Raw genomic sequence first — 57,671 nt, 5'->3', positions numbered from 1 at the left:
GGTATCATTTATAACAAGGCGATCTTTGAAAAGCTCCATCTGTCCGTTCCAAAAACATGGGATGAACTGATTGCGACCGCACAAAAAGCCAAAGACGCAGGCGTGATCCCCTTCTATTTTACGTACAAAGACGACTGGCAAAGCAATCTGCCATTTAACGATATGGGCGGCTCACTCGTTGGCATCGACTTTTACAAAGAGCGCCGCGAGAACAAAACGACTTTCCAGGCAGCCTATCAGGAGGTCGCCAAAAAGCAGCTGGAGCTGCTCAACTACGGACATAGCGATAACTTCGGTAAAGGCTATTCCGACGGTAACCGCGCATTCGGCAACGGACAAGCCGCGATGTACATTCAAGGCAGCTGGGCAATCTCCGAGATTCGTAAAGTCAACCCGGATATCAAGCTAGGCTTCTTCCCATTGCCAGCAAGCAATGACGAATCCCAAACCAAGCTCACCGCCGGCGTCGATACCTTGCTCGCGATCTCCGCCCAAACCGAGCATCCAGAGGAAGCCAAGCAATTCCTATCCTTCCTGCTAGAGCCCGAAAATAGCCAGCAATACATCGACCAACAAAACCTGTTCTCCGCCGTCGATGGCGTACAACAAAAAGACGACAGCGTATCCGGACTACTGCCCTATTTCGAACAGGGCAAAATCGTCGACTTCGTCGACCACTACATCCCAAGCGCCGTCCAACTCAACCCAACCGTCCAAGCCTTTTTACAAAACAAAGACATCAACGGCTTCCTGAGCACCCTCGACAAAGAATGGAACAAAGTAGCCGCCCGCCGAGCCAGTTAAGGGCGAGATGTGAGTTAATATAAGAGCTACAAGCACAGTTCAAGTGAATTCAAAATACCTGTATCTATAAATACACCTTTAAACGTACCTTTGTTCTAGCATAAAGGTCATCAAAATTAAACGACTCAACCTAACCACTACATTCATATGAGCCATGAAACAGCACATGCGGTAACTAATTCATAAGTAGCGGTGGCATCGAGCAACACGCCAACATGTACTATGTTCCCGAACATGCTCAGAGCTAACGCCTCCAAAATATATTCATATCTCAAAAATAAACCAAAGCGCCAAGTGATACTATTCGCATATTCATCATGCTCTTCCAACTGCTACACCCACCACAAGAAGCTTAACCTCTTTTACAAATGATGCATCAGACAAACGTTCGCTAAGAGCCTACTTGGTTAGAGTCCACTTTTTCAACGACTATTGCTTTCTCAAATGTACAAGCAAACATGCAGCGAGCAGCACAGAACGAAGGCAAGGAAATAAGGGAAAAGGACGACTTACAGTGTTAGTGATTTCCTAACACGGAGTTCAATAAAAAGTGATTTTTGCGTAGCAAAATATCTTACAGCTTTGGAGGGGCGGGAATCTACATTCATTCCTAATCCGGTAGATTCCCGCGGCTCCACCGAGTCCGTTCCCTTATTCCTTGCCGAAGTGGTGCCCATCCCAGCAACCCAGTCTCTCAGCAACGCTGCTTTAAGAAAAGTGCCTTCCCACGCACCTGTAAAAAATTAAGCGTCCACTCACAGTAAGAAAGGAGCCATCCCGATGTCCAAACGCATGTACACCTTCTACTGGATGACCATTCCCGCCGTACTGCTGTTTTTCTTATTTCTAACACTGCCAGCCATTCAAGGTGTGTATTACTCCTTCACCAATTACAACGGCTTTGGTAAAACGTATGATTTTATCGGCTTGCGCAACTATGTGAACCTGTTTACCGACAATGTGGTCGGCGATGCCTACTGGTTTACGATCAAGTTTGCTGTCGTAGTAACGATCTTGGTCAATATTTTCAGTCTGCTGATCGCACTCGGGCTGAATGCCAGTATTCGACTCCGTAACTTTTTCCGTGGTATTTATTTTCTGCCGAATATTTTGAGCGTATTGATCGTTGGTTACATATTCAACTACCTGTTCTCCAACGTGTTTACCGTCTGGGGACAGACGCTGGGCATTCAATCGCTGTCGACTAACATTCTCGGTAATGAAAGTCTGGCATGGGTCGGTGTCGTGATCGTTGCCGTCTGGCAGGGTATTGCTCTGAATACGATTCTGTATCTGGCAGGCTTGCAGACGATCCCGAGCGATGTGTATGAAGCCTCCAGCCTTGACGGTGCTAGCAAATGGCGCGAATTCTGGAGCATTACGTTTCCGCTGATCGCCCCGTTTTTCACGATCAATATGGTATTGGCGATGAAAAATGCGCTCATGGTGTTCGACCAGATCGTTGCCCTGACCAATGGCGGGCCCGGTCGTGCCACCCAATCGATCTCGTTCCTCATCTATACGGGTGGTTTTGAAGGCGGCGAGTTCGCGTATCAATCGGCGAACTCGGTCATCTACTTTATCGTCATCGCCGTTATTTCCATTGTTCAAATTCGTTTCCTCCAGAGAAGGGAGATGGATATGTAATGCAGGATACACGGAAAACCAATTGGCCGATCAACATCCTCGTTGCTCTCGGCACGATCGTCATTCTATTCCCACTCTATATGGCGCTTACCATTGCGCTAAAAGATCCACAGCAGATGGCACAATCGCTGTTCGGATTGCCAACGAACTGGCGCTTCGATAACTTCGCCAATGCGATTGAAGTGACCAACTTCTTTCAAGCATTCCGCAATAGCGTGTTGGTCACAACGGGTACAGTGGTGCTCACGCTACTGACCAACTCGATGGTCGCTTATGCGATTGGACGCAATATGCAGCGCAGTAAATTTTTCAAAGGGTTGTATTTCTACTTTGTCAGCGCGATGTTCATTCCATTTCCAATCATTATGCTGCCGATCGTAAAGCTGACCGCATCCCTGCATATGACCAACCTGATCGGCTTGACCATTTTGCATACCGTATATGCGCTTGCCTTTAACGTATTCGTCTATGTCGGCTATATTCGCTCCATTCCCGTCGCGCTGGAGGAAGCCGCAACAGTCGATGGGGCGAGCACATGGGGAACATTCTGGCGTATCATTTTCCCATTGATGGCACCGATCAATGCAACCGTAGGGATTCTGGTTTGCCTGTCGACGTACAATGACTTTTTGCTACCGCTCATTATCATTAGCGATCAGAACATGTACACCTTGCCGCTCGTACAATACATTTTCCAGGGACAATTCAACACCGATTACAATCTCGCCTTCGCTTCTTACTTGCTGGCGATGCTGCCGATGATCATCATCTATCTCTTTGCCCAAAAGTGGATCATCAGTGGAGTCACTCGTGGATCGGTAAAATAAACAGTTCGCTCCATTTTTCTCTCTATTGTTACTTCTCCACTAATCCACGAACAAACACAAGCCTCTTCCATGCAACGTACAGTTTGCATCGAAGAGGCTATTTTAATTCATTCCCAATAGTATATTTCCTCTATACGATCCAACGTTGTATCTAACACGTTCAAGCTGCTGATGCATGTCTTCAAACTGCTCTTCGAGTCATTCGATACAGTGGAGCCGTACTCTATTGGTTTGTAATCACTATCATGTTGGAAGAAGCACAGAGCGGAGCAATCTTCATTTTTATCTTTTTAAAAGATTCCGAGGCTCCACCTGAGGATACTCCCTAATTCCTTATCAGAAGTAGCGTCAGCTCCCAACCTAAATTACATAAGACCGCCTACTAGTATTTCTTTCAACTAACTTTTTGATTGTAAATAACTTTTATATAATGTATTATATATCATGAAAATCCCAAAAATACCATTTATAGTGTTAGTGCTCTTCTAACACGCAGTTCAATGAGCAAGTGATTTTGGAGAAGCAACATATCGTACATTTCTTACATGATGAAGGAGGAAAATCTTATGAGAACTAAAGGCTATCTTCTGAAAAATGGAACGGTATTAACGATGGACAGCGTGCTGGGCAGCTATCGGCAAGCCGATGTGCTGATCGATGGCTCGCGCATTGAGCAGATCGGCCCGAATCTGCACGTATCAGAGCATGATTATGAGACGATCGATGCGACAGAGATGATCATCCTGCCGGGGCTGGTGGATACGCATCGTCATGTATGGGAATCACTTGTGCGTACGGCAGGGACGAACTGGTCGTTACCTGTTTATTTGCAAAATCTATATTATGGGGGACTGGGGAGTCGGTTGCGTCCAGAGGATAGCTATATTGCCAATCTACTAGGTGCATTGGAAGCGCTTAACTCCGGGGTGACCACATTGCTCGATTGGAGTATGCCCTATTCACCCGAGCATACGGATGAGCTGATTCGCGGCTTACAGGAATCGGGGATGCGAGCGGTATTTGCGCTTGGGGTAAACGGAGAGACCGAGTATTGGAATCGAGAAAGTCGACTGGTGTTATCCGATGATGTGTATCGGGTGAAAAAGCAGTATTTTGCATCCAACGATCAGCTGCTAACACTGGGTCTAGCGATCCGAGGACCAGAATTCAGTCACTGGGATACAACGGTCAAGGAGATTGGTATTGCACGCGAGCTGGATGCAGTCTGTTCAATGCATATTGGCTTTGGTAACTGGGGAGCTACGGATCATTCGGTAACGCGATTGTATGAAGCAGGCTTGCTTGGCTCGGATCTGAATATGGTGCATGGTAACAAAATGTCTGCCGATGAATACCGTATGCTGGCAGATGCTGGAGCCTCGTTATCGGTAACCCCTGAGGTGGAGATGATGATGGGACACGGTTATCCGGCGACAGGCTTCTTTATGGAGCAGGGCGGAATGCCAGCTCTTGGCGTAGACGTAGTAACCTCGACTGCGGGAGAAATGTTTACGCAGATGAAGTTTGCCCTACAAGCAGAGCGTGCACGTGTGAACGAGGAGATTATTGCTTCGGGTAATATGCCCGGTGAGCTGAATGTACAGGCGGCGCAGGCATTGGAGATGGCGACAACGGCTGGAGCAAGAGCGCTCAAGCTGGATCATCGTATCGGTCAATTGAAGCCGGGGCATGAAGCAGACTTGATCATGATTCGTACCTCCGATCTGAATGTGCTGCCTGTGATCGATCCGATCGGCGCGGTCGTGCAGTTTGCGCAACCGTCGAATGTAGAAAATGTATTCGTTGCCGGACGTGCCGTGAAGCGTAATGGTCAACTCGTAGGCGTTGATCTGGAGCGTGTGCGTAAGCTAGCGCTACAAAGTCGCGAGTACCTGGCTGAGCAATATACATTTACAGATGCGGGTCGTGTGGTGTATTCCTGATTCCAATTGGACACGAGGAAAACACAGTAGACCATATCAATAACACATATGCCAGTAGATACACCGAGGCTACGGTTAACCTAGCAAAACAACTCCCGTCACATACGAAGCGGGAGTTGTTTTTGTATGAATGATAAATCTGAGAGTCACTGTGAACAGATCGATGTCATATTTATTCCACTTCTGTCTCTGACTGCTGCTCGACCAACTCACTCACCTTAGCAGATTCATTCACTGTAGATGTATTCACTGTCGCGCGTAACGGCGCAGTCCATTCACAGAACAGTGCATAATCTCGTTCCACCTGATCGGCGTAGCCGTAAGCCCAGCGTGAGATATGATGTGCAAATGAATCTGGCTCATCGCCCATCGCACGGGCGATTTCACGCTCGCTATGATAGTCCAGCAAGCCACTACTCACGTCAGAATCGGCGCGAGCATGCATTTTGGCGGTCAGACTTGCCATGCTGGCTACGATTTTTTGCATATCGCTGAGGCTCGTGATATTTTCCAGCTTGAGCCGTTTTTTATAAGGAGATCGCTCACGCACATAGAAATCGCGTTCTTCGAGCGTTACATAGCCGAGATACGGGTCTGCCTTATGATGCATCGCTTGCTGAGTCGTCGTCACACGCTTGCCCTGATGAGCGAAGGTTTGCCAGAACGATTCGCTATATGGAAGGAAATAAGCAGGTACAGGTGCGCGAACCTCTTTGACCTCCAGCACGATATCATCCTGTCCTTGCTGGAGGGTACCGCCCTCGATCAGCACATAATAACGATCCAGTCCGATCGATGCGGTGCCCGAGCCGTGCTTGATAGCGATATCCTTGATTTTGTAATGCGATACATCATCCTCACAGCAGAGCAGGGACTGCTGATAATCTCCCCAGGCTTGCTCTAATAGCTGCTGCTCCTGTGTGGAAGGGACGACCAGCTCACTATTTTCAAGGAAAACTCGATCGGTCTGCATCACCGCCGTTACTTTTTCGAGAAAATGACCCTGTCGCCGCTTTTCCAGCTTGCGCAGCAGCTTACGAATAGCACCGTTAGCGTGCTCCTCATCCATTCGGAAGGTGGCAGGATTATCCTTACCTGAAGCAAAGCGACGAATCTGCTTGTAGTATGTACGCGCATATTGCTCCAGTACAGCAAGCTGTTGCTCACGATCATAACCGAGCTGTCGACCGACTAGCGCGATGCTCACCGACATGCGCAGCACATCGTACAGATACGAGCCTACATAGCCTTCATCAAAATCATTCACATCATAGACGATATCACCGGATTCATTACGGAACGCACCAAAATTCTCAAAGTGCAGATCGCCTTGAATCCAGGTTGGACGATCATCCGGCGTATGATACGGAAAATAATGTCGGGTCGCATCAAAATAAAATAAATACGCACTCCCGCGAAAAAAGGAAAACGCAGTCTGTGCCATTTTGTGATATTTCTCCGCTCGCTTGGATTCGTCAAGCTTCATGATCGTCCCATCAAATTCATCCAGTACTGAAATGAGCGTGTCTCGGCGTAGCTTGTTGCGTGTGCGAATAACATGTTCATTAATGGTTGCGTTCATATACAGTCCCCCTGTGTATTATGTAACGTTTAGCCTTATGATAGCGTAAACGATGTAGCTGAAAAAGAATGACCTGACCCTATTCATGAACTTACATCCGTAATGCTGCCTGTCATATCATCGCAGCGCTATCGACATCTGCTCAGTGAATCGTTAGCTGAATCATAATACGTAACAACATGCGACGAGTTTTCACATCGTATAAAAATAAATGTATAATAAAGTTGTAGGCGTTTCCAATAATGATGATTATTGGCAAGTGATGAATGTAAGGGGGATGACATATGATACAGTGGATCAAACAGCAAATGTCATGGAGCTTCAGCGTGATGGTGATCGTAGCGGCTATAGGCCTGGCAGCTATTTCGCAATGGTGGCTTAATGGGCTGACGAATGGTGGCGGTACATTCAATCTATTTCTTGTCTTTATTTTATATACCAGTCTTGTGATTAAGGGGATTCACTGGCTTACGTATGAAAAGGAGGACGGCATAACGGATAATCTACAACGGCTGGCCGCCTATCTAGGAATGTATGCACTGGCTTTTATCGTGAGCAGCTTCGTGCTGGGTATTCACGGTCGAGATGTGATCATGCTGGCATTCATATCGGTCTGTTTTGGAGTCATCTATAGCTTCAACGATCTGAAGTATGTATTTCGTCGCGGTTGGAATACATTTTTGAGCGTGATGGTGATTCCAGTATTGCTGGTGGTCTGGCTCATTATGCATGGGTGGACAAGTGCTTCATGGTTTGATGTGTATAGCATGTACGATTATTTTATCGCTTCAGGCGTAGTGTACTGGTTACTGATCATTTGTACATTAGCACTTTTTAGCCGTCATATTATTAAGCAGCCTCAGGATTCTTCCTCCACACAGTGAATGGAGCTTCGTGTCTGTGCTCGTTATAAGCTATTGGATGATCAAGAATCCAGTCGACTTATAGCGAGCCAGATCGTTATCGTCCTCATGCAAATGTATTTTATGACTAAACTGTGCTTATATAAGTATCAATTAAGAATAGCGTACTCTATTACATAGACTACGATTCAGAGCACAAGCTTTTTATTTCCCGGGAAAAGACGTCTAGCCCCAAGCGTTGCTCCCAGCCACTTGCTGTCCAAAAGGCTTTGCCATCTTCGTTCGTATTCATGACAAATAAATGCGCCTTATCAATTCCTTGCTGCTCCAGTGCCTGCATACTGTGCGTAATCAGTTGTCTGGCGATACCCTGTCCGCGATTTGCAGCTGCTACAGCCATATGATATAAGTATCCGCGGCGTCCATCATGTCCAGCGAGCAGGGTACCAACAATACCATTTCGGCTAAAAAATTGTGTATCGACTGCAACATAACAGCAGCCTGGATTGCGTTTAAGATAGCGGTCGATCTGTTCTGGCGCATCCGCTTCGCTCAAGCCCATGCCTTCCGTATGGCTCCATAGCTGATACATTGCGTCATAATCGTCCATGGTCATTTCGCGAATTGTGATCACAGGATCATGGCTCCTTTTCAGAGGGGATTTTATCAGGATTTCTACATTTGCACATCGTTTTTGTATCCATTTCATTCCTGTTAAGGTACGAAAATAGCTACACATGTTCGGTATTTTTATATCGATGACTCTATTATTGATTGTTGTTCGGAAATTTTCAATTTTTTCTGGTAATTATGGTTAATAAGGCTTAGCATAGAGGAAGAAACCGAATAATCCAGTCAGGCAACAGGCTCCGCTTTGTCTGATTTTCCGAAGCGGAGCTGAATTTTACTGATCTAAGCATAATTTTTCAGGAGGCAATCCTTTGAATATAAAAAAGAATATGAAAAAATGGCTGTTTTTGGCGTTGATTTTAAGTGCAGTATGTGTTGAAACGATCTCTGCGACTCGTTTACATTCGTGTCAAACGCTTGCAAATGCAAGTGCTACACCGATTCGCGTGAACGCGGTTACGGTCGATAATTCTGCTATTCCGACGGTGTCTGCTGCGGATGAAGGAACAGGCAATCGTGAAACCGTATTTGCAGATGGCGCGCTCGGAATGATGATTGAGGGCGAACTGAATGCAGATGGCCTGTACAACAATCTGACGCTGCGCACTCCAGTCTTCCAATGCAGTCTGCCAGGAGAACAGGTACATAATCCGACCTATGCACCGTGGGTAGCTGAGGCGGATCTGAACGGGGATGGGGAGAAGGAGATTATCGTCAATCTGACTTCTGGCTATGGTACAGGCATGGAGCTGAATACGGTACAGGTGTTCAGCCAGAATGGTGAAAATATTCCGGTGGAATCGCTGCAAACTGGCATGGCACGCCAGTTTAGCTCCAGCGTGAATGGCGATCAGCTCCAGCTCAAGCTCAATGGAGTCACACATTCACTTCCGTTAAAAGGGCTGCCCGAGCAGCCTGCTTCCAATAAACCGCCAGTATTTGGAGGGGCGGTACAGCAATTCAAGGTAGACAATAACAAATTGACTGCGATCTATTCGCTACAGGTAGGCATGAACGGATTTATCGGCGAACTGGATGCTACGTATCAGTATGACAATGGTGTATTGCGTCTGGTGCCAGCCAAGCTGAATCTGGAGCAATAATCTATCATTGTACAGTCACGGACAGTCTGTGACTTCGTAAGTATTCGGCTCGTAAAATGGCATTTTACAATGACAACAAGCGCTAGAATCACAGTCTAGCGCTCGGTATAGGTGTGGTTTGAAAGTATAAATTAGCCGTAAAAGTATAGGGTAGTCATACTTGCAAAGTCGCTACAGCTCATCGGCAATGCGGATCAGCTCGCGCATTCCCTGTTGAATCAGTGTTTCATTGGCAAAAGAAAAGCTAAGGCGAATATGCTGGCTTGGACGTTTGCCATAGTCGAATAGGGAGCCGGGCACGAAGCTGATGCCCTCGGTTAAAGCATGGCTGAGCAAGCGGGAAACCGATAGCTCTGGCGGTAGCTCAACCCATAGATTCAAGCCGCCCTGTGGCTCGATATAGTGCCAGTTTGACTGCTGTAGCTCGGTCTGCATCGTTTCCATACGGATGCGTAACGCAATGCGTAGCGTATCCAGATGGCGATGTAGCCGATCCGACATAAAATAATGCAAAAACACCTTTTGATTCAGCAGTGGTGTGCCTCCGTCCGTCAATGATTTGCAGGAGATCAGCATCTGCATCCATGGCTGTCGGGCAGCGATACAGGCGATGCGCAGACCAGGCGAAATGTATTTGCTGAAGCTACGAATATATACCGTATAGCCCTCGGTATCGTAAGCAAATAAGGGTGGAGGCGGTGCAGCGCCAAAGTACATATCGCTGCATGTATCGTCCTCAATTAGCAGGCACTGATGCTGGGCTGCAAGATCGACGAGCTGCTTGCGTTGCTCTGCTGGAATACACAGTCCTGTCGGATTGTGAAAGGTTGGATTCACATAGAACAGACGCGGACGATATTGCCGCATGAGCTGCTCGATTTGCTCCATATTGTAGCCGTCCGCATCGGTACTGACCTCCAGAAAGCGTGCGCCCTTTTGCCGAAACACATCCAGTGCCGTCGCATACGTTGGCGATTCGACGAGCACATAATCGCCCGGACGAATCCATGCCTCAGCAATGAGGAAAATCGCCTGCTGTGCACCACTGGTGATCAATAGCTCCTCTGGCTCCAGATAGAAGCGTGAATGCTGGCTAAAGTAACGTGCCAGTAGCTCGCGCAGCTCCAGATCACCCTGTACATGGGCATAAGTACCGAGTAGCTTCGGATACAGATCGAATACCTTTTTCGTATATTCTGTAAAATAATGATTGGGCAGTAGATTCGGATCAATGAGCGCCTGTGAGAACTGATAGCGAGCAGGCAGACGATGCAGCTCATTCATCGTGCCCTCGAACAGCGCAGGCTCCAGCTCATTTTCATTCGTTAGTGTGTGTACCGCAGGTGGTGCGACATAATAACCGGACTTGCTGCGCGCATAGATGGTACCCTGCGTTTTCAGATGCTGATACGCTTTAAATACGGTTAGACGATGCATTCCACTATCGCGTGAAAGCTGCCGTACAGACGGTAGACGCTCATGCGCTTGCCAGTCGCCGCGCTCAATACGCGCTTCAATATACGAGCTGATCTGACGATAAGACACACGAGCTGAAGTGTCCGGTAGCTCTACCGATTGTTGTGTAGCGGGTGATAAAAAGCTGCTCGCTGCCTGCGGCGTGGTTGCCAGAGCATCGATATGCTTGGAAGAAATCGTATCGCGGGAAAATGTCATGATCAACACTCCTTTTCAGGCAAGGTTTTATAAAAATGTACGTAGAGACGTACATGTAGGGAAATATAGATTCATAGTAGACGGTATACAGCCAGGTATAGACCAGGCACAAGAGTAGTGATACCAGCCCTATATCCAGCCTGCTGTTTGCTTCTGTTCATCATAACGTGTTCTACCCTGTATACCGATGCATCTGTTCTGCTTGACTCCATCTGTTCTGTTGTCCTTCCTTTACAATAACAGAACAAAGAGGAGGAGTGACAGATGATTATGCTCGGCTATGCAATGATGTGCTTGATTTTCAGCACAACCTTTCTGGCTATTAAAATTGGAGTGGACGCAGGGATGCCTCCCTTTTGGAGTGCAGGTGTCCGTTTCTTTCTAGCTGGGCTGATTCTAATGATCGTGATGCGTCTATGCGGAAAGATCAGCTTTTCTGTTCTGCTGCGTAAGGAGACGCTATGGATTGGTGCGAGTATGACCTTTGTAACGTTTGCCGCATTGTACTGGGCAGAGCAATATGTAACCTCGGGTGTGGGTGCATTGCTATCAGCAACCGGGCCAGCGATGGTACTGCTGATCCGTGCGCTGGTGCTCAAGGTGAATGTACCACGGATCGCCTTTATCGGTGCATTTATCGGACTCGGTGGAGTAGGGTTGCTCATGCTGCCCGGCTTATCGGGTACGGTGCATGGCTTGTGGATTCTCGCCTGTGCGGTCGTCATTATCGGTGAGATCGGCTATGCGAGTGGTGCAGTCTATTCCAAACAGGTATCGTCGAAAATGAAGGATGTATCGCCAATCGCGCAAAATGCAGCACAGCTGATGCACGGAGGCTGGATGCTACTCGTATTATCTCTACTTACTGAGCGTGGACAGATTCATGTAGGAGCGATGCTGGAGCCGGAAGCGTTAGGCTCACTGCTCTATCTGATCGTGGTCGGCTCTATGGGTGGACATACGCTCTTTTACTGGCTCGTGGCACGCACGAATCCCGTATTTCCATCGACATGGCTATATATCTCGCCTGTGCTTGCACTACTTATCGGCTGGGCAGTATACAGCGAGCCACTGAGCTGGATGGTTGCAGTTGGAGCAGGCATCGTATTGTGCGGTGTAATCCTGACCAATTTGGAATTGCTACAGACGCTCTGGAAGGGCAAACGAAGTAACGGGGCTACCAGACGTTCTCTGGAGCTAGAGCGGCGCTTGGAGCTGGAACAACCACTTCCAGCCAAGTCTCGCTAGGTCGTGCTGTATGGTGTTGGGTCTATAGCTGTTGTTGAGTAAGGAATACTGGTGATAGTATAGCAAGCGAGCATCATAGCGAGGAACGATGATCAGCATGTAGCGATTCCTAATGCTGTCTATATAGCTGCGTATATAGGTTCATAATCAGTGTTATTTGTACTACAGTGTAACTACCATGCGATAGAGGAGCAGGTGCGAGCCGGGTCTATTTACTAGGCTTCAAGTGTATCCACCTGCTCCTTTACGCATACGATCCATGTAAGGGTTCGAGACCGAGACGTGCGAAATTTCGAGTTGCCGATAAGAGATGCCAGTAGCAAAGGCGACTCGTAAAGGGACTGTTAAAGTGACTCGTAGAAATAACTAGTAAAAGTAACTAGCCAAAGCGGGTAACACTAGTTGATAGCAAAAGCGAACAAAAGCCAAAAGCAAAACCGTATAGATGAAATCTCATCGCAAAACAATCCCATACATCAATCCACCAGCAGGAAATTATCCCCTCCATTCCGAATTAGGTAAGTAGCTAAATCAAATCCGCTATTACCAAAAACGGAGGGATCTACATCGTGATATTCAACAAAGGCAATCACAACCATCAAATTCATAAAAACCACAACACAGCTACTTCCAGTACATCGAACAACTATAGCGATACCTCGGATCACGCCATCAACGAATCGCTATCACCTTTACATCAGCAATCCACCTCATCATTCCATCAGTCAGCGAGTAAGCCTATACGTGCATTATTGCTCAGTCTCGGCGTATTGCTTGCCAGTACAGGTGGACTGGTGTTCGCCAGCTCCTATGCCATCGCAGCTGGAGTGTCATCACACTCATCAACACAGTCAGCGCTCCAAACCGTCAATGCCGCAGCGAATTCCACCCCATCCAGCACATCCAATACGGCACTCGCTGATCCAACCGTGAATACTGTCATTCAAACGCAGACACAGGTATATGAAGGCAAGCACTTCCGTTTCTACTATCCACCAGCATGGAAGACAGGCATCAAAGTCGAAGTCTACCATCCACCCGGCATGGATACGTCTGAAGTTGTTGATTTTACCTATAATGGCAATTCCCTGCTTAACTTAATGGCAGTTCCACGCGCCGAATGGAATGCTCAGCTTCCTGATGAAGTTCCCTATGGCTACCGCATTGCTGCGAATGGCAACTACATCTACGCAATCAATCTTCCACAGGATAGCGTCTATGACCCGACAAGCAAGGAATACCCAGCGTTCCATAAAAGAGTGCTTACGACGGAGCAAGTCCAGCTGATGTTCCAGGGCAAGTAGAGCTTAAAATGGAGTAGATTCTAAAATAAAGAAGATTCTAAAATGAAGACTAAGATCGCTGACCGCCCGAATATCAATGATCACCATGTACATCGAACATTAATAATAACGGCACCACAGCACCAACAGGTACAGAAAAAGTACAGAACCATTACAGAAATTTATCCAATTACTATATCGATGATCATTCAAATCGTAGCTCTAATAAATAGTAGTTCTAATGAATACTACGTAACTACTCACGCTAGAGTCTAAGTCTAGTCCCGCCACCGGATAGCCATCACCTTCAAAAGTCCATACAAAAAAGGCAGGATAGAAAGCCATAGTAGCTTCCTATCCTGCCTGATGTTTTATAACCGAATACACAGACAATACCAACCTGCACAAGCGCAATAGATAACCCATTACGCCATGTACATCACGTTATACGTAACGAAGCCTCAATGGAGCCCAGCCGAATCCAGCTGATGAAGTCTAATCCAATTCAACGCCATCACCATACTGATTCGACCTGTTTACTGGTTCACCGCATAAATTCCCGGCTTCCCACCCACAACGCCGATCCATAGCTCACCGTTTCCAACCATCACACCACGATAGTTGATAAATACATCATTCACATTTTGATTCGCCAGTGCATTACGCACCTTTGACGTCATGATCGAGTTATATTCTTTTAAAAATTGCTTTTCGTTCAAAATGCTACGTCGTTTACCATCCGCTTGATTGACTGCCAGCGGATACGATACACGCTTGGCAACTGCATCGCGATTGCCATTAGCTACCGCTCGCTTGAGATTGGTGAAATACCCGGTAAACTGCTTGGCAGAGTCGAAGCCAGCTACGTTCACCAGACGATTATTCAGATTCGCCTGAGTGGATGAGCTAGAGGAGCTGCTACCGTTGTTGCTATTAGAGCTTGAGCTACTGCTGGAGCTTGATCCTGAATTCGAGCTGCTAGAGCTGGAAGAGACCGATGGAGTCGATGGTGTGCTTGGCATTTGAGGAGCAGATGGTGTTGCCACGGTCGCTTCCTTCACAGCCGGCACCGTCAGATCGTTGGCCGCATAGGCTGGTGTCGCTAATGCCATAGCCATCACTGCAATAAGTGGAATCGCGCGCTTGTTCGTCATGATTCATCCTCCTATGTTTGGATATTATCGTGTCTAGCAGGTAGCACTACAAACGCGAGGTGCAATGAGAAAAGGATGTGGCGTAGCTCAAACGCCAGTCCTTTGCTACTGCATCCTCTTGTATACATGCCTTTACTCGTTTGTACCCGATTTGGAGTGTTATTGATCAATAACTTCCAGACTGTAGACGTTAATCGGCATCATCGCAACGCCGTATGATGTATGTATTATCTAATATTTCCCAGTCGCAAAGCAAGTGAAAAAGCCTGCTGCAAGCAGGATCGCTGGCAACAGGCTGTAAAAGAATTCGTTAGTTTTTCAAATGGAACGGTACGGTCGCTACAACAACATCCTTGTAGTTGATCAGATACGCACGCATGAGCAGGCTGGTCTGGTTATGCAATATACTTTCCCACCAGTGCTTGGTGACGAACTGTGGAATCAGGATTGTAATATGATCGGTCTCTCCGTTTTTCCATTCGACTGTATCGATGAATCGACGCAGTGGGCCGAGGATACTACGGTAACGCGAGCGTAGAATGATCAGACGAACGCCTGGATTCCATTGCTCCCACTTTTTCTCCATTTTCTCAATCGCTTCTTCGTCAAAGCCAACATACACCGCCACGACATTCGGTGATAGCGTCTGTGCATAGCTGATCGTGTTCATCACGACCCGCGTAATTCCAGCTACCGGAATGATAATCGTATTGCCCTTCGGCTGTGGCTTATCCTGATCCAGATCGATGCGCAGCTGTTCTGCTGTATTTTGATAGTGCACATAGATTTTGTGGAACAGGTACACGACGATAGGCAGGAAGATGAAGATGATCCAGATTTGCGAGAACTTGGTGAAAATAAAGATCAGCGTAATCGACAGTGTGGTCAGCATCCCGATCGTATTGATCAGCAGCTTGATTCCCCAGTTGGCTGGACGAAGCTTGATCCAGCGAATCATCATCCCCAGCTGGGACAGTGTGAACGGAATGAATACACCGACCGCATACAGCGGAATCAGATTGTCCGTCTCCCCGTGGAACACGATGACCAGTAATGCGGAAGCCAGACTCAGGAAGATAATCCCGTTCGAGAAGCCCAGACGATCACCACGTACCATGAACATATGCGGCATGTATTTATCCTTTGCCAGCATGAACGACAACAGTGGAAACGCAGAGTACGCCGTATTGGCAGCAAGGAACAGAATCAGTGCCGTTACACCTTGAATAATAAAATAGATCACGCCACTGCCAAAGGTCATCCGAGCAATCTGTGAAATGATCGTCTCGGTTGGACGTGGGCTTACACCGTACCAGTAAGCAAGCAGTGTAATCCCGATAAACATACTACCCAGAATGATCCCCATCATGAGCAGTGTGGCAGCTGCATTACGCTCAGCAGGCTGGCGGAAGTTCGGAATCGCATTCGATACTGCTTCAACCCCTGTCAGCGCCGAACAACCGGAGCTGAACGCCTTGAGTAGTAAGAACAGACTGACATTGGACACGGTAGCGCCAAATTCCGGAGCCGCCGCTTCAATGCCGCCCGTCATGTATTTGATGACACCGCTAATAATCAGGAAGAAAATCGCTACGACAAACAGATAGATCGGAATAGCGAGCACGGATGCAGATTCGGTCACCCCGCGCAGGTTCATAATCGTTAAAAATACAATCATAATCAATGCAATCAATACCCGATGATCATGCAATACAGGAAACGCCGATGTGATCGCGTCTGTACCTGCGGACGAACTAACAGCTACCGTTAGCACATAGTCGACCAGCAATGAACCACCGGCAATCAGACTCGGAATCTGCCCAAGATTATCCTTGGCGACAATATAGGCACCGCCACCGGTCGGATAAGCAAAGATCGTCTGACGATACGAGATAACTAGAATAACCAGCAATCCCAGTACAGCCAGCGAGATGGGAACGGAATACCATAGTGCAGCAAAACCGGCTACCATCAATACAATTAAAATCTGTTCGGTTCCGTACGCAACCGAAGATAGCGCATCGGAAGACAAAATGGCGAGTGCTTTCAGTTTGCCTAGCTTTTCCGCTTCGAGTTCTGCGGATTTCATCGGTCTTCCGATCAAGATACGCTTTAACTTGCCTAGCATCTTTTTGTACCCCTTCGTTGTGTAAATTTGATAATTGATGTTACAAATAACATAATGATTATACGTGTACAAAGCCATCATGGATACATATAAAATGCGTTACGATTTATATACACCCTTTTTCTTGTATCAACGCAATCTGTTCAGTTTCTCCATAGTATGCAGACATTAAAACAGACCGCACAGCAGAAAGCAACATCATACCGGCTTGCAGGATGGAAGCATATGCACATATCCTTACTTACCGGCTGTGCAGCTTGCATGGCGGCTAGACTGAACAGGCGTATTTCATTATACTCCTCACGCGCAAAAAGTCATGCTAAATTTTGTGGAAATTTGTTAAAATGACACGATAGGCGATTCTTTAGCGAATATAGCTTGGTAGAACTGCTCGCAAGACAGAAGCCGACAGACTTTTGCGGCTATATGGCATGAAGAAGAATAGCCGAAGACAGGAGAGAATGAATATGAAGAAAATCATGCTCCGGGTATTGCTGGTAGCGACACTGCTGATTCTAGCTGCGATCGTGACCTGCTTTTATCTGGGGTACTTTATGCAGGCGTATTTCCTTATCTTTATCATTCTGGCAGTGTTATTTGCGATGGGGCAGGTAGCGAATCTGAACAACAATGTATGGCTGCATCGGAATAGCTATGAACGCCGTATGCACGAAGAAGCCGAGCGTTACCGTCATGAACGCGAAGATTAAGCAAGCTAAGATCATAATCTAAAATATTACATTTGTACTATATAATGAGACGTGCTCCTTTCGCCGATATTAATAACAAAATGAATTGCCGGGTACACACTCTTATCCCTGCGCTAACGGCAAATCATCTGGCGAACAGGAGGACCACATATGAAAAAGACAAAATGGCTGTTTCCCATGATGCTAGCAGGTATGATGCTCGCTGGCTCCACTGGCGTATATGCTGGTGTAAAGCTGGAGAAGATCGAGGCTTTCAAAAATCATGGCATTAGTATCGAATTAAATGGACAAACCTATACACCCGTTAATGTAGACGGGCAGCCGCTCACACCTATTACGTATCAGGGTAGTACGTATTTGCCGATTCGTGCGATTGGGGAAACGATGAATACATCGGTGCTGTATGATGCGGTGAACAATAAGGTGCTGATCGGTAAGTCTGGTGCTGCCGCTTCACCTGCTGCAACCGCCACAACTCAGGATACAACGAATAAAAATGCAGCGGCCAATACAGCCGTAGCCCCTTCAACAGCAACCGGCACAAGCAGCAACGCCAGCTCTGCGGCTACGAAGGATGCCACAACGACAACCGCTCCAGCCGCGACAAACCCGAATACAAGTGATGCAGCACAGGGGCAGAGCGCTCCTATCACACCAACTCCGGGACCGATCGACACCTTAACCGAGCCTGCTCCGCCAGTGTACAACGTATCGATGACGACAGGGATTATTCAGAGCTCGTACCTGTCAGCGGACTTTCCATTTCCAGCAGATGCCGAGCGTGTAAGTCTGGTTGAGCAGGTCGCAGGTGGTAAGAAGCAGCTCTCACTCGTGTACCGTACGCAAGCCGATCTACAGACGGTCGGAAATGCCTATGTTGATTACTACACTGGCTACAATATGGAATTTGGCGCCAAGCGTGTCGCTAGCTCGGGCATTAGCATCGTCGGAATCGTGAATGATGCGTTCGGTGTATCGATTCAGGGGAACCCCATGTCACTGCGTCCAGGCTATAATAGCGTATCGGTGATTCTGGCTGAGCAATAAGGCATAGGTCAATCAATTTATGAAAATAGGTTCTTAGCTGAAGACCATTGTAAGCGATTAAGCGAGCAATGATTTTCAAAATCACGAGACTTTTTTCACAATGATTTTCAAATTGAAATATTATGGAAAATGTAAGTAGTTATGATATCCTGTAAGTCCATCGGGTGTAGAAATGATGACTGGTGTATATTACCATTTTATCGCCTGAATCCTTGATATAAAAGGCATTCCGCTCTTCACGACATCGAAGAGCGGAATGCCTTTTTTGCTATGTTGTTTGCTTGTGTAAACGTGTGGGAAACCCATATTTCGTACCGCATTCTTTCTGCAAAAGCAGCATAATACCCGTCTGTAAAACGTTTGAATCGGAAAATTTGAAATTCTTTCAGAAATTTTCAGTTTAGGTAGTGCAATTGGAAAATGGATGTGCTAAGATACGTAGAGTTTTAAGAGATGCCCGTCGGAAATGCCATGTGACCTTCACGCAAATGAATGATTTGCCTGGAGGTTTTTTGCAGCCAAGACTGCCATAACGGATTGTAGTAAAAAAGAAACAAACAAAAGGAAGGTGACATCATGAGCGCTATGAACCCTGCACAAGGTAAAGCCCCTGTTGAAACACAATTTAATCTATTTAAATTAACCTGGCCGATTTTCCTCGAAGTATTCCTGTTTATGTTAATGGGAATCGTCGATACCCTGATGCTGAGTGACGTGTCTGACAACGCGGTTGCGGCGGTTGGTACATCCAACCAGGTTATTTCCATCGCTATACTGATTCTGGAGGTAATCGGCAACGGGGCGGCAATCGTTGTAGCCCAATATATTGGCTCACGCAAGCTGCTGGAGGCAAGCCGGATTACGGCACTGGCGATTACGCTGAACCTATCTGTGGGTGTGCTCCTGAGTGGAACCTTCCTGCTGTTTGGTGGACATATTATGGAAGCTATGCACTTGCAAGGCGATATTCTAGCACTGGCAGAGAGCTATATCGCGATCGTCGGTGGTGCGATTTTCTTACAGGCACTGATTAATATTTTAGCTGCTGTTATTCGTACGTATGGTTTTACGAAAGAAACGATGTTTGTATCGGTATTTATGAACGTACTGCATATCGGTCTAAACTATCTGCTCATCTTCGGTCACTGGGGCTTGCCTCAAATGGGCGTACAGGGTGCAGCGATCTCGACGATCATCAGCCGCCTTGTATGTATGCTGATCTTCTTCTGGCTCATGTATCGTGTAATGGAAGTACGGATCATGGTTGCCGATTACTTCAGAATGTCCAAAGAGTATATTATGAAAATTCTGAAAATCGGTGTTCCATCTGCTGTTGAGCAAATTACGTATCAGCTGTGTCAGCTCGTATTCGTCTTTTACGTTACCTATCTGGGTAGCGAAGCGATGGCTTCCCGCCAGTATGCGAACAATATCTCGACCTTTATCTATCTGTTCAGTATCGCAATTGGTATGGGAACAGCGATCATCGTCGGTCGCCTCGTTGGTGCAAAGCGCAAGGAAGAAGCGTACCACCGCGTATGGAAAAGTGTAAAATGGGCGATGGCAGCAACGCTGGTCATGGACGTGATCATCATCCTGCTGCGCGAGCCACTGATCGGCATGTTCACAAGCAATCCAGAAATTATCCGCATGGCTTCACAGGTGATCCTGCTGAGCTTCCTGCTGGAAACGGGACGAACCTGTAATATTGTAATTATCAACTCGCTCCGTGCCTCGGGTGATGCCAAATTCCCGGTCTATATGGGCTTGATCTCAATGGTGTGCATGAGCTTGCCGCTCGGCTACCTGTTCGTTTTCAAAATGAATCTGGGTCTAGCTGGCATCTGGCTGGCGATTGCCGCCGATGAATGGACACGCGCCGTGATCATGTACTTCCGCTGGAAAAGCAGAGCATGGGAAAAACACGCACTTGTCCAGCACGATGAGCCTGAACCAGCTGAACAGCTGCCTGTTGCGGCTCCGGTATGATCGTAAACTGAATATAAGCTAGATATGCAAAATCCCGTTCACTGTTGAGGTGAGCGGGATTTTTTATGTTGGCGTGTTGGCGTTTTGCAGCAACCACTCCAGGTAGAGAAGATACCAACGACCTCCGGTTAAGCCGGGATACTTTGATTGTAATAAAGCAGGCGTATCCCGGCTTAAAGGTCGGTCTTTTGGTATTGTTCTCTACCTTCCGTTCTGTGCGTATGGATTTGTACGAACGTAGATATGTAAACCTTTAAATCTTAAATCAGTTGAGTATATCATTTGTTTGTCCTTGTCCTTGAACCCACTGCCAACTCCCATGCTACGATGCACTTTTATTCTTGTTGCAGAATGCACGGAACGGAGGGAAGGAAATAAGGGGAAAGGACGACTTATAGTGTTAGCGATTTTCTAACACGGGGTTCGATGAAAAAGTGATTTTTGCGAAGCAAAATATCTTACCGCTTTGGAGGAGCGGGAATCTACATGTAATTCCTAATCCAGTAGATTCCCGCGGCTCCACCCGAGTCCGTCCCCTTATTCCTTCCCGGAGTGGATATCCATTCAAAGCCGAATAACACGACGATAGTGCATATTTCCAATACGATCGGTCCAATCCAGCTCATCTTGATACGCCGAGCGGTAATAAATGCCGACCGGGAGATAGCCGAGTAGCATGCCACCACCACCGCATAGCGACATACCGCCATCGCCGCCTTTGTCGATAGTCTGTCCGTCAGGTGATAACGTAAGCTCGACCTGGTAAGGATCGCCGAGGAAGTACAGACCGAAGCCATTAGCTAGCTCTAGATCGTATGGACGTTCGATGTCAGGTGAAGAAGTAGCTGCTTGATCCTTTTCAAAATAGCGAAGCTTCAGCGTGTAGTCCCATTGATTGCCCCATGGGAACATCGTGCGGGTGCCACCGCCATTTAGATACTCCCATTCATCCTCTGTGGGCACCTGAAAGGGTGAATCCAGTTCGATCTCTGCCCATTCGGCTGCATCCTCCGTCGTATAAAATAACCAGACGCGGATATTATCGCCATCACGCTCAAGTCGATAGGATTGATCCAGCTCGTAAGAATTATACGGAGCTTGCTTGAAAATTTCGATTTGTTCGAAGATGTCCTGATCTTCTTCGGGATCCAGATCGTCCAGCGATGTTTCTTCCCAGCTTACAGAATGCACCTTACGCTCGGCGAGTAACGGGCGAATGATAGCTTCACGTACTGGAGAGAGCTGGTTATTCATTAACGAATCTGCACTTTCTGGGGGGAGTCCAATATCAGTGAGTATAGACCGGAGCTCTGTCCAGGTTGCTTCATCCTCTGCATCTGGCCATTGCTGGAGTCCGAGTGTTACCGTATCACCCGGCACAAATACAAATTCACTGCCCTTATATGTAAATACACCGGTCTCTGTTGTCGCTCCATATCGGCTGAAGGTTTCCATTCGATCCAGCTCGAAGCCTTCGGGTAGCTGAGGCTTCAATTGCTCCAGCAAACTTCGGCGTTGCTGCTGATCCAGCGTATTCCAAACAGGGCGATTATACTGCTCATTACTCATGGTTTTAAGCTCCTTTTCTATTGGAGGTAGATGGTGCTCAGCGGATGATGAGGGGTGAAATGGCTAGCGGGTATGAATATGGATGGTTCGTTGGCAGCTGGAGGATCAGGATATTCCTTTTCAAGCAGATGCTACATCCCTCATCCAGCCTATTGTAGCTGTATTGTATTACGTAAAGCAACCATTCTGGCAGAAGGCTAGCAGGAGCATACGAATTGTTCTAGTAGGATAAAGAACCGTGTTAGCGGATGTGACTACATGATATGACCGGATCATCAGGCAGGACTTGCTTTATCGATCTACGAGACTTCTACAAGCCCTGGACACATAGGTACAATGTGGTTTATTTCAGCGCTGCTTGAACCTCTTCTAGCGTTACCGCATATAATGCCTGCTCGGTGCATAGTAGAAGACGATCCTTTCTGCAATCCTGTCGTACATACTGAAGCGAGCTATGCTCTTCGTTTACGAACTCGATCACTCTGCCTGCACTCAGCTGTCCAGGTGTATCCAGTGTTTTAAATTGAAAGGATGTTCCATGCTTATCATAGCCCGCCTCGAATAAGAAATGTTCACCGTCTGTACAGAAGCCACTGGAGCCAGATACACCCGGATGGATGAAGGCTACCTGTGATGATTCAGTATGCACGCCATTCGTAATATGTCCAAGCTGAAAATCAGAATAATAATAAAACCATATCTCCTGCTCGTTGACGACATTAAGCGCATAGCAGTCATCGATCAGGGCAGCCGTGTTTTTATAGCGAATATTCCCCTCCGCATCCCAGGCGATCAAGCCGCTGGCACCAATCGGATCAGACCAGCCATAATTCCCATATACCCCCTCATCAAAATAACTGACCCAGATCGTTCCTTTTCGGCTCACCTGTACATTCTGGATACCATCTCCCAGCAGAAAATCACGAATCGCCATACCCTCGCGACTCCACACACGGGCATTACGATCATATTGTTCTCGTCCATGATATGCAGCTCGCGCACCGACCAGTAGCAGATCATCATGCAGCGGCTGTACATAATGATAAAAGTATTGCTGCTCTGGAATGACAATCTCCTCAATATAATCCTCCGATGCCACCAGCACTTTATACGTATATTGTTGTTCAAGCGCCGTTTGGACGAACATGCCTTGTTTTCGTGCAGGCACTTTGTTCATAAGCAACACATACGCCAGACCATCATGTCCCCATTGCGCAGAGACGATAGTAAAGCCCTCCGTATAGCCAGATAGATCGGCAACTGGTGGTAACACTATTTTCACATCAGACATCACGGAATCCTCCTTCGTAGTCGATCAACGATGATCTTCGCTAGTTATACGGTGATTATAGCAGGCGTATACAGGCGAGAACATGGCGCAAGTATAGCGAACATAGCACGAGAATAAGGGATGGATGTACAAAATAAGTACGCTGATGGGTGACTAATTTCTACGCATTAAGTAGAAGCGCAATTTCAGGCATAGAAATATACAATATTCATTTGAAAAAACTTCCAAAAAACCGTTGACAATCCCATCCCCGGCATCATACAATACAATCAAACAACACGGTCAAACAAAACTGACGGTTTTGAAAAAGTAGGAGTGAGTTGCAAATGAAAGATGTTCTGATTATTGATGAGTTAAACCAGCTTCGTGCCGTAAGTGATCCGTTTCGTGTTCAGCTGCTGTATCATCTGGGCAGAGAGCCTATGACCGGACAACAGCTTGCCGAAAAGATGGATCTATCCCGTTCCAAAATCCATTATCATCTACAGGAGCTGGAGAAGAACGGAATTATCGAAGTCGTCCGCCGGGAAGAGAAAAATGGGATTTTGCAAAAGTTCTATAGCCCGATCGCCAAGGCGATCATTCCAAGTGAAGATTTACTAAGCTTTAGCGGTGCACCGCAGCTAACGAAAAAGGACTATCATTTCGAAGGCAATGCCGAATCGCTCCAGCGTTTTCTGGAAGGCATCGATCGTCTCTACGAGGAGCTGAATGGACAGGGTGCCGATGGTGACAAGGCAAGCTACGAAGTGAAGATTCAGTGGGCAGAGCGTAGCACGGTAAAAGCGGCAGATTAACAGGCGAAGGATACAGGCAGCTTACTATAGGCTGGCGTATCGATTTCCTTCGCTGGATAGGAACCTATTACTTGTAAAAAGGGTAGGTTTTTATTTTACCGAAACGGTCAAAAAAATATGACCGAATAATTAAAAGAACACGAAAGGAGAAAGTCACATGAGTTCAATATTACGTAACTGGAATTTCACACTGCTGTTAAGTGGACGTTTTCTAGCGAATATGGGTGATAGCTTCTACGCCATTGCCGCAATGTGGATGGTCTATCAGCTGGGAGGCTCGACGCTATACACGGGACTGGCGTTATTCTTAACTTCACTCCCAGCGCTGGCTCAGATTGTAATGGGGCCGCTGATCGATCGCTTCCCAGCTAAACGGCTCATGATCTTCACGCAGATTACGCAGTCTGTACTGCTACTGATCATTCCAACATTATATGCGTACGGGATGCTGACGATCACCATCGTGCTGGTGCTGATGCCAATCATCTCACTGCTCAATCAATTCATCTATCCGACGCAGCTAAGCTTGCTGCCGAAGGTACTACCGAAGGAGCAGCTGACACGAGGCAATTCATTATTCGCCATCGCGTATCAAGGAAGTGACGCAGCATTTAATTCACTGGCAGGGATTGTAATCGCCATGGTTGGCGCAGTATCGGTCTTCTATCTGAACAGTATGACCTTCGTACTCACGGCGCTGTTGTTCACCTTGCTACGGTTGCCACAAGCAAAGCAGGAGCAAGATGCTGCCAGAGCACAAGCGACAGAGGCGACACCGGAGCAGGTTAAGCGCCCAACCTTAAAAAGTGTCATTCGTCAGTATAACAGCGATCTACGCGAGGGATTGGATGTACTGAAAAAACCAATCTTCACACGGATGCTGCTCGGTATCATCTTCGTCAATCTGGCAGGAATCTCGATCTATGCTGTACTACCCGCCTTTGCAGAGAGCTGGGGTGGCGCGCAATATTACGGATTCTTCATGGCTGCTGCGGGTGTAGGCATTATCACTGGCTCGTATGCCGCTTCGTTACTCAAGCTTCACCGCTTCAAAATGGGCTTACTCTACTGCCTGCTCATCTTCATCTGCGGCGTATGCTGGATGCTGACCGGTGTGGTGCCTGCCGCATGGATGGCGATTGCACTGTTCGCCATCGGCTGGATTCCAGCAGGCATGATCAACGTGTTATCGCAGGTCATGATTCAGTCGGTCGTTCCACCGCAATTAATCGGTCGTGTGATGGCAGCTGTACTCGGATTATCCGCAGCAATTGCCCCGGTTGGAGCGATTCTAGGTGGTGCGCTTGGAGCGTGGGCAGGAAATGGTGTACTCATCATCTCCTGTGGCGTGATCGTCATTGTGAATTCCGCTTACTGGCTGCTGAATAAGCATACTCGGGCAATGCCACCAGCGAAGGATATGACCCCTGCTGTACTGGGCATGGCCGAGTAAAAGGCGAACGAGCCTTTTCCAGGTATAGCAAGCAGGTAGAAGTCACGCAGACTATATTCGCAGTAGTCCGCTACGCATCACGTCAAACCTGTTGTATCTAGCATATCCAGCAAGTACACATCCTCAGTTATTTTGCAGCGCCCCAGGTCATGGCATCCTTGAATCTGCACCCTGAACATGCCGCAGCGTCTGCTGTCATACAGCTTGAAGAGATTAAATATAAGCTCTACACGAAATAAGCTAGGCAGTATTGCGGAATGTATCGATCAATCTAATACAAAGATGGAGGGGTTCAAATGTTGATGAATGCAGAGCAAGGAATCGTGTTGGTGGGCGTAGAGGAAGCGGATAAAGCGTTTTTGTTACAGCTGTACAATAGTCCGACGGTGATTATGAATGCACTGGAGCCGTCAGAGTATCCGATCTCGGCTGGTAGTATCGACAAAACGGTCGGCTTCTTCCAATCCGGCGATAACAAGATGTTCATCGTCAAAGTGAATGGCGAGCGTGCCGGTATGGCCATGCTGTACGAAACCTCGTATATTCATCAACGCTGCAAATATGGTCTCGTGCTGACGCCGGACTATGTAGGCAAAAAGGTAGGCACCTACGTTACCGAGCTGATCCTGCAATACTGCTTCAATTACCTGAATCTACGGAAAATCTCCGGTGAAGTGCATCTACATAACGAAGGCGCACTCAAGCTGATCCACGCATTTGGCTTTGAGCAGGAAGGCATTTTACGAGATCATGTGTACCGCGAAGGCGAACATCGGGATATGTACATGTACAGCATTTTAAAATCAGCCGTCGTGTATCCATCTCAGATGAAGCCATATGCAGTGGCTCGCTAAGGGCTGACGCTAGCGCGGAGGTCAGGTGAGTAAGATTCCTTTGGGGAGGTGAGTAGGATGCAAACACGTGGTGTGATCATTATCGTGACGAAGTAATGTGTCTAAGCAGTTGGTTCAGTTATCAAGTTAAGGGAGGGCATATCCATGAACAACGAGCGTAGCGTGATCATCATCGTAACGAAGTAATTCGTCGGGGCAGTTGGTTCATTTATGGAGTGAAAGGAGGGCATATTCATGAACAACGAGCGTAACGTGATCATTATCGTAACGAAGTAATGTGTCGAAGCAGTTGGTTCAGTTATCAAGTTAAGGGAGGGCATATCCATGAATAACGAGCGTAGCGTGATCATCATCGTAACGAAGTAATGTGTCGAAGCAGTTGGTTCAGTTATCAAGCGAAGGGAGGACACATCCATGAACAACGAACGTAACGTGATCATTATCGTAACGAAGTAATTCGTCGGGGCAGTTGGTTCATTTATGGAGTGAAAGGAGGACATATCCATGAACAACGAACGTAACGTGATCATCATCGTAACGAAGTAATGTGTCGAAGCAGTTGGTTCAGTCATCAAGCGAAGGGAGGACACATCCATGAACAACGAACGTAACGTGATCATCATCGTAACGAAGTAATTCGTCGGGGCAGTTGGTTCATTTATGGAGTGAAAGGAGGGCATATTCATGAACAACGAGCGTAACGTGATCATTATCGTAACGAAGTAATTCGCTGGAGCAGTTGGTTCAGTTATCAAGCGAAGGGAGGACACATCCATGAACAACAAGCGTAACGTGATCATCATCGTAACGAAGTAATTCGTCGGAGTAGTTGGTTCATTTATCAAGTGAAGGGAGGGCATATCCATGAACAACGAGCGTAGCGTGATCATTATCGTAACGAAGTAATTTGTTGGAGTCGGGTTCATTGATCAAGTGAAGGGAGGACATATCCAAGAACAACGAGCGTAACGTGATCATCATCGTAACGAAGTAATTTGTTGGAGCAGTTGGTTCAGTTATCGAATGAAAGGAGGACATATCCATGAACAACGAGCGTAACGTGATCATTATCGTAACGAAGTAATTCGTCGGAGCAGTTGGTTCATCTATCGAGTGAAAGGAGGACATATCCATGAACAACGAACGTAACGTGATCATTATCGTGACGAAGTAATTTGCCAGAGCAGTTGTTTCAGTTATCAATTGAAGGGAGGGCATATCCATGAACAATGAGCGTAGCGTGATCATCATCGTAACGAAGTAATGTGTCGAAGCAGTTGGTTCAGTTATCAAGCGAAGGGAGGACATATCCATGAACAACGAACGTAACGTGATCATCATCGTAACGAAGTAATTCACCCGCCACCCAGCCAGTGATCACATTCCCATCTTATACATACATGTTCCGAGAGGAGGGATCGATATGCATACAAGCTCCATCCTGAACGTCATTATCATTATCACACAAACAGCGTAATTCCCCATCACGCTCAACCGATTTTCACAACATAACTAACGACAAAGGAGGCGACAACATGCAAAAAGCACCTGTACGCGGCGTCATTATCATCGTAACGAAGTAACCCTTATTTCTCACCACTCACACCGTAAGCCAATATCCAATGAAAGGAGAACCCAACCATGACAAACGAGCGTAGCGTGATCATCATCATTAAGTAATCGTCCCTTTCTGAACCTATCCACACTATCCGCTTTTCAAAGGAGGCAATTCCATGTCCAAGCATCTGGATCGTGGTGTCATCATTATTATCAAATAAATGCCTTACCTTCATCCCCACCAAGGCTCCGCAATATCGCTTTCCTCAACATAATTAATACAACGATAAACATACTCATAGGCCGCTTTTTCGGATTTCTTCTCTGACATCACGATCAATCCGAAAAAGCGGTCTTTTTCTGCGCTCTAATCTATGACGATACGCGAATGGGCACCGCCAGCAGCGTGAACACACCCGTGTAAGGTGAGGTACGTTGTAGCATATAATCGTGCTGCTCCAGCCAATCCTGTAGTAGTCGGGCAAGTGTAGAATTTTCTGTGTTTTCTGGGATCGTATCGGTAATACATATCCGTCCATGTGGCTTCAATACGCGCTGTAGCTCTGCCAGGGCGAGCGGCAGCTCCTGCTCTGCCAGATAGCGAAAAGCAAAGCTGGACACAACAAAATCAAAGCTTCGATCATCATAAGGAATCGACAGCAGATTACCCATGCGTACATCCATGGCAGGGAATTTGCTCCGACATTGCTTGAGCATTTCGCGGGATTGATCAATACCTGCCATATTCGCCCCTTGCGCCAGCAATCGTCCTGCAAGATTCCCTGTTCCTGTACCCAGATCCAGCCCTCGCTCACCTTGAGCTGCGCGCACACTAGCAGCAGTATGAGTGAGTACCTCGTCATAGCCGGGATACGCCGTATGATCTGTATGTACATGCCGATCATGTTCTTCGGCTCGCTGATCAAAATTCCAGTGATCCCGCCAATTGTGTCGTAGCTCACGCAGCTGCCGTGCCTGCTGCGCTAACTCGAAAAACTCCTGCAACGGCAACTCCTGTTCCTTTTGTAGTAGCTCCAGCATTTGCGAGGTCGTCTCTGCCATCCGACGCATTTCCAGCCATTGTCCAGCCAGGAGCGCCTGTTGTAGCTCCAAATAATACCGCAACCGTTCACGATCTGTAACAGCATGGTGCGCAGACTCTGATTCCAATACCTCGCGAATATCCTTTACCGTCATACCCGCTTCCCGTAGTGCAATAATCGTCTGCAATCGCCACACATCCTCATCGTTAAACACACGATAGCGATTATTTTCGCGAATCACACCAGGCAACAACCCATTTTGCTCATAAAAGCGGATCGTACGCGTTGATATGCCCAGCTTGCGTGCAAGCTCGTTGATTTTCATCGTATCACCTACCTGTGAACATCTAAAATTTGTTTATCACGATATATCCTCGATACCTATAAAAGCTCTAATCTCAATATAGAGGATGTGGATTTGTAATGACAGCATTTGGCATAATATAGATAGCGCACGACATGAATAGAAGAAGATGAGGATCGTAAAATGAAAGATTGGGTATTGAAATTAATCATGCTGGCTCTAATCATTGTCACCGTTCATCCAGCGGTTACCTACGCGTCGGTTGAAAAGCCAGCGGTGTATTTTAATCAAGAAAAGCTAGATATTTTTGCTGGTGTAGGTTTAGCAGGTGTCACCTATGTACCGTTTCGACCTATTTTTCAAAAGTTCGATATGAATGTAAGCTGGGATGCTAACAGCAAATCGGTCATAGCTACCAATGCAAATACAACGATCGTACTGACTAATAATAGCAGCAATGCCATCGTTAATGGACGAATGGTTCCTCTGGTTGCTCCGCCGTTTATTGATCCGACCGAGCACACGTTTAATGTGAATTTGCGGTTTATTTCTGAGACGATGAAAGCCAGTGTACAATGGGTCAAAACAGGTGAAGATGCCAGTATATTTATTGTAACTAAAAGCTAACTCATCTATAGTTCATATGCTGCGGACAGCGTTATACGATCATAGCCATCCAGAAAGGAAGGGATTATACCCATGCGTAAGCTTGAATCCGGTAGGGTCGTCAACCAGGAATCCTTCCTAGATATCGTGCGGTACGAAAACGAATCTTTACATAATATGACGATTACGAACTCAAATATCGGTGCGCCGATCTTTTTTGGCTGTACGCTGCGAGAGATAACGTTCGATACCTGCGATTTGAGTAATGCGAGGTTGTTTGCCCATTGTATGATGGATACGTGTACGTTTATTCGCTGTGATCTGCGTGCAGTGGGGATCGGGCAGGAGGAAGCTGTGTTCGTGAATTGCGAATTTACCTCCTGTGATATGAGAGGGATGACGATGGAGAATGCGACATTCGTCAACTGTACATTTACCAAATGCAAGCTACAGGATCGGGTGTTACAAGCTTCTCGTATTGTGAATTGTACATTTGCTGGGAAGCTGGTCGATATTACATTTGAAGGGAACGGAAAGCAAGGACTACAGGCTAACTTTGCTAATTGTATGCTCGATGGGGTAGTGTTTCAGGGTTGTGATTTGTCGCTGGCAGTTCCACCTAAGCTGAAAAACCATATTTATGTAGACGATCTATCTCTACGGGTAAAAAAGGCATTAATACGGATACAGCAAAATGAAGATCCATCCAGCGACGATGGGAAAATACTGCTGCGTTATGTAAAAAAACTGGACAATAACCCGCAATATATATTTAATACTTCCTATATGCGGAAAGTATATGGAGATGCTTTTGCTGAGAAATTCGTTCAGTATTTAGAATTGCATGATCTAGTTTGATAGTAATTTGATAGTAAAAGGTACACATATATCGGCATCATTATATTCCCTATGTATAAACCAAAAACAACGATGATCATAAAATGTCTGCTGCTCATCAACTGTATATCATGAGGAGCAATACGAGCAAAAAAGAGCATCAGCCGCCATAGCGCTGCTGATGCTCTTTTTTCATGCGTATATAATCGGCATCCGTCTTCGCTTCATCCCATTTCACTTTGAAAATGCGTGCGGATTCTGCTTTGATCGGATCGCTAGTATAGGGCAAAATAGTGCCGTCCTCATCGTATTTACGTCCGCCCTTGTGGTTCGTATAGCGGCGTGCGCGCGTATAGCCCATTTGCAGGAATTTACGTGCCATATCCATACCGACAAAGTCGTTTTGCTCCTTGTATTCTAGAAACATCGCATAGATCTTCTCAGACGATTCCTTAGCGATATCGGGTGTTTTGAAGCGCCAGTGTGGAAGGATTTCGCCTTTGTACGGCTCTACCATGAGCACGCCTTGCTCACCCTTGCCTACACGATACAGCTCAGGATGCTCGCGCAGATCGAGATTGGGATAGTCGAGATCGTAGTCGAATTTGTCAGGCATTGTGGTCACCTCGATTGGTCTGTTTCCTGTCATTTACCCGTTTAGAGGGAGAAGTATTCGTTTACAGGAAAGGACTGTGTGGCACAATGAGGTGTAGAAGTAGAAGTAGAAGTAGAAGTAGAAGTAGAAGTAGAAGTAGAAGTAGAAGTAGAAGTAGAAGTAGAAGTAGAAGTAGAAGTAGAAGTAGAAGTAGAAGTAGAAGTAAGGTGAAAAGAACATCGTTGAAACCACTAAATATAGCTCAAATAAACATAATAAAACCCTCTACTTCTGAGTAAAAAAGGTAGAGGGTAATGTATTGCATATAAAAATACGCGATGCTATAATAGGATCGCGACTAAATTATTTATTTTTAAATATAGTAATGCTATCTTATAATTCAATAATATCATGGGGACGAAATCTTGTCAAACACCAAATTCGGCAAGCGGACGGGAGCGATGGGGATGACGAAATATGTATTAGATTTGCAGGAGCTAACTGCGGAGCATTCGCTAGAGCTGGTAGGTGGAAAGGCATTTCATTTGGGGCAGCTGCATGCAATGGAGGGTGTTGCTGTACCGGATGGATTTTGCATCACCACCGATGCTTACAAGCAATTCGTTCAGCATCGTGCACAGTATAATGAATGGCTCCAGCAATTAGCGATATTGTCGTCTATAGATGAAAATGAATCCATTCGAGAGCTCGCGCTGCAAATACGGCAATGGATACTTGAAGCCGAGCTGCCTGCTGAATTAGCAGAAGAGGTCACAGGGCATCTGACACGACTGGGTGCGGATGAGCCGTATGCCGTCCGTTCCAGTGCAACCGCAGAGGATTTGCCCCATGCGTCCTTTGCTGGACAGCAGGATAGCTATTTGAATGTGATCGGTCAGCACTCATTAATGCAGCATATTCGAGCCTGCTGGGCGTCGCTATTTACCGAACGTGCTGTCATGTACCGTATTCGCAATAGCTTCGATCATCGCCAGCTCTCCCTCTGTGTAATCGTGCAGAAAATGGTGTTCCCAGAAGCTTCCGGTATTTTGTTTACTGCTGATCCGCTCACCTCCAATCGTCATCAGCTAGCTATTGATGCAGGGTGGGGACTGGGGGAAGCGCTAGTGTCTGGCATTGCTTCGGCAGACCATTATGCTGTGCGCGATGGGCGAATGACAGAGCGCCGCATAGCGGTGAAAACGACAGCGATATATCCAATGCCGCAGGGAGGAACGGTAACGCAGACGATTGAAGCTAGCCGCCAGCATCAACAGGTATTAACCGACTCGCAAATTGTACAGCTGGCGCAGCTTGGACGGCAGATTGAAGGTTATTTTGGTCAGCCTCAGGATATCGAATGGTGCCTGGCGAATAATCAGTTTTATATTGTGCAAAGCCGTCCGATCACGACCCTGTATCCCATTCCTGAATCGACGGAGCCGGGGAATCGGGTGTATCTATCGGTAGGTCATCAGCAGATGATGACGGATGTGATGCGACCGCTGGGGCTGTCCTTTTTTCTAAGAACGACAAGAGCACCGATGCGTGTAGCAGGAGGGCGTTTATTCGTCGATGCTACCGCTTTGCTACAGCGTACCGCTACGCGTAAAATGCTGATCGAAGGCTTCGCACAGTCGGATCCACTCGTCAGTGATGCCGTACAAACGGTGATCGATCGTGGCTTTATTCCTTTGCTGGATGAGCCTGTAGCGCAGACTCCGTTGAGCGGGCAAGAAGCTGAATCAGCATTAAAGTCTTCTCCAGCAAAAGGGGTGTCGACTCCTGCTCATGAAGCGAGTGTGGAGGCGGAGCTGCCAGTCATCGATCGTTCCATCGTTAATCGACTTGTTGAACGAACCGAGACATCTTTAAAAAAGCTCCAAAACGAGCTGCCCAATCGGTCAGGAACAGAAGCGATGGATTATATTGATGAGGATTTGCAGGAGCTGCGCAGCATTTTATTCGAGCCAGATAGTATGGTGGTGATCAAGGGAGCGATGGACGCTTTTAATTGGATTAATCGTCAGCTATATGATTGGCTTGGTGAAGAGCATGCGGCAGATATGTTGTCCCAGTCCATTCCCGGTAATGTAACCTCTGAGATGGGGCTGGCTGTAATGGAGCTGGCGGATACCATTCGTCCTTTTCCCAAGGTGATCGCGCTATTAGAACGGACAGAGGACGATGAATTTCTGGAGCAGCTTCGAGATGTGGAGGGTGGCAGTATTGTTCGTGAAGCGATGGATGCGTATTTGCAGCGCTATGGGATGCGTTGTCCAGGTGAGATCGATCTGACGCGGATGCGATGGAGTGAGCATCCCGCTGCACTAATTCCGCTCCTGTTGAGTTCTATTAAAAGTAATGCGTCCGATGCTGGCAAGCAACGGTTTCATTTAGGAGAGCAGCGTGCCGCAGCTAAGGAAGCAGAGCTGAGTGAGCGAATCGTACAGCTACCCGAGGGTGAGCAGAAGCTACGTGCCTTTCAGCATTATGTGCGTATGCTGCGTGAACTGAGCGGATACCGTGAGTATCCGAAGTATGGCATGATTCGGCGCTATTTTATATATAAACAGGCGATTATGCGGGAAGCAGAACACCTGGTACAAACGGGCGTAATCCGGCATAAGGAAGACGTATACGAATTAACGCTGGAAGAGCTGAATGAGTTTGTGCGTACCAGACAAGCCGATCTGGAGCTAATCGAGCAGCGTCGCCGTGATGATGAGCAGTACAGCCGTCTGGCGCCACCACGTGTGATTACTTCGGAGGGCGAAACGATCAGTGGACAGTACAGGCAAGATTCATTGCCAGAAGGAGCATTACCAGGAACACCTGTATCGGCTGGAGTCGTCGAAGGTAGAGCGCGTGTGCTACATTCGATGCAGGAGGCTACGCTGGAGGAAGGGGATATTCTGGTGACCCCATTTACCGATCCAGGCTGGACACCAGTATTCGTCACGATAAAAGGGTTAATTACCGAGGTGGGTGGAGTGATGACGCACGGTGCGGTCATTGCACGTGAGTATGGATTGCCTGCGATTGTCGGCGTCGATCAGGCGACCACACGTATTCGAGATGGGCAGCGGATTCGCCTGCATGGTGGGGCTGGATACGTGGAGCTATTGTAAAAGAGTACAGTCGCATCCGTAGCTGCCTGAACTGCATTTCAAAAACAAACGAGTTTTAACAATGGAGCGTAGTAGATAGAGAGCGCATAATCGCTACCGGTAATCTCGCAACTCATGATTGGAAAAGTATAAAAAAGCATCGCCAGCAGTGAGAGAATCACTGCGAGCGATGCTTTTAGTTGTAATCTGAGTTTTCATTACAGTAGTATACGATTCAGGTACTGTAGGGGTACATCCATGTATTACTTATCAATAATATCTTTAATCTCATCCTTGAGTGCTTCAGATTGTGTACCGAAAATAACCTGTACGGCACCCTGACCGAGTCGCATAATGCCAGCTGCACCTAGCTTGCGCAGCTCTGCATCCTCGACCTGACGGTCATCCTTAACAACGAGACGCAGACGCGTAATACATGCGTCGATGCTATCGATATTTTGTGCGCCACCAAGATGGTTCAGAACTTGAGTGGCTTTGCTGTCACTACTCGTTGCACCGGAAGCTGAGATAGCAGCCTTCGGTTGAGCTGTTGGCGTGCCTGTAGCAGGAACAGCAGTTACTGCCAGATCATCATCCTCGCGACCCGGTGTCTTCAAATTGAACTTCACGATCAGGAAGCGGAACAGTACATAGTACACGACACCGAAGCCTAGACCAACTGGAATCATCAGCAGCGGGTTGGTGGCAAGCTTCAGATTTACAAGGTAGTCAATCAGACCTGCCGAGAAGCCAAAGCCGAGCTTGACGTTCAGCATATACATGATCAAGCCAGACAGACCCGTCAGCAAGGCATGTACAACATACAATAATGGTGCCGTGAACATAAACGCGAATTCCAGTGGCTCCGTAATACCTGTCATGAACGAAGCGATCGCAGCACTGATAAAGATCGCAGCTACCGCTTTGCGTTTCTCTGGACGTGCCGTATGGATGAAGGCAAGTGCTGCACCTGGTAGAGCGAACATCATAATCGGGAAGAAGCCAGACATGAACATCCCTGCCGATTTGTCACCAGCGAAGAAGCGAGTCAGGTCACCGTGTACGACTTTACCCGCTGCATCGGTGTAATCGCCGATCTGGAACCAGGCGATCGAGTTCAATACGTGGTGTAGACCAATCGGAACGAGCAAACGGTTCGCTGCACCGAATACAAAGGCACCAAAACCGCCCAGACCGACAACCCACATCCCGAATGCGGAGATCGCATCCTGAATCGGACTCCAGATCATACCGATCAAGGTAGCGAGTACGATAGTCGTTGCAGCCGTAATCATCGGCACAAAGCGTTTACCGGAGAAAAAGCCGAGCCAATCCGGCATTTTAATATTGTGGAAGCGATTATACATATAGGCTGCCCATAGACCGACCAGAATACCGCCGAGTACGCCCATATTCAGCTTCACATCATCCGGAATATAACCCATCATGCCCGGAATAATGTCGAGAATCGCAGTCAGAATCATATAACCCATGACCGCTGACAGCGCAGCTACAGCATCGCGTGCCATACCGATGGCAATACCGACAGCGAAAATGAGCGCGAGATTACCGAAGATTGCACCAGCACCAGCGGTAAGCAGCGGAGCGATATACTGGTTCAAAAAGCCGCCCACCGTAGAGCCAAGGGGGATATCCTTTTCGTAATTTATCAGACCAAATCCCTGTAAAATGCCTGCGGCAGGCAGTGTAGCAACCGGAAGCATCAGCGAGCGACCGATCTTTTGTAAAAATTGAAGCATAGGCATAGACCTCCTTACAGTAATAGGGAGTACATCATCTTGAGCTACCCGTATACTGTTTTCTTTTGGAATGGGATAACGCGGTATAACGTAGTACAAAATACGGAACCATATGAAAAATATTTTCATTGTAGAATATACGAAATGAGCTGTACATTCATCCGCTAACTCTGTCGCTATCCCATGCGATGAATGAGGATAGCAACACGATTAGCGGATGAATACAAGCACAATTCACATGATTCTCGTTGCAAGGGTGGAAGCAGTGGCTCACCATTAGTCAGCACCAAGCACCAAGCACCAAGCACCAAGCACCAAGCACCAAGCACCAAGCACCAAGCACCAAGCACCAAGCACCCGTGTAATCGTATTTATAAGCCGCAATGCGTGCGATCAGCCTTCCTTATTGTACGTACGGAATAACCGATACAAATGCATCGCGAGAAAACAAACCTCATCCTCCGGCACGCTTAGCTTGAGCTCTTGCTCCATCACGTCCTTCATCCGTACTGCCAGTGCATACTCCGCAGCATATTGCTCGCGAATATGATGGATCAGCGGATTATCGACAAGCGAGCCCTGGACGATCCGTTCCAGTGCAAAGCGCAGATGGATCATCAGGCGTACCTGATTCATACTGCCCTGGCGGAAGGTCATATTGTGCTCCTGCTCGATCATTTGCTGTAGCTTTCCGAGTAGGGAAGACATTTTAACGAGCTGTCCGACAGGTACATGCGTGACCGCAGAGTGGATATGATACGTTAGAAAGCCCGCTTCATCCTCCGGGATATCCAGCTCAAATGCCTCGCGTATCATGTGCAGAGCATCCAGCGCCACCTCATATTCCTGTGGAAAACAAAGCTGTGTTTCTTGCAAAAAAGGATTCACGATCTCGATCCCATGACGCATCCGATAAACGGTAAACTGGATGTGGCTTGGCAGAGCCAGATAGATCTTATCGTTCAACCGTTCAGGAAATGTCTGCTCGATTCGCTGGATAATTCGATCCGAAACCTCCAGCACCGGTGCATCCATATCCTCGAAAAAGGTCGGATGGTTCATCAGCTGTTCCCGGTCTTCCAGTCGAAACCGCTTTTCGATACGTTCATCCGACGTGTTCAGCTCCTGCATATTTTTGGCGGCAAAGCCGAGTCCTTTGCCGAGCAGCACATATTCAACACCGGTTGGCTCATACGATGCCATCACGATATTGTTGCCGACTACGCGATCTACACGCAGCAATCGATTGTCTATGCTCATTCCGATAATCACCTCTTGCTTGCAGGATAACACGGTAAGGCGCTGGCGAAAAGCAAGAATGACGCTGCAGCCGTCAATTTTGCAATTTATACCTGACATGTATCCATCCAAGCCCAGAAACGCCAAAAAGAGCCAAGACAAGGGAGACACAAGGATACCCGGAAAGGATATTCGTATCGTCCGTTGCTTGGCTCATGCCCATTGCTGGTAACACGCCGATGTACGGTCGCTATTTGTTTGATTGCGGTTTCATAAGTAGCATATAACGTTCCGATTTAATCGTCAATAATATTTACATAATAATATTAGACGAATTTTATTTTTGTAGTGTATAGCATTGTACATTAGAAAAGGTTAAATTACATAAAATGAGATTTCGTCTTTATTTTACCTGTGAATCTTACTATGATATGGTACATATAATCTAGTATTAGAGGAGGAAGATAAAATGTTGGTATCCGTATTACCGTTCATTTTGCTAGTGATCATGTTAGTTCTATTGGGCTTCGCTATATATATTGGGGTTCTTTTGATTAAATATCTGAAAATTAAACTTAGAGAGTATGAATAAATTCAAGTAGCCGGATTCTTGTTTGAAATTCGTTGTTTATATCACAACCAAATAAGTAATATAAAAAGAATAAAGCTTGAGAATTTTCATCATGAAAATTATTTTCTCGTAATTCAATCCTTTGTTATATTAGGATTGGATATTAAAATAGGATCAAATTTCAGATGTGTGCATAGTAGCAGGGTTTTCAGATTTACTAAAAATACTTTTAAATTTACTGAAAATAACTATTGAAATTTCATTTCTCATCTGGTAAGGTATGTAATGTTGATGTGACGTCCCATCAATGATTAACCTACAACTGAATGAGTGAAGGAATTTATCATACATCGTGTATAACCTCAATAATATGGTTTGAGGGTCTCTACCAGGAACCGAACAATCCTGATTACTACAGATGGTGCATCGTCTATGCATCCTGTTGTAATCAGGATTTTTTTATGGATTTTGCAGCATTCCGGCACTCCCGTTTTGAACATAAGCAGCGGCTCCTGTCGATCTGTCTGCATGCATGTTAAAAATGAATCGTTTAAAACAAAGGAGAGAGAAGGCTTGAATTTCAAGGTACTGATTTTGACCATTGCGACCTTCACGGTCGGCTTGATTGAATTGATTATCGGTGGTGTACTGCCAGAGATTTCGCGTGATCTGAACGTATCGATCGGTACGGCAGGACAGCTTATCACCATTTATGCATTAGTCTATGCGATTGCTGGCCCAACGTTACTGGCGCTCACTTCCCGTGTGGAACGGAAGTCGCTGTATCTGTGGTCGATGCTGATCTTTACAGCGGGTAGTATGCTCGCATTTTGGAGTCCGAACTATGAAGTATTGTTTGCTTCACGTATGCTGACAGCAGCGAGCGGATCGCTGATCGTTACCCTGTCACTAACGATTGCAGTAAAAGTCGTAGCCCCACAATTCCGTGCTCGCGTTATCGGTATTATCTCGATGGGAATTAGCTCATCGATCGTACTCGGCGTACCGATCGGCGTTCTGATTCAAGAAGCACTTGGCTGGCGCGTGCTGTTCCTGGCGATTGCGCTGCTGACCCTCGTTGCTATGCTGATCGTAGCCTTGTTCATGGAGCGTATTCCAGTTGAAGAATCCATGCCACTGCGCGCACAGCTCGCTTCTCTGAAAAATGCTAAAATCTTCAGCGCGCATCTCGTAACGATGCTGCTGCTGGCAGGTCACTATACAATGTATGCGTATTTGACACCGTTTCTGGAAAATACGATGGGATTGAATGCATACTGGATTAGTATTGTATACTTCGTATTCGGTATTGCTGCTGTAAGTGGTGGCATGATCGGCGGAATGATGTCTGACCGTCTGGGTAGCCGCCGTAGTATTCTGATCGTGATCGGTGTATTTGCTCTGACGATGTTCGTACTGCCACTCGCTGTCAAATCGATCTGGATCTTCCCGATCGTACTGTTCGTCTGGGGCGCACTGAGCTGGGCACTGTCGCCAGCACAGCAAAGCTACCTGATCGAAAATGCACCGGAAACATCCGATATTCAGCAAAGCTTCAACTTCTCCGCACTCCAGGTTGGTATCGCCATCGGCTCCGCTCTCGGTGGAATCGTGGTTAAAAATACTGGTACGGTAAACATGAATTCATGGGTTGGCGCAGCGATTGTTTTACTGTCCTTCCTGTGCGCGCTGTACTCGCTGTCCCGTCCGGCTGTAGCAGCTAGGCGCGTGAGCAAGCAGGCTGTGCATTCTTCATAAGATAGGGATCGGAAACGACCTGTTTTGCTAAGATAAATAGTGAGTGAGAAAAAGACCGAGTTCTCTTATTGAAAAGAGTGCTCGGTTTTATTTTGCAGCAGAACAGAATTAGAAGCAGAAACAGGAACAGAAACAGCAATAGAAATCGGAATTGAAATAAAAATAAAAATAAAAATAGAGTAGCCAATCCACCCCCGGTATACGTTAGATGGGTGTGTAAAGTAAAGTCATAATATAGCGATACGATTCAACAACTTACATAGAAAAGAGTGAAGCCAAATGAAGTACCTCCTCATGCTATGGATTGCTGTTTCCATTCTGTGCGCTGCCTGTGACAAGCAAGAGACCGCTAGCACCCCAAAGCAAGCCGCTCCTGTAGCTTCAACTACCGCTAGCTCGGATACCGTATACAGCTACCAACAATACGAAAAGCTATTTGATCAAAGCTCCACCAATCTAGTATTCCCAGACGCCCATATCGTAAAGCATACGACAGACACGAATCTGGTAGCGATCGATCCAGCTGACTCCTTCAATACACGCTCTTTTTTGACGAAGAATGGGGAGCAATCCAATGATACGACGCAAAAACAATTAATCTATAAGGATAATCAAGGCGATGCGTTTACGGTAGTCGATGTGATCTATCTCCCGCATTCGCTTGGCAAAGATATGATCTCCTGGCCCAGCAATACGCTAAAGCAGAAGCAAAATGAGCCAATACTAGATCAATACGATACTTGTTTAATCTCTTACAATAATATTCTGATTCAAATCACGAGAATTTCTAAAACAAAGCCACTTAATCTGAAGCAGATGAAAACTAAAATTAGTGCGGTCACAGACTATTTGCAAAAAGAGTTGAATTAAAGTGAGCTAGATTAAAATGAGAAGATTAATGCTGAGTGGATGCTAATTGGACGTTCGACTGATGGCTAGCTGTATCTGCTGTATTGGCTATACTTGTTATATTGTACATTGTAAATAACCAGCTCCTCTTCGGTCATGAACTGAAGGCGGGCTGGTTATTTTTATGTAATATTCAGAGTATAATCCGACTCAAACCGAATACGAACGAAATATAATCTGAAAAATATGAATTTGTTTGTGTTTTTAATAGACAAAATATAAATTTGACTATTTATTTAATAGACATTAATATATAAATATAAAAAGTCGACTATTTAATTTATTCTATCCAAGTAAAGGAGCAATCACGATGAGTGAAATAACCAGCAAGCAGCAAGCCGATCGTTTTTGGCAGGCTTCATTGGAAGAGCTGAAGCAGGGATATATGGAGGATGCACATGCAGGGCCATTTGGTGGGTTTGTATGTCTGATCGATGGGCAGGTATTTGAAAAGGGGAGAATCTATGAGCAGGATGGGCTGTATTTTGAGGCGGAGCGCTTCGTTCAGCAGCATATTCGCTTGAATTACGTCTCCATGTTCCATTATTTGCTCACGCTGAACAAAAAGCTGACCGGCTTAACGGAGCTACAATGTAATTTACTGCAATCTTTTTATGAAGGGAAAAGTGATGCGGAGCTGGTAGCCGAGCATGGGAGTAGTAAATCGACCATTCGCAACCATCGGTTTGCATTGCGAGAGAAAGCCAAGCAGGCACGAGTGTTATTGGCGATTATGGAGCTGCTGGAGCAACAGAGTAATGACCCTGCACCATTTATCGAGATTCATCGTACGGCGACGATGGTGGATGAACGGTATAACATTACAGAGCAAGAAAGTGCATTGCTCCTGAAGCAGTATTTTAAAGAGGGATTGGATGGGCCATTGTCTGAATTCCCACGCAAGGAGAAACGAAAAATTATTATTTTGCGTCATCTGGTGAAGCGTTTTGATAGCAATCGTCAGTATACAGAAAAACAGGTGAATGAGGTGCTATCTGCTGCATTTGCCGATTATGTTACGCTGCGCCGATATATGATCGAATACGGCTTTATGGATCGTCATGAGGATGGTAGTGCGTATTGGGTGAAGAAATAATTACTGTTCATGAACATATTCAAGCTAGTAGTTACATCACAATCTGTGGCGATATCAAAACTACAGGTATATCCAATCTACAGCGATTTTAAAACCCCCACCTTGAATCCATCTATGATGGAATGCAGTGGGGGTTCATTTGTAATCGTATAAAATTCAATGTTATGAGCAAAAGAATAGACTTCTTCACAAGCACGCCTATATTCAGACCATCGTGAGCGAGATACGGATAACAAGCCTACCCTTATCATCTATAGCTCAAAGCCAGGCGATAGCCCTCATCCATTGCATCTCTAACCATCGGTAGCGATACATTACATAATGGAATCGATACCAGTATGAACAGGCGCTTGGAGCACAGCTGTATTTAGAGCTGTTTCCGTCGTTCGTATCGATCATGTCTTCGACTAGAAAATGATAAATGGTTCGTTATACTGCTCGTCAAACGATCATCGGATCAAGCAAAGCAAGTGATCGGTGCTACATCCTGCTCATCGCCAATTCTTAGCGCTCGTAAGTAGAACTGGATGCACGCAATTCCTTTTGAATCTGGCAAACACGGCTTTGCGAGATGCCCAGTATGCGAGCTAGCTCATTTTGTGTCGCGCCAGGATTTTCCTGCATCGCTGTTTCCACCTTGGTCAGCATCTCACCGCGTTTACTTCTGGACTTACGTAGAGAAGACTGCAAATTGCGACTAAATGCAGGCGCTTCGGTCATTTGCTCCATCGGAATATGCTGGGATTCGTCACCCATCTGCTCCGCACATACCCCACAAATGAATTGATCCTTGTAGTACATCAGATCGTCAAAGCTACCGCAGAAAATGCACTGAATGCCTTTGTGCTTGCGGAAGATAATTTCTTTTTCGGTAATAAAAAATTCCATCGGATCACTAATGCCAATCTCCATCGTATCCCGAATCTCTTTCGGAATAACGATTCTGCCGAGACTGTCCAATTGACGTACCATACCTGTTTTTTTCATGATTAAGGTCCTCCGCTTTGGTCAGTTTAGATTATCACATTATCGATTGATCAAAATTCGTCTGCCTGTTGGCTCCAATCATCAGGCTGCTCTTATATAAATATACAACAATATCGGTATAAAATTCATCTTTTGCAATTGGGACTGGATAAAAATTTTGGAAATTGTCCGAATATATACGTTAATAATACATGGATAATAATGGATTTAACAGCGGCTTTTATATAGTTGTTGCAACAATTCAAACTATTTATTAATAGAAAACACAATTGAATAACCTACAATTAATATAATAAAAAATTTAACTAAACTAATAATTATTCACTTATACGTATAAAATTATATTTAAATGATGGGTATCAAAAGGGAGTTATTTATGCAACTATGTATGTAATAGTTTATTTATACAGACACAAAAAAAGCTGCCCGTTCAGGGCAGCATCATAAGTGCAAGAATAGGCGTGGTCGCCAGTGTAAATAAAGCCGACAGAATCATCGAGATACTGGAGATCGTTCCAGTCAATGAGCTGAGCTCAAATGCTTTCGATGTGCCTGTACCGTGAGCCGCTGTACCGAATAGAATGCCTCGGGCAATCTCACTTTCGATTCGGAACCATTTTACCATATACGGGCCGATCATACTGCCAATCAGTCCAGTGATGATCACGAACACAGCAGTAATCGTAGGTACACCGCCAATCGCTTGGGATACATTCATCGCAATCGGTGTAGTGATCGAGCGTGGGATAATGCTACTCATCAGATTATGATCCAGATGCAGCAGCTTGGCAAACAATGCCGATGTGCTCACCGCAACGAGCGATCCGCAAAGCACACTCGCGATAATCGCGCTGGCGTGCTTTTTGAGTGTGGGCAAGTTTTTGTACAGTGGTATCGCAAATGCAATCGTTGCTGGCTGTAGTAACAGGGACAGCAGATGACCGCCTTCATTGTAATTCGTGTATGGAATCTTCATGATGAGCAGCACGATGACCAGCACGAGTGGAGTCGTCAGCAAAGGCGACAGGTATACACGCGGGAAGCGCTTGTATAGCTTCTTCGCTCCTGCATAGATGATCAATGTTGCCAGTAGGAAAATAATCGAATTCATGAGGAATGACGCTCCTTTCGTTTGGACATGATGGCAGCCAGTAGACCCGAGCTAGCCATAACGAGAATCGTGCTGAAAATAACAATGACCATAATGCGTACGCCATCCTGCTCTAGCATCGGAATGTAGTTCATCACCCCGACAGCAGATGGAATGAAGAAGAGTAGCAGCTCCGCCAGTAGCCAGCTTGCTCCGATATCGACCCATTCCAGCTTGATAACGCGAGATTGTAGCAAAATAAATAAAATCGCAATGCCGATAATACTGCCGGGAACAGGCAGATGCAGCCAGCTCACCAGCAGATTCAGTAGCTCGGAGAAACCCATCAGCGCAGCGACTTGGATAATGCCTTTCCCTATATTTTTCATGAGGTAAATCCTTCTCTCTTAATATTCGATGTGTAAATAACAGTTGTAAGGAAATGAAGAGTGTTTTAGTTGATATGAAAATTTTACATCTGTTTCTTTCATGAGTAAAATTCATATATGGCATGAAATGTATTCCGTTTGGATATGGGTGGGAGGGCGGGTGTTAAACACTGGTGTTGTCTTGTATGCACCACTTCGGGAAGAAATAAGGGAACGGACTTCCGTCTCGCACAGGAATCTACGAAGTAGGAGTGAAATGTAGATTCCCGTGCTCAAAAGTCCGTCCGTTTCCCTTATTTCCTTCCCTTCGTTCTGTGCTAGGAGGGACAGGGGTGTTTGCATACACGCTATGGTGAGGGGGCATTTTTGTTTAATGAGGCGTGTGTATGAGATTTTGTATGCTTTATATAGGGCAGTGGAGTGGATGGATGGTAGATAGTAGTAGCAGATCGTGTGGATGGTAGATAGTAGTAGCAGATCGTAAGGTGAAGAGGAAATGATTTGTTGAGGTGATAAGGCGGTAACAGGGAGGATGGGGAGAAGGTGGAGGGATGGGTAAAACAATAGATAAACGAACGCATAAGTATATAAAAAACACATAATAGATGTAAGCACATAGGCAAATAGATGAATAGATAAATAGATACAGGAATATGTTACATTGAGGAGGCGTTGGGATGGATATTCGGCATTTGCAGTATTTTATGGAAGTTGTGCGGTTGGGGAGTTTTACGCGGGCGGCGGAGGCGTTGTTTATTACACAGCCGACTATTAGTAAGACGATTCGGGCGTTGGAGGAGGAACTGGGGGCGGCTTTGTTTAATCGGGTGGGGCGGTCGATTGAGTTGACGGATGCGGGGCGAGTGATTGAGCAGCAGGCGCAGAATATTGTGAAGTCGTTTGAGAGTCTGTCCTCGCAGCTGGATGATTTGCGAAATTTGAAGAGTGGGCACCTGCGGATTGGGCTGCCGCCGATGATTGGGTCGCGGTTTTTTCCAAGGATTATTGGACAATTTCATCAGTTGTATCCGAATGTGACGATTCAGCTGTTTGAGGACGGCGGTAAGAAGGTGGAAAATGATGTGGTCAGTGGTGCGCTGGATATCGGGGTTGCTGTATTGCCTGTGTCGGATCAGGTACTGGAGTATTTCTCATTTCGAGAGGAAAAGCTGAATCTGCTCGTTCCGGTGACACATCCGCTAGCAGGTCGGGAGCAGGCAGAGCTGATTGAGTTAGCGGAGGATTCGTTTATTATTTTCCGCGAGGACTTTACGCTGCATGGACGAATTATCGATTCGTGTATTCGAGCAGGCTTTCAGCCGAAGATTATTTATGAAAGCTCGCAATGGGATCTGATCAGTGAGATGGTGAGCGCAGGGCTGGGGATTGCATTATTGCCGGAGACGATTTGTAGGCAGATCAATCAGGAGAAGTTGCATATCGTACCGGATGTACAGCCAGCGATTCCGTGGCAGCTTGGGATGATCTGGCATCGTGAGCGGTATTTATCCTTTGCGGCGCGGGAATGGCTGCGATTTACGCGTGAGCAGATGCAGAAGCGATGAGGCAATAGATAGAAGCTTTAGACCATAGAAATTCTACACTCTAAAAGTTATGTAATCTATAATCTTTAAATGGAAGCTGTATCCCTCATACTATAAACAAAATACGGTGTAGTTTAGGATACAAAAGCCGCTATCTCCTCATCCGAGAGATAACGGCTTTTTGGATGAATTCCCATACAGCGGTGGATTTTATTTAAGCCACGGCTTTTCGCATGGATTACTATGCAGCAGTGAGCTTTATTTAAACCACGCTTTTTGCAGATTGCTTATAAAGTTCGAATCCTTGAACGGTACGTTAGCATCGCCAAAGTCTGTCGTATTCAGCGCATCTCGTGCAGCTGGAGTGAGCTGTTCCCAATTGATTAGCGGTTGGGTGCCGCCCACATCGGTTACACTAAAGAGAGAATGATTCAGTGGCCAGATGCTACGATAGCCGATGAGTGCATGCGAGCCACTCATATTGTTGCCTGCTGGCGCAGCATTTTGGAAGCCGCCGTGCTGGGAGTACGAGATAGACAGTACCTTTGGATTAGCAGCTGCTGGATCGTCGATCCAGATGACGGCACATTCCCAATCATGACGATGACCGAGTGATGGAGAGGCTTCATCCTTTGGAAAGTACCACGAATACATAATCGCCCATGCACCGTTGTACCATGCCGAGCGTGCATACACCTGACCGATGCTTTTGCTGCTCTGTCCTTCCGGTGAGCCTGTCGGCTTCAGCCCACCACTTGTATTCCCCTGTGCATCGACAGCAGGGAACGGCACACTGCCATTGTAGACTTTAAGAAAGGGCTGAAAGGTCTTGGCAGCGCGCTGCGAATCATTGGTCGGTGCGACTTCGCTAAAGCCCACCACCTGATCATGATTAATCACCGCGGCATGACTGGACGGAACGGGTAAAATAGCAGAGCAGGCTGTCATTGCAAGTGCGCCAGATAATAACCATTTGGATACGGTATACTTCATATGTATTCCTCCTGTATCGATAGGATGCTATGTATAGCAATATTATCCAATCGAACAGGCTGGATCGCCATATGAATATAGCGAGTAACCGCATGAATAAATGGGCGAAAAATAGACCTCTGGCGAGCTTGTTTATAACTTGTTCATAATAGGATGCCCAATGAGATCTTTTTTCATAGCTTTCCCTTTTGATAAAATGCTTCATATCAGGTAGAGATAGAAGTGCGTAGTTTAGCTATCCAAGATACATCAAGATATATAGTTCATGTATAGGTTATAGATTACGAAATGAGTTATAAAAGCTTATACGATCGCACATGTAGGAAACGTACGGAACGTAGGGAAGGAAATAAGGGGAAAGGATGACTTACAGTGTTAGTGCTTTTCTAACACGGGGTTTAATGAAAGGCGATTTTTGCGAAAGCAAAATATCTTACTTCTTCCGAGCACGGGAATCTACAATGATCTCCTATTGCGTAGATTCCTGTGCGAGACGGGAGGACGTTCCCTTATTCTTTCCCGGAGTGGTGTACATCCCACCACCTACATTGGCTCACATATCATTAATCACTAGAGTTCCTTTTATCACACTTTATAGGAATAGGATAACCACAATAAACCCACATGCATAAATAGAGACAGCTAGACACAGAGAGAAAGCAGGTGAAGGTCATGACGACCATTATCGATATTCCGGTACGTCCACTGGTGGAATATGTGTATCGGAGCGGCAGTATTGAATCAGGCTTTCGCGTAGCTCAGACGATGCAGGAGGGCACGCGCATTCATAAGCAGGTGCAGGAAGGCTATGGAGAGGAAGGCGAGAAAGAGGTTCACTTACGGATCGAAATTCCTTTACGTGATCTGCTATTTCGAATCGAAGGACGCTGCGATGGATTATGGACAGACGAGGCTGGCTTGCTTACGGTTGATGAGATCAAATCCACTTCGATCACGGCTGAGGATATCGGAGACGGGCGTGAGGTGCACTGGGCGCAGGCGCAGATGTATGGACATATTTTAGCGGAGCAGCGTGAGCTGGAGCAGGTACGTATCCAGCTCACCTATGTACACAAAAGCAGTGGCAAAGAAACCAAGCTGGAGCGGATTCGTACCCGTCAGGAGCTACAACGCTTTGCGATGGACACATTGGAGCAATACGCGCCTTATGCGGAGATGCTAGCTGAGCATCGTCGGCGGCGTAATGCTAGCATCGAGGGCTTGCCGTTTCCATTTGCCGGGTATCGCTCAGGTCAGCGGCAATTTGCTGGAGCGGTGTATAAGACGATTGGCGAGCAGGTGAATTTGTTCGCTGAAGCGCCTACCGGAACAGGCAAGACGATCTCGACGTTATTTCCCGCGATTAAAAGCATCGGCAATGAACGTGCGGAGCGGCTGATGTATATTACCGCCAAAACGGTCACTCGCGCCAATGCCGAGGATGCACTCCAGCGTATGCAGCAAAATGGTCTGCATTTGCATGGTGTGACGATTACAGCGAAGGATAAGGTCTGCTTTTGCACCGCCGAGGGCGGAAGTGGACGAGAGGATTGCGCGTACACGAATGGTTATTATGACCGTATTAATGAAGCGATTCTCGATATGCTCACGCACGAAACGCTCATGAACCGCGATGTGATCGAGCGTTACGCGCAAAAGCATACCGTCTGTCCCTTCGAGCTGTCACTGGATGCCTCGTATGCGTCGGATGCGGTCATTTGCGACTATAACTATGTGTTTGATCCGCGTGTATCGCTCAAGCGTATGACGGACGATCAGCGTAAAAGTACGGTGCTATTAGTCGACGAGGCACATAATCTGGTCGATCGTGGACGGAATATGTTTTCCGCTCAGCTGAATAAGGCTGCATTTCTCGATCTAAAACGAGACTACCAGCATCGCTCAGAGCCATTGTCCAAAATCGCTGGCGCGATCAACGCCTATTTTATCCGCCTGCGTAAGCAAATAGGTGAAGAACAGATGATCAGCCGCAGTGAAGCACCGGAGGATATTTTCAAGCTACTGGAAGAATTCACGATTCGTGCGGAGACGACTCTGCTAGAGCAGGGAGATAGCGGCGAGACCGAGCAGCTGCTGGAGACGTATTTTGCAGTACAGGCTTTTTTACGCATTGGACGATTGTACGATATGGAGAGCCATATCACGTATGTAGAGCAGGATGGCAGCGAGGTCATACTGCGTATGTTCTGTATCGATCCATCGCTACAGCTGCGTCAGACGGCCAAAGGATATCGCTCGGTCATTCACTTCTCAGCGACCTTATCGCCGATTCGGTATTACCGTGATATGCTGGGCGCGGCAGAGGACGATTACAACATTTCGATTCCATCGCCCTTTTCTAAGGAACAGCTCGAAGTGCGCATCGTGCCTCTGTCCACACGCTATCGCGACCGGGAACGTACTCGTCAGGAGCTGGCAGAGCTGCTCGCCCAGCTGGTCAATGAACGACAGGGCAATTATCTTGCCTTCTTCCCGTCCTATCAGTATATGCGTGATGTGTTAGAAGCATTTGAAGCGCTGGAGCCGGATACAGATATATTAGTACAGCAATCCAGTATGGCAGAGGAAGAACGAGATCGTTTCCTCGAAGCCTTCCAACCTCACAATGAGCGCACCTTAACCGGATTCGCTGTTATGGGCGGCATTTTCAGCGAGGGTGTCGATCTAGCAGGCGACCGCCTGACGGGCGTGATCATCGTCGGTGTTGGCTTGCCCCAGATTGGCCCTGAACGTGAGCTGATTCGTGAGCATTTTAGCCGAGGAGGGCATAGCGGTTATAACTATGCCTACGTCTACCCGGGTATGAACAAGGTGCTGCAAGCAGGTGGACGATTGATTCGTACCGAGCAGGATCACGGTCTACTCATGCTGGTCGATGATCGCTTTTTACAAAATCCATATGCGCAGCTGTTACCGCCAGAGTGGAAGGATTAAGGGAATAGAGTAGAAGAATGGAGATTATAATAGAAGAAAAGAAACGAGAGAGCGACCCATGATCCATTGAATATGGCAATAGTGTATAGATACCGATTTCATCAATAGAACAATCAAGACGGACGATGCTGTGTGTAGCTATTGTCCGTCTTTTTAAGCTTGTAGTATCGATGTAAAGTGCTAACATTTTTTGTAGTTGTAGTTGTAGTTGTAGTTGTAGTTGTAGTTGTAGTTGTAGTTGTAGTTGTAGTTGTAGTTGTAGTTGTAGTTGTAGTTGTAGTTGTAGTTGTAGTTTATGAGAATTGTTAGATTTTAAAATATGATAAGCATTTCTTCACAAAAAAATAAAATTTAATACATAATTTCAATAAAAATCAAATTTTAAAAGGGTTTCCATCCCTCAAATCCGAACCATACTATATACCCTTCATTCTACATACCGTCGCTCTATGACCTTAACCCTATACGAAAGGTGGAATTAACGTATGAACCCTAACGATAAGCCGAGCGAACCGCTCACACCTAAGAAGCTAGGCTCAGCTAATCACCTGGACGATATTTTTAATGATTATGTATCTAAAGGTGGCATGGACAATCTCAAAGGAGCGGGTAAGCCGCTTGATGTGCCCGATGGCGATGTATTAAACTCCGTACTCAAAACCGCCAACTACCTGCCACCCTGGTTAGAGCTGCAAAAGCAAATTCGCATCGGCATGAAGGATCTGATCGAGCAAATGGATCACCATCCAAACGATGCACTGACAAGCCAATGGGAAACGCAAATCGATGAGCTAAACAGCCAGATTAAAAAGTATAATATCAGCGTACCGAATCCACTACTGCAAAAGGGCTTTGTATCGATAGAGAATGTTAAAACGAAGTATGAGCAATGGGAGTAGCACCAGCCGCAAGGTAGTCAGAGCCCCAAAGTAGTCAGCAACCTTCAAATGAGCAATATAGCCTGCTGTTGTCCGATACATAGCCGTTCACTTGCTGATTGGTAGCCAAAAGAACATCCAGCCTATTGTCGTCGGATAGCAGTTATGTCGTTCTGTACTGTATCGTCTCAATCCGTATCATCACATAAACAATAGTATATAAAAAGGCGAGCTTATCGATGAAGATAAGCTCGCCTTTTACTGTGTGTGGGTTCAACCTATAAACGCTCATGCGTTGGTTTTACGTATTGCCTTGTCATGGTGCTAGATCGTACTTGTAAGACGGTATCATTGTCATTTCAGAGTTATTTTAGTTCAGGATTATTGTCCGTTCGAAGCCTTATTAATCGCATCGTACGCCCAGTGCTGAGGTGTGACATCCGTCCATGCGCTCGTACCATTTGCTGCTTCAGATGTCGTGTTGGATTGAATCCGGTTCAACACGGTTACGATCTCAGCACGGGTCACCGGCTGGTTCGGATAAAATTTGCCGTCCGGGAAGCCTTTCATTAAGCCAGCAGCGACGACTTTGTTAATATCCGAAGCTGCCCAGTTACCGGATACATCGCTGGTGCTCGGCGAGGATGTGTTAGAGCTGTCCAGCTCCTTCCAGCGTGCGATCAGCGAGGCAAGCTCAGCGCGTGTTAATGCTTGTCCTGGTTGGAATGTACCATCTGGATAACCTTTCATCCAGCCATTTTGCTGCACGAGTCCGATACCAGAGGCTGCCCAGTAGGAGGCAGGAATATCCTTGAATTCCAGCTTGCCTGCACTACCCTGGTCGCCGATCAGGCGATCCAGCATCACGGCAAGCTCGGCACGGGTAACCTTTTGCTCTGGACGGAACGTGCCGTCCTGATAGCCCTGAATATAGCCCTTACGATTGTCTTTCGTACCTGTCGCTACTGTCGGTGCAGTCTCTACTTTGCCTGTTTTGGTAGCAGGAGCTGCTGTTGCAGCAGGTGCCGATACGGGAGCGGAGGCTGTAGCATTGTCTGCAACGATATCATCCAGTCGCGAAGCCCCTGCGCCATTGCTTCCACTACCACCACTGATCAGAATCGGAATACTTGTCGTTGGATCGACAGGCAGCTCTGGCAGGAAGGGGAAGGTGATCGTAAGCAGCGGTGCTTCCAGTGGTACATACGTGTTGTCGGTTGGCGTAGCTGGTGTAGTTACGGCTACAGGAGGAGCTTCTACGCCGTTGTTGCCATTGTCACTGTTGCTATCTTCGTTAGTACCAGCAGTTGGTTGCTCCGAAGCGGTTGGTGTAGTCGGAGGCGGATCGGCTACATCGGTCTGTGGCGCAGCTACGGTCTGTTCTGGCTCAGCCTGTAGGCTCGCTGGAATGACCTGAATGGTATACGTTTTGCTCTGACCACTCGGTGAGGTGACTTTTAATGCTAGATCAGTCAGATCATCAGTCAATGGAGCCGTATAGATGAAGCTGTGTGTGCCATATACTTGATCCGTCACAGTGACGCCATTTACGGACAGTGTCGCATCCGGGTCATATACGCTAGCCTGTACAGTAATGGCGCTCGCGTCTGCATTCATATTCGCATGGTACATCGTTACATCTGGCTTGAAGCCCGGCTGTAGCGTACCATTTTGCAGCGATAGGGACGTCAGCTCTGTGCTGCTCTCCGGTGCATGTGCGCGAATTGTGAATGTTTTCTCCAATGTGCCGCCCTGTGGCCCGGTTACACGGATACGTACCGGATAACTGGATACACCGCGTACGAGTGAAGAGGCGGTTACGAGTCGGTTGTTTTCGATGTCGAAGTAGCTGTTACCTTCGCTGCCTTCACCCGAGACCAGACTGAAAATAAAGCTATCGTCTGGATTAGCACTGGTTGCTGTCAGCAAGCCTGCACTCGCACCTGGCTTCATATCCCAGGTCAGATCATCGCCAGACAGCGTCAGATCAGTCGGAATATCCTCTGGAGCGGTCTGATAATCAGCATGAATAGCGGCAAGAGCAGCATTCATATTCGGGTTCACGCTGCTGTAAAAGACCAGCTCGGTCGATTCTCCCGGCTTCAGATTACCTGCATTAAAGGTTAATGTCAGCCATTCATCGGCAAGCTTTGCATCCATACGCTCTGCTCCATCTGCCTTAAAGGCTGGTGCGCTATACGGATCACGGCTATAGCCTACAGAAGCCTGTGCACGAGGATCGCTGGCTACATACATAAATACATTATCGCTGGCACTACCCATAGCGATAGCAATCGCATCGGAATCAGAAGGTGGATTGGAGGGAACCCAGTTGATGGTGCTGTTATCGTTATTCAAGTCAGCATCCATATCTGGATCGAGGAAACGCATATAATGAACATCGTAGACGGAGTTAGTCACGCTGGGATTGGTAAGAGTAATGGTTGTTTTATAGAAGGAATCGCCTGGTTTGAATGAGATTGTTTGATTAACTCCGAGGGCTTGATCGCGTGTGGTACCCACCGTGCGGGCAGCAAGTAGATCATCGGTGGAGATGTTTTGCGTAATTCCGGGGATATCGATATTGCCGTTTTGCTGTTCATTGATGAAGTTTTTGGGGCTGGCGTCTGACGGGGTTTGCTTGTAGCCGACGATGAAGCCTTCTGACGGACTGCCTGGCAGGATGTAATCGCCACTGCTCATGTCCTTACCGTTATCATAACCATCACTGTCGGTGTTCAGGCCAATACTTTTACGCAATGAACCGGGGTGGAAGCCTCCCGGGCTTGCGGTTGATGTACCCAGTGTGCCACTTTCTGCAATGCCTAGCTCCATATATTGTCCACCAAGATACGTATCCTGGCCAACCTGTTCATGACGTGCAGTGATTTCTGCCGCATGGATTGGAGCAGAGGGGAGCAATAGCATGATGGCGAGCCAGCCGCATACGCTAGTTTTGGCAGATAGACGCCATGGCGAACGCAGGCTGCTTGTTTTCATATTTGATTAACCTCCTTTGATCTGTACGAGCTTTGCAAGCTGCTGCAAATCCTCTCTATATACTTATCGTAATTCTGAAGAATTTTTTAACATTTTTATGGTAAAAAAATACTCAAAAACGTAAAAAAGAATATTTCTTAACAAAAATTTAACAATTTTAATATCCAGTGGTAAATTAAAATGAATTGCATCAAAAAATATACGAAATGAAACGTCTTAATTTATAAGAATAGGCTTAAAATACGCGAAACTAGTGGTATTATAATAGATAATGATTGACAAAGAATTACTTCAAGTTATAAAATTAGATAACCTAATAAATAGTCATGCTAAATAATAGTTTGCTTACACAAAATGTGATCGAATCCCGGGGTGAATAATGTGGAAGATGTAAAATTTGAAGGAATCTCGCCGATGGGCGAGGAGCTGCTGCGAGCGTTCCGCTTATTTCGAAAAGCGGATTGGCGGCAAAAGCCTGTAGCTGGCCATAAGCCAAGTGAAATCATGGCGTTAATCTGTATTGGCAATCAGGAAGATTGCAAAAGCTGTGGCATTCAGGTTTCCGAGCTTAGCCGTATGCTTCGCGTGACGTCTCCCACTGTAACGCAATTGATTAAAGGCATGGAAAATGACGGCCTGGTTGAACGCAATATGGACCCAAGCGATCGCCGTGCTGTTCGTGTTACGCTAACCGATAAGGGCGAATCCATCATGGATCAATCGCTATCCGTGTTTAAAAGCTCCTTTGAGGGGCTGGTTGATTATTTGGGAGAAGAAGAGAGTCGCAAGCTGGCACAGCTGCTTGGACGTGTATATGAGTATTTTGAAGAACGAGTATTTGAACCGCTGGAGCCCACCCACAAAGGGGATGGTCAACATGACTAGGATGCTCCGTCAACTGCGGCCTTATTATGGGGCCGCAGTTTTTATTCTATTGCTGACCTTTTTGCAAACGATGTCAGAGCTATTTTTACCTACATTAATGGCTGATATTGTGGATACGGGGATTGCGCATGGGAATATCCCGTACATCTGGCGTATCGGCTCGTATATGCTTCTTTTTGCTGCGCTCGGCATGGTGTGCTCCATTACCGCCAGCTATTTTTCGGCTCGTGTTGCGCTTGGATTTGGGCGTGATCTGCGTAGTCGTGTGTTTTCGCATGTGGAGCATTTTTCGTTGCAGGAGTTTGATCGGATTGGTACCGCCTCGCTTATTACACGGACAACCAATGATATTACGCAATTACAGCAGGTGCTAACCATGCTGCTACGCATGATGCTTATGGCGCCGCTAATGATGCTGGGCGGTATTATTATGGCGGTATCCAAGCAGGCACAGCTATCGCTGATCTTTATTGTGGTCATTCCAGTGCTGGGGCTGACGATCTGGCTGATCGGACGACGCGGATTCCCGCTATTCAAGGCACAGCAGAAAAAGCTGGATCGACTCAATATGGTCATTCGCGAGAATCTGACCGGGATTCGTGTCATTCGTGCCTTTAACCGTGATCGTTATGAAAATGTACGCTTTGACGGGGCGAGTCGCGATCTGGCAGATACGGCGATTCGTGTGAATAAGCTGATGGCGCTGATGATGCCGATGATGATGCTCATTCTGGATGTATCGATCATTTGTATCGTTGGGTTTGGTAGCTTTCAGATCAGCTATGGGAATATGCAGGTTGGTGATCTGATGGCATTTGTACAGTATGCGACTCAGATTCTATTTTCCTTTTTGATGCTGTCGATGATCTTTATTATGATTCCGCGTGCTTCGGCATCAGCGGCGCGTGTGAATGAGGTGCTGGATATGCAGCCGGATATCGTTGATCCGGTAGCGACTCAAGCGGCTAGTGGCACTGTATCTGCTGTAGCAGCAGACATGAACACACGCGCTCAGCCTGCTGATCAGGCGAATAATCATCCTGCTCGTGATGTGGTACTGGAGTTCGACGGCGTCGAGTTTTTTTATCCGGGTGCTGAACAGCCTGCGCTGAAACGTATTTCATTTCAAGCGCGTCGTGGTGAGGTGACCGCGATTATCGGGGGTACCGGATCAGGGAAATCAACACTGGTGAATCTGATTCCACGCTTTTACGATGTAAGCGCTGGTGCGATTCGATTGAATGGACATGATGTGCGTGAGCTAACGCAGGAGCGATTGCGCGAGGGTGTCGGGTATGTTCCGCAGAAGGCGCTATTATTTACCGGAACTGTAGCGGACAATATACGCTATGGTAAGCCGGATGCGACGCAGGAGCAGCTGGTGCATGCCGCTCAGATTGCGCAGGCGGACGAGTTCATTTCGCGTATGCCTGAAGGGTATAACTCTGAAATTACGCAGGGTGGCTCTAACGTATCGGGTGGTCAAAAACAGCGCTTATCGATTGCGCGTGCGCTGGTACGCCAGCCAGAACTGTATATTTTCGATGATAGCTTCTCGGCATTGGACTTCAAAACGGATGCCAAGCTGCGCGCAGCCTTAAAGCAGGAAACGGTCAATGCGACCGTGCTCATGGTTGCCCAGCGTGTAAGCACCGTTCGGGATGCAGACCAGATTATCGTACTGGACGAAGGCGAGATTGCTGGAATCGGTACACACCATGAATTAATGCAGCATAGCGAGGTATATCGTGAGATTGTATCCTCGCAATTGTCGGAGGAGGAGAGCGCATGAGTAACGATAACAATCGCAGACCCTCCGGACGTCCTCCCGGCGGTGGCCCGATGGGTGGCCCTCCAGGCATGGGCATGAGATTACCCGGTGAGAAGCCGAAAAATTTTAAGGCTACGCTGAAACGATTGGTACGCTATCTGCGTCCATATCGGCTACACTTGCTTGGCGTATTAATCGCGGCATTACTAAGTACATTATTTTCTATCTTTTCACCGCGTGTGCTCGGTATGGCGACAGATGAGCTATTTAACAGTGTGAGCGGTGGTCGAGCGATCCGATTTGATTATATTTTTGAGCTGCTTGGTATATTGGGTGGATTGTATATATTTAGCGCGCTTTTCTCGTATATTCAGCAATATTGGATGGCATCGGTCACGCAAAATACGGTGTACGAGATGCGTCGAGAGATTAAGCAAAAGCTGACTCGTTTACCACTTAGCTATTATGATCGCCACAGTCATGGTGAGGTGCTGAGTCGCGTCACAAATGATGTGGACAATATTAGTACGACCCTCCAGCAAAGTCTGACGCAGATGATTACGTCTGCCGTAACACTTGTTGGTGTAATTGTTATGATGCTGACACTGAGTCCGCTACTGACCCTGATCACCGTGCTGACGATTCCACTCAGTCTGGTCGTGACGATCTTCGTGGCACGCCGCTCACAAAAGCATTTTGCCGGGCAGCAGGCGGCGCTGGGTCAACTGAACGGTCATGTCGAGGAAATGTATACCGGGCATCAGATTGTGAAGGCATTTGGACGTGAAGAAGAGGCATTGCAGACATTTGATGAGATGAATGAAAAGCTGTATAACTCGGGCTGGCGTGCGCAGTTCATTTCAGGAACGATCATGCCGCTGATGAACTTTGTGAGTAATATCGGTTATGTGCTGATCTGTGTGGTCGGCGGAATTATGGTCACACGCGGCAGTATCGGAATCGGTGGTATTCAGGCATTTATCCAGTATGCCCGTCAATTCTCACAGCCGATTACTCAGCTCGCCAATATCTCGAATATTATCCAGTCAGCAATTGCTTCGGCAGAGCGTGTATTCGAGGTGCTGGATGAACGGGAAGAAGAGAGCCCTGCGCTGAGTGAAGGCGTGAGTATGACGAAGGAGGGCACTTCTTCTACTCCAGCTCGTGTACGTGGAGATGTGACCTTTGAGCATGTCCA

The 57,671-nt window shown here is 46.8% G+C and carries 43 protein-coding genes and 1 riboswitch (2 of these 44 running past the window's edge); of the genes, 26 read left to right on the top strand and 17 right to left on the bottom strand.

The genetic code is table 11. From position 1 onward, the window contains the following. The 4 genes from IEX62_RS05175 to IEX62_RS05160 all read left to right on the top strand — a co-directional run. Nucleotides 1–804, top strand: partial view of an ABC transporter substrate-binding protein gene (locus IEX62_RS05175; RefSeq protein ID WP_188774346.1) — the 3' portion only. 432 nt of this gene lie to the left of the window's left edge; the window shows 804 of its 1,236 coding nt (coding positions 433–1,236); its start codon lies off the left edge, out of view; the stop codon is at nt 802–804. 780 nt (nt 805–1,584) lie between these two features. After that, a complete protein-coding gene (locus IEX62_RS05170; RefSeq protein WP_188774345.1) occupies nt 1,585–2,451 on the top strand; it encodes a carbohydrate ABC transporter permease in 867 nt (288 codons plus the stop codon). Beyond that, nucleotides 2,451–3,278 (top strand): carbohydrate ABC transporter permease, encoded by an 828-nt coding sequence (locus IEX62_RS05165; RefSeq protein WP_188774344.1) that lies wholly within the window; start codon nt 2,451–2,453, stop codon nt 3,276–3,278. The genes IEX62_RS05170 and IEX62_RS05165 overlap by 1 nt, the downstream gene beginning before the upstream one ends. A 566-nt stretch (nt 3,279–3,844) precedes the next feature. Beyond that, entirely contained in the window at nt 3,845–5,221 is a 1,377-nt protein-coding gene (locus tag IEX62_RS05160; protein ID WP_188774343.1) for an amidohydrolase family protein, read from the top strand. A 172-nt stretch (nt 5,222–5,393) separates the two neighbouring features. Here IEX62_RS05160 and IEX62_RS05155 read toward each other — a convergent pair whose 3' ends face one another. Next, nucleotides 5,394–6,803 carry a DUF2252 domain-containing protein gene (locus IEX62_RS05155; RefSeq protein WP_188774342.1) on the bottom strand — a complete coding sequence of 470 codons (1,410 nt, stop codon included), beginning with the start codon at nt 6,801–6,803 and terminating at the stop codon, nt 5,394–5,396. A gap of 284 nt (nt 6,804–7,087) precedes the next feature. Between IEX62_RS05155 and IEX62_RS05150 the strand changes: the two genes are divergently transcribed. Then, nucleotides 7,088–7,687: a hypothetical protein gene (locus tag IEX62_RS05150; RefSeq protein ID WP_188774341.1), complete on the top strand. Its 600-nt coding sequence runs from the start codon at nt 7,088–7,090 to the stop codon at nt 7,685–7,687. Nucleotides 7,688–7,847: 160 nt separating this feature from the next. On the opposite strand, the gene IEX62_RS05145 is transcribed toward IEX62_RS05150, so the two are convergent. After that, a complete protein-coding gene (locus IEX62_RS05145) occupies nt 7,848–8,300 on the bottom strand; it encodes a GNAT family N-acetyltransferase (RefSeq protein WP_229685623.1) in 453 nt (150 codons plus the stop codon). A gap of 307 nt (nt 8,301–8,607) precedes the next feature. Between IEX62_RS05145 and IEX62_RS05140 the strand changes: the two genes are divergently transcribed. Beyond that, complete coding sequence (locus IEX62_RS05140; protein WP_188774340.1) at nt 8,608–9,399, top strand: hypothetical protein; 792 nt, start codon at nt 8,608–8,610, stop codon at nt 9,397–9,399. A gap of 171 nt (nt 9,400–9,570) precedes the next feature. Here the strand turns inward: IEX62_RS05140 and pdxR are convergent, their stop codons facing one another. Continuing rightward, a complete protein-coding gene (gene pdxR, locus IEX62_RS05135; RefSeq protein ID WP_188774339.1) occupies nt 9,571–11,073 on the bottom strand; it encodes a MocR-like pyridoxine biosynthesis transcription factor PdxR in 1,503 nt (500 codons plus the stop codon). Between the two features lie 264 nt (nt 11,074–11,337). On the opposite strand from pdxR, the gene IEX62_RS05130 reads away from it, so the two are divergent. Together IEX62_RS05130 and IEX62_RS05125 are read left to right on the top strand one after the other, a co-directional pair. Beyond that, nucleotides 11,338–12,321 carry a DMT family transporter gene (locus IEX62_RS05130; protein WP_188774338.1) on the top strand — a complete coding sequence of 328 codons (984 nt, stop codon included), beginning with the start codon at nt 11,338–11,340 and terminating at the stop codon, nt 12,319–12,321. Between the two features lie 569 nt (nt 12,322–12,890). Continuing rightward, a complete protein-coding gene (locus IEX62_RS05125; protein ID WP_188774337.1) occupies nt 12,891–13,625 on the top strand; it encodes a hypothetical protein in 735 nt (244 codons plus the stop codon). A gap of 515 nt (nt 13,626–14,140) precedes the next feature. On the opposite strand, the gene IEX62_RS05120 is transcribed toward IEX62_RS05125, so the two are convergent. Beyond that, entirely contained in the window at nt 14,141–14,758 is a 618-nt protein-coding gene (locus IEX62_RS05120; protein WP_188774336.1) for a hypothetical protein, read from the bottom strand. Between the two features lie 310 nt (nt 14,759–15,068). Then, a complete protein-coding gene (kimA, locus tag IEX62_RS05115) occupies nt 15,069–16,886 on the bottom strand; it encodes a potassium transporter KimA (protein ID WP_188774335.1) in 1,818 nt (605 codons plus the stop codon). 467 nt (nt 16,887–17,353) lie between these two features. Between kimA and IEX62_RS05110 the strand changes: the two genes are divergently transcribed. The 3 genes from IEX62_RS05110 to IEX62_RS05100 all read left to right on the top strand — a co-directional run bounded on the left by IEX62_RS05110 (nt 17,354) and on the right by IEX62_RS05100 (nt 20,632). Beyond that, a complete protein-coding gene (locus IEX62_RS05110; protein WP_188774334.1) occupies nt 17,354–17,596 on the top strand; it encodes a hypothetical protein in 243 nt (80 codons plus the stop codon). Nucleotides 17,597–17,746: 150 nt separating this feature from the next. Next, nucleotides 17,747–18,643 (top strand): stalk domain-containing protein, encoded by an 897-nt coding sequence (locus tag IEX62_RS05105; RefSeq protein WP_188774333.1) that lies wholly within the window; start codon nt 17,747–17,749, stop codon nt 18,641–18,643. Between the two features lie 576 nt (nt 18,644–19,219). Then, on the top strand, nt 19,220–20,632 hold the full coding sequence (locus IEX62_RS05100) for an MATE family efflux transporter (protein ID WP_188774332.1): 1,413 nt from the start codon (nt 19,220–19,222) through the stop codon (nt 20,630–20,632). A 564-nt stretch (nt 20,633–21,196) separates the two neighbouring features. Here IEX62_RS05100 and IEX62_RS05095 read toward each other — a convergent pair. Both IEX62_RS05095 and IEX62_RS05090 read right to left on the bottom strand, forming a co-directional pair. Beyond that, nucleotides 21,197–22,201, bottom strand: a complete 1,005-nt coding sequence (locus tag IEX62_RS05095) for a hypothetical protein (RefSeq protein ID WP_188774331.1) — start codon at nt 22,199–22,201, stop codon at nt 21,197–21,199. Nucleotides 22,202–22,544: 343 nt separating this feature from the next. Further along, nucleotides 22,545–23,492: a YxiH-YxzG fusion protein gene (locus IEX62_RS05090; protein ID WP_188774330.1), complete on the bottom strand. Its 948-nt coding sequence runs from the start codon at nt 23,490–23,492 to the stop codon at nt 22,545–22,547. Nucleotides 23,493–23,818: 326 nt separating this feature from the next. Between IEX62_RS05090 and IEX62_RS05085 the strand changes: the two genes are divergently transcribed. The 3 genes from IEX62_RS05085 (at nt 23,819) to IEX62_RS05075 (ending at nt 26,596) form a co-directional block, all read left to right on the top strand. Further along, nucleotides 23,819–24,289 carry an ArsR/SmtB family transcription factor gene (locus IEX62_RS05085; RefSeq protein WP_188774329.1) on the top strand — a complete coding sequence of 157 codons (471 nt, stop codon included), beginning with the start codon at nt 23,819–23,821 and terminating at the stop codon, nt 24,287–24,289. A gap of 157 nt (nt 24,290–24,446) precedes the next feature. Then, nucleotides 24,447–25,742, top strand: a complete 1,296-nt coding sequence (locus IEX62_RS05080; RefSeq protein ID WP_188774328.1) for an MFS transporter — start codon at nt 24,447–24,449, stop codon at nt 25,740–25,742. A 296-nt stretch (nt 25,743–26,038) separates the two neighbouring features. After that, nucleotides 26,039–26,596: a GNAT family N-acetyltransferase gene (locus tag IEX62_RS05075; RefSeq protein ID WP_188774327.1), complete on the top strand. Its 558-nt coding sequence runs from the start codon at nt 26,039–26,041 to the stop codon at nt 26,594–26,596. 1,929 nt (nt 26,597–28,525) lie between these two features. Here IEX62_RS05075 and IEX62_RS05070 read toward each other — a convergent pair. Further along, a complete protein-coding gene (locus IEX62_RS05070) occupies nt 28,526–29,521 on the bottom strand; it encodes a MerR family transcriptional regulator (protein ID WP_188774326.1) in 996 nt (331 codons plus the stop codon). 162 nt (nt 29,522–29,683) lie between these two features. Between IEX62_RS05070 and IEX62_RS05065 the strand changes: the two genes are divergently transcribed. Both IEX62_RS05065 and IEX62_RS05060 read left to right on the top strand, forming a co-directional pair. Next, nucleotides 29,684–30,127, top strand: coding sequence for a copper amine oxidase N-terminal domain-containing protein (locus IEX62_RS05065; RefSeq protein WP_188774325.1), 444 nt, complete (start codon nt 29,684–29,686; stop codon nt 30,125–30,127). Between the two features lie 72 nt (nt 30,128–30,199). Next, the gene (locus tag IEX62_RS05060) at nt 30,200–30,964 is read left to right on the top strand and encodes a pentapeptide repeat-containing protein (protein WP_188774324.1); all 765 of its coding nucleotides are present in this window, start codon (nt 30,200–30,202) and stop codon (nt 30,962–30,964) included. On the opposite strand, the gene IEX62_RS24140 is transcribed toward IEX62_RS05060, so the two are convergent. Both IEX62_RS24140 and IEX62_RS05055 read right to left on the bottom strand, forming a co-directional pair. Then, on the bottom strand, nt 30,956–31,021 hold the full coding sequence (locus IEX62_RS24140; RefSeq protein ID WP_506329715.1) for a CVP-CTERM putative protein-anchoring domain-containing protein: 66 nt from the start codon (nt 31,019–31,021) through the stop codon (nt 30,956–30,958). The two genes, IEX62_RS05060 and IEX62_RS24140, sit on opposite strands and share 9 nt — an antisense overlap. Nucleotides 31,022–31,103: 82 nt before the next feature. Then, nucleotides 31,104–31,559 (bottom strand): DUF4385 domain-containing protein, encoded by a 456-nt coding sequence (locus tag IEX62_RS05055; RefSeq protein WP_188774323.1) that lies wholly within the window; start codon nt 31,557–31,559, stop codon nt 31,104–31,106. Between the two features lie 446 nt (nt 31,560–32,005). Between IEX62_RS05055 and ppsA the strand changes: the two genes are divergently transcribed. Then, the gene (ppsA, locus tag IEX62_RS05050; RefSeq protein WP_188774592.1) at nt 32,006–34,669 is read left to right on the top strand and encodes a phosphoenolpyruvate synthase; all 2,664 of its coding nucleotides are present in this window, start codon (nt 32,006–32,008) and stop codon (nt 34,667–34,669) included. A 242-nt stretch (nt 34,670–34,911) separates the two neighbouring features. Here ppsA and nagE read toward each other — a convergent pair whose 3' ends face one another. Together nagE and IEX62_RS05040 are read right to left on the bottom strand one after the other, a co-directional pair. After that, nucleotides 34,912–36,408 (bottom strand): N-acetylglucosamine-specific PTS transporter subunit IIBC, encoded by a 1,497-nt coding sequence (gene nagE, locus IEX62_RS05045; protein WP_188774322.1) that lies wholly within the window; start codon nt 36,406–36,408, stop codon nt 34,912–34,914. Between the two features lie 393 nt (nt 36,409–36,801). After that, nucleotides 36,802–37,668: a BglG family transcription antiterminator gene (locus tag IEX62_RS05040; RefSeq protein ID WP_188774321.1), complete on the bottom strand. Its 867-nt coding sequence runs from the start codon at nt 37,666–37,668 to the stop codon at nt 36,802–36,804. 883 nt (nt 37,669–38,551) lie between these two features. Next, a riboswitch (purine riboswitch) is annotated at nt 38,552–38,650 on the top strand. 141 nt (nt 38,651–38,791) lie between these two features. Here IEX62_RS05040 and IEX62_RS05035 point away from each other — a divergent pair. The 3 genes from IEX62_RS05035 to IEX62_RS05025 all read left to right on the top strand — a co-directional run bounded on the left by IEX62_RS05035 (nt 38,792) and on the right by IEX62_RS05025 (nt 41,981). Then, entirely contained in the window at nt 38,792–39,976 is a 1,185-nt protein-coding gene (locus tag IEX62_RS05035; RefSeq protein WP_188774320.1) for an MFS transporter, read from the top strand. 279 nt (nt 39,977–40,255) lie between these two features. Then, complete coding sequence (locus IEX62_RS05030) at nt 40,256–40,846, top strand: hypothetical protein (protein WP_188774319.1); 591 nt, start codon at nt 40,256–40,258, stop codon at nt 40,844–40,846. Between the two features lie 349 nt (nt 40,847–41,195). After that, entirely contained in the window at nt 41,196–41,981 is a 786-nt protein-coding gene (locus tag IEX62_RS05025) for a DUF2087 domain-containing protein (RefSeq protein WP_188774318.1), read from the top strand. 504 nt (nt 41,982–42,485) lie between these two features. Here IEX62_RS05025 and IEX62_RS05020 read toward each other — a convergent pair. From IEX62_RS05020 to IEX62_RS05010, 3 genes are all read right to left on the bottom strand, one after another. Next, on the bottom strand, nt 42,486–42,968 hold the full coding sequence (locus IEX62_RS05020; protein ID WP_188774317.1) for an AbrB/MazE/SpoVT family DNA-binding domain-containing protein: 483 nt from the start codon (nt 42,966–42,968) through the stop codon (nt 42,486–42,488). Nucleotides 42,969–43,398: 430 nt separating this feature from the next. After that, entirely contained in the window at nt 43,399–44,079 is a 681-nt protein-coding gene (locus IEX62_RS05015; RefSeq protein WP_188774316.1) for a CidB/LrgB family autolysis modulator, read from the bottom strand. Beyond that, nucleotides 44,076–44,447, bottom strand: coding sequence for a CidA/LrgA family protein (locus IEX62_RS05010; protein ID WP_188774315.1), 372 nt, complete (start codon nt 44,445–44,447; stop codon nt 44,076–44,078). Before IEX62_RS05010 ends, IEX62_RS05015 begins: the two co-directional genes overlap by 4 nt. Nucleotides 44,448–45,124: 677 nt before the next feature. Here IEX62_RS05010 and cidR point away from each other — a divergent pair. Further along, nucleotides 45,125–46,012 carry a cidABC operon transcriptional activator CidR gene (gene cidR / locus IEX62_RS05005; protein ID WP_188774314.1) on the top strand — a complete coding sequence of 296 codons (888 nt, stop codon included), beginning with the start codon at nt 45,125–45,127 and terminating at the stop codon, nt 46,010–46,012. 237 nt (nt 46,013–46,249) lie between these two features. On the opposite strand, the gene IEX62_RS05000 is transcribed toward cidR, so the two are convergent. Then, the gene (locus IEX62_RS05000; RefSeq protein ID WP_188774591.1) at nt 46,250–46,939 is read right to left on the bottom strand and encodes an NPP1 family protein; all 690 of its coding nucleotides are present in this window, start codon (nt 46,937–46,939) and stop codon (nt 46,250–46,252) included. A gap of 717 nt (nt 46,940–47,656) precedes the next feature. On the opposite strand from IEX62_RS05000, the gene IEX62_RS04995 reads away from it, so the two are divergent. Both IEX62_RS04995 and IEX62_RS04990 read left to right on the top strand, forming a co-directional pair. After that, complete coding sequence (locus tag IEX62_RS04995) at nt 47,657–49,939, top strand: helicase C-terminal domain-containing protein (protein ID WP_188774313.1); 2,283 nt, start codon at nt 47,657–47,659, stop codon at nt 49,937–49,939. Nucleotides 49,940–50,424: 485 nt separating this feature from the next. After that, entirely contained in the window at nt 50,425–50,838 is a 414-nt protein-coding gene (locus IEX62_RS04990) for a DnaJ family domain-containing protein (protein ID WP_188774312.1), read from the top strand. 360 nt (nt 50,839–51,198) lie between these two features. Here the strand turns inward: IEX62_RS04990 and IEX62_RS04985 are convergent, their stop codons facing one another. Next, the gene (locus tag IEX62_RS04985; RefSeq protein WP_188774311.1) at nt 51,199–53,817 is read right to left on the bottom strand and encodes an S-layer homology domain-containing protein; all 2,619 of its coding nucleotides are present in this window, start codon (nt 53,815–53,817) and stop codon (nt 51,199–51,201) included. A gap of 381 nt (nt 53,818–54,198) precedes the next feature. Here IEX62_RS04985 and IEX62_RS04980 point away from each other — a divergent pair, with 381 nt between their 5' ends. The 3 genes in view from IEX62_RS04980 to IEX62_RS04970 are tightly spaced (each overlapping or abutting the next) and all read left to right on the top strand, a layout consistent with a single transcriptional unit that may run on beyond the window. Beyond that, the gene (locus IEX62_RS04980) at nt 54,199–54,702 is read left to right on the top strand and encodes a MarR family winged helix-turn-helix transcriptional regulator (protein ID WP_229685622.1); all 504 of its coding nucleotides are present in this window, start codon (nt 54,199–54,201) and stop codon (nt 54,700–54,702) included. After that, entirely contained in the window at nt 54,695–56,494 is a 1,800-nt protein-coding gene (locus IEX62_RS04975) for an ABC transporter ATP-binding protein (RefSeq protein WP_188774310.1), read from the top strand. The genes IEX62_RS04980 and IEX62_RS04975 overlap by 8 nt, the downstream gene beginning before the upstream one ends. Beyond that, nucleotides 56,491–57,671: the 5' portion of an ABC transporter ATP-binding protein gene (locus IEX62_RS04970; protein WP_308422628.1), read on the top strand. It continues 712 nt past the right edge of the window; the window shows 1,181 of its 1,893 coding nt (coding positions 1–1,181); its start codon is at nt 56,491–56,493; its stop codon lies beyond the right edge, outside the window. The genes IEX62_RS04975 and IEX62_RS04970 overlap by 4 nt, the downstream gene beginning before the upstream one ends.

The sequence above is a fragment of the Paenibacillus hunanensis genome, assembly GCF_014645615.1.
Taxonomy (GTDB): Bacteria; Bacillota; Bacilli; order Paenibacillales; family Paenibacillaceae; genus Saccharibacillus; species Saccharibacillus hunanensis.
This window is presented reverse-complemented; position numbering and strand designations above follow the sequence as displayed.

What these genes read in the sequence shown, in the direction of transcription:
- IEX62_RS04975 (WP_188774310.1), top strand. Translation starts at nt 54,695, where the DNA reads ATGACTAGGATGCTCCGTCAACTGCGGCCTTATTATGGGGCCGCAGTT.
- IEX62_RS05100 (WP_188774332.1), top strand. Translation starts at nt 19,220, where the DNA reads ATGAGCGCTATGAACCCTGCACAAGGTAAAGCCCCTGTTGAAACACAA.
- IEX62_RS05070 (WP_188774326.1), bottom strand. Translation starts at nt 29,521, where the DNA reads ATGAAAATCAACGAGCTTGCACGCAAGCTGGGCATATCAACGCGTACG.
- IEX62_RS05170 (WP_188774345.1), top strand. Translation starts at nt 1,585, where the DNA reads ATGTCCAAACGCATGTACACCTTCTACTGGATGACCATTCCCGCCGTA.
- pdxR (WP_188774339.1), bottom strand. Translation starts at nt 11,073, where the DNA reads ATGACATTTTCCCGCGATACGATTTCTTCCAAGCATATCGATGCTCTG.
- IEX62_RS04990 (WP_188774312.1), top strand. Translation starts at nt 50,425, where the DNA reads ATGAACCCTAACGATAAGCCGAGCGAACCGCTCACACCTAAGAAGCTA.
- IEX62_RS05120 (WP_188774336.1), bottom strand. Translation starts at nt 14,758, where the DNA reads ATGACGAACAAGCGCGCGATTCCACTTATTGCAGTGATGGCTATGGCA.
- IEX62_RS05155 (WP_188774342.1), bottom strand. Translation starts at nt 6,803, where the DNA reads ATGAACGCAACCATTAATGAACATGTTATTCGCACACGCAACAAGCTA.
- IEX62_RS05030 (WP_188774319.1), top strand. Translation starts at nt 40,256, where the DNA reads ATGAAGTACCTCCTCATGCTATGGATTGCTGTTTCCATTCTGTGCGCT.
- IEX62_RS05150 (WP_188774341.1), top strand. Translation starts at nt 7,088, where the DNA reads ATGATACAGTGGATCAAACAGCAAATGTCATGGAGCTTCAGCGTGATG.
- kimA (WP_188774335.1), bottom strand. Translation starts at nt 16,886, where the DNA reads ATGCTAGGCAAGTTAAAGCGTATCTTGATCGGAAGACCGATGAAATCC.
- IEX62_RS05085 (WP_188774329.1), top strand. Translation starts at nt 23,819, where the DNA reads ATGAAAGATGTTCTGATTATTGATGAGTTAAACCAGCTTCGTGCCGTA.
- IEX62_RS05105 (WP_188774333.1), top strand. Translation starts at nt 17,747, where the DNA reads ATGAAAAAGACAAAATGGCTGTTTCCCATGATGCTAGCAGGTATGATG.
- IEX62_RS05055 (WP_188774323.1), bottom strand. Translation starts at nt 31,559, where the DNA reads ATGCCTGACAAATTCGACTACGATCTCGACTATCCCAATCTCGATCTG.
- nagE (WP_188774322.1), bottom strand. Translation starts at nt 36,408, where the DNA reads ATGCTTCAATTTTTACAAAAGATCGGTCGCTCGCTGATGCTTCCGGTT.
- IEX62_RS05020 (WP_188774317.1), bottom strand. Translation starts at nt 42,968, where the DNA reads ATGAAAAAAACAGGTATGGTACGTCAATTGGACAGTCTCGGCAGAATC.
- IEX62_RS05010 (WP_188774315.1), bottom strand. Translation starts at nt 44,447, where the DNA reads ATGAAAAATATAGGGAAAGGCATTATCCAAGTCGCTGCGCTGATGGGT.
- IEX62_RS05090 (WP_188774330.1), bottom strand. Translation starts at nt 23,492, where the DNA reads ATGTCTGATGTGAAAATAGTGTTACCACCAGTTGCCGATCTATCTGGC.
- IEX62_RS05095 (WP_188774331.1), bottom strand. Translation starts at nt 22,201, where the DNA reads ATGAGTAATGAGCAGTATAATCGCCCTGTTTGGAATACGCTGGATCAG.
- IEX62_RS04985 (WP_188774311.1), bottom strand. Translation starts at nt 53,817, where the DNA reads ATGAAAACAAGCAGCCTGCGTTCGCCATGGCGTCTATCTGCCAAAACT.
- IEX62_RS05040 (WP_188774321.1), bottom strand. Translation starts at nt 37,668, where the DNA reads ATGAGCATAGACAATCGATTGCTGCGTGTAGATCGCGTAGTCGGCAAC.
- IEX62_RS05080 (WP_188774328.1), top strand. Translation starts at nt 24,447, where the DNA reads ATGAGTTCAATATTACGTAACTGGAATTTCACACTGCTGTTAAGTGGA.
- IEX62_RS05165 (WP_188774344.1), top strand. Translation starts at nt 2,451, where the DNA reads ATGCAGGATACACGGAAAACCAATTGGCCGATCAACATCCTCGTTGCT.
- ppsA (WP_188774592.1), top strand. Translation starts at nt 32,006, where the DNA reads ATGACGAAATATGTATTAGATTTGCAGGAGCTAACTGCGGAGCATTCG.
- IEX62_RS05000 (WP_188774591.1), bottom strand. Translation starts at nt 46,939, where the DNA reads ATGACAGCCTGCTCTGCTATTTTACCCGTTCCGTCCAGTCATGCCGCG.
- IEX62_RS05025 (WP_188774318.1), top strand. Translation starts at nt 41,196, where the DNA reads ATGAGTGAAATAACCAGCAAGCAGCAAGCCGATCGTTTTTGGCAGGCT.
- IEX62_RS05110 (WP_188774334.1), top strand. Translation starts at nt 17,354, where the DNA reads ATGAAGAAAATCATGCTCCGGGTATTGCTGGTAGCGACACTGCTGATT.
- IEX62_RS05065 (WP_188774325.1), top strand. Translation starts at nt 29,684, where the DNA reads ATGAAAGATTGGGTATTGAAATTAATCATGCTGGCTCTAATCATTGTC.
- IEX62_RS04995 (WP_188774313.1), top strand. Translation starts at nt 47,657, where the DNA reads ATGACGACCATTATCGATATTCCGGTACGTCCACTGGTGGAATATGTG.
- IEX62_RS05060 (WP_188774324.1), top strand. Translation starts at nt 30,200, where the DNA reads ATGCGTAAGCTTGAATCCGGTAGGGTCGTCAACCAGGAATCCTTCCTA.
- IEX62_RS05015 (WP_188774316.1), bottom strand. Translation starts at nt 44,079, where the DNA reads ATGAATTCGATTATTTTCCTACTGGCAACATTGATCATCTATGCAGGA.
- IEX62_RS05130 (WP_188774338.1), top strand. Translation starts at nt 11,338, where the DNA reads ATGATTATGCTCGGCTATGCAATGATGTGCTTGATTTTCAGCACAACC.
- IEX62_RS05160 (WP_188774343.1), top strand. Translation starts at nt 3,845, where the DNA reads ATGAGAACTAAAGGCTATCTTCTGAAAAATGGAACGGTATTAACGATG.
- IEX62_RS05075 (WP_188774327.1), top strand. Translation starts at nt 26,039, where the DNA reads ATGTTGATGAATGCAGAGCAAGGAATCGTGTTGGTGGGCGTAGAGGAA.
- cidR (WP_188774314.1), top strand. Translation starts at nt 45,125, where the DNA reads ATGGATATTCGGCATTTGCAGTATTTTATGGAAGTTGTGCGGTTGGGG.